The sequence below is a fragment of the Pantoea eucrina genome (assembly GCF_001691555.1).
Taxonomy (GTDB): domain Bacteria; phylum Pseudomonadota; class Gammaproteobacteria; order Enterobacterales; family Enterobacteriaceae; genus Pantoea; species Pantoea borealis.
The window spans coordinates 342,610-399,102 of record NZ_MAYN01000001.1 but is presented as its reverse complement, the minus strand read 5'-3'; the positions used below and the strand labels follow the sequence as shown (position 1 = coordinate 399,102).

Genomic DNA, 56,493 nt, shown 5'->3' with positions numbered 1-56,493 from the left:
GACTGATAGCGGGTACCGCGGTCAGCGTCTCGATTATTGATGCTCACGCAGGCAGTCTTGGCATTCTTGGCGCCAGCGGTGCATCCGGCGAATCAGCGGATTTTGACAACCGCATCGCACTCATTGGCGGCACATCTACGGCGCATATGGCGATGTCGCGTAGCGCGCGCTATATCGGCGGCATCTGGGGGCCCTATTATTCGGCGATCCTGCCAGATTACTGGTTGAATGAAGGCGGACAATCCACTACCGGCGCGCTGATTGACCATGTGATTCAGTCGCACCCCTGCTATCAGGATCTGCTTAAACAGGGCAAAGACAGCGGTAAAAACATTTATGAGGTCCTCAACGGCATTCTGCGCAACATGGCGGGCGAATCTGAGAATATTGCGTTTCTGACTAAAGATATTCATATGCTGCCCTATTTTCACGGCAATCGCTCACCGCGCGCCAACCCGACACTGACTGGCACGCTGACGGGCCTGAAATTGTCACGCACGCCGGAAGACATGGCGCTGCATTATCTCGCTACCATACAGGCGCTGGCGCTCGGCACTCGCCACATTATTGAAACCATGAACCAGAATGGTTACTGCATTGATACGATGATGGCGTGTGGCGGCGGCATCAAAAACCCAATCTTTGTGCAGGAGCACTCCAACGCAACGGGCTGCGCAATGCTGTTGCCGGAAGAGAGTGAAGCGATGCTGCTTGGCAGCGCTATGATGGGCACCGTCGCGGCGGGCGCTTATGACTCGTTGCCAGAAGCGATGGCCGCCATGAGCCGTATCGGTAAGACCATCACGCCCCAGACAAACAAAATCAAAGAGTATTACGATCGTAAGTACCGCGTCTTCCATGAGATGTATCACGACAGTATGAAATACCGGCATCTGATGCAGGGGGAATCGCAATGACTGCGGATGAAGAATTTGCCCTGGCGTGTCAGGGCTGGCAGACCTACAGCCAGGAGTTACTGGCGCTGCAGCGTCATCTCAATGCCGCGACCTGGCAGCAGCTGCTGATGCTGGTCACCGGCTGCCAGGGAAAAATTGCCGTGACGGGCGTTGGTACCTCGGGCATTGCTGCCCGAAAAATCGCCCACATGCTGGCATGCGTCGAGCAGCCGGCGGTGTATCTCAGCGCTACCGATGCGGCCCATGGCGATCTGGGCTTCATGCGCAGCAACGACCTGATGATCCTGATATCACGGGGCGGCAACTCTGAAGAGCTGACGCGCCTGTTGCCGACGCTTAAAACCAAAGGCGTGACGATTATTAGCGTGACGGAGAATCCGGACTCAGCCATTGCCCGCGCCGCCACGCTGGTGGTGAAAACGCATATTCAGCGTGAAATCGACCCGCTTAATATGTTAGCCACTACCTCTATTGTGCTGGTGCTGGCGGTATTTGATGCGCTGTGCGGCAACATTATGCTGCGTAACGGCTTCGATCAGAAGCGGCTGCTGAACGTTCATCCGGGCGGCAACGTCGGTAAAATGCTGCGCGAACAGGATTAAACAGGAGAGCCCGATGCTGACAGTATGGGGAAGGAAAACATCATCGAATGTGCAGGCGCTGATGTGGTGCATAGGCGAAATGGGTCTGCCGTATAAACGTCACGATGCAGGGCATAAGTATGGCGGCACAGACTCTGAGGCGTTTTACGCCCTTAATCCCAATCGTACTGTACCGGTCTTGCAGGATGACGCGAATCCCCCTCTGTGGGAAACAGGCGCGATATTGCGTTATCTCGCTCATCGGTATGGGAGTGAAAGCTTCTGGCCTGCTGAGCTGTTAGCTAAAACCGACGTTGATCGATGGGCTGAGTGGTCAAAGCTTAATATTGCGCAGGCATTCACTGCGCCCGTCTTCTGGCGGGTGGTGCGCACGCCTGAAGACAAACGGGACGCTGAGGCTATTCAGTCAGCCGTAGCGTAAAACCGGAATAGACCACCCGCCTCTGGCTCATAACGGACCTTGCCACCCGGCATCAGTCCGCTCTGTGTCAGAAACGGTATCACTTTTAGAGTATCACCGGCTGCGCTTTGTATCCGGCATGAACAGCGTAGCGAAGCCCAGCAAAGGCAGGAAAGCACACAGGCTGTAAACCCACTCAATGCCATAGACATCCGCCATTTTTCCAAGACCCGCAGCGGCGAGCCCGCTGATACCAAACATCGTGCCAAACATGATCCCGGCTACCATTCCTGCACGACCGGGAACGATTTCCTGAGCGTATACCACCAGCGCAGAGAATGCCGATGAGAGGATCAGGCCGATAAAAATGGTGAACACAATAGTCCATACCAGACCTACATGGGGCAGTAACAGCGAAAAAGGGATAACGCCTAAAAATGAAATCCACACCACCGCCTTACGACCAATGCGATCGCCGATCGGTCCGCCGGCAAAAGTGCCGACCGCCACGGCTGCAAGAAATGCAAACAGGCAGAACTGCGCGTGCTCCAGCGGCATGCTGAAGCGGTGCACGAGGTAAAACGTAAAATAGTTACTCAGTGAGGCGATATAGGTAAATTTAGCGAACATCAGAACGCTGACCACAGCCAGCGCCTGAAAAACTTTTGCCCGGGAAAATGTCTGCAGCGCGGCGCTGCTGTGGCGCTTCATGTGCGCCTGACCGTGGCGGGCGGACCACTGGCTAAGCCGGGTCAGAATGACAATGGCGACCAGCGCACACAGCATTAGCCAGGCCACAGAAAGCTGGCCATGAGGAATAATCAGCAGTGCGGCCAGCAGAGGACCAAACGCCGATCCCGCATTCCCGCCGACCTGAAAAGCGGACTGCGCGGTACCAAAGCGTCCTCCCGACGCCATGCGGGCGATGCGTGAGGCTTCCGGATGGAAAACGGACGAGCCAACGCCAATCATCGCCGCGGCAAGTAAAATCATCATGAAATTCCCGGCAACCGCGAGCAACCCGATCCCCATGAGGGTGACGCCCATGCCCGCAGGGAGCAGAAAGGGTCTGGGGTGTTTATCGGTGTAAAGGCCTACCCAGGGCTGAAGCAGAGACGCCGTTATCTGGTATACAAAAGATATCAGGCCAATCTGCGCGTACGTGAGCGTAAAGCTTGCCTTAAGCATGGGATAGATTGAGGGCAATACGGCCTGAATCATGTCATTACAGCCGTGCGCAAGCGCTGTAGCCCCTACGATGCTGGCAAGGAACCCCTGAGCGGAGCCGGCGGTTTCTGAGGAAGGGATCGCCGGAGAATGTTCGGGTTCTGTAGAATGCGAAGCCATATTCATGTCTCTTTGCAGATGAAAGTAAGTCGGTTTTAAAGGTCTGATGCCGGGACCGTTAATGCTGCAGAATCCGTGCCTGTGCCGGGTGGCATCGATCAGCTGATAAACCCGCACCGGATAACAGCAGTGAGTGACCTGGCAGATCTGGCGACCATGTCAGGCATGATGTTCTCCCGATTTTTATACAGGATACAGGATCCATTGTCAGAAACAGGATGCATCAGTGCCCGGCTGCATCTTGCTGCACCCTGTTGAGCTAAATATACGCGTGATTGATAAAGACTTACGACGTCTGCATCTGTCCGCTTTGTGTGAGAGCGGAACCTGGCATGATGACGCTGTAGCTGTGCGAACATCAGCTGCGGATCTATTCTGGCGAACAACCCGTAAAGTGAGTGTCAGCTTGCGACAGCGTCCAGGCGGGCGTTATGCGGCTTCTTTAGGTGTAAAAACCGCGCCTGTTCTTTAATGCTGACACTCACAACGTTTTTACTGCAACGCTTTATATTTACATCTCAGGGGACTGTAAGGTAGTTATTTACCGGCTTGTGACATCTCCTGAGCAGACTTCAGATGTTCCTCGACAACCGGCGTATGCGCGTCAGCCAGCGCTTTGACGTCAGGGTCCTTAATCTTTTTTGCGTCACTCTGCAGGGTCGACAGCACCATCTTGTGATCCTGAGTGCCGGCGTTTGTCATATACATCTTGTCAAATTCAGCGCCGCTCTGTTTTTCCAGTTTAGCGGCCATAGTTTTGTGCTTAGCGTCTGGCTCAGTTGGCAGCGTTACGCCTTTTTGTTCAGCGACTGTCTGAACTTTGGTGAGAGCAGCGCTATGATCGTCTACCATTTTCTGCGCATACGCTTTTACGTCGCTACTTTCCGCTTTGTTCAGCGCGATTTTGCCGGCGGCGACTTCATTGATATTGGCCTGCGCCATATCCTTCAGCGCTTTTTCATCGCCGTTACTCAGTTTGCCGCCCGACATACTCTGGCTGGCAGCGCCATTCTGTGCTGCGCTGGCTGGCGTCTGAGCATACACGCCAGCCGTGCTAAACATTGCTACTACTGCCGACAGGGCCAGCACGCGTTTCAGGGTTTTATTCTTATGCATATTGTTCTCCGGAATATTTATACGATGGCTGACGTCAGGCTATTAACCCCGGACAGCCTTGCAGGGAAATCAGAAGTGCATTAGTCAGTATAGACAGGGAAAAAGAGAGGCATGAGCCGGACTTGCCTGCCGTGCTATATCCCGGAAGATCTGCATATGACAGGTCAGAATGAGATCGTTAAAAGCGAGTCGCGAAAAATCTGCGCGCTTTCAAAAAAACGAAGCGATTCTTTCTGAGAGTGATCAATGCAATAAGCAGGTTGTACATTCCTAAACCTTCACTGAATTTCGGGGGAGTTCCTTCCTGAACAAGCGCCAGCAATTTTGACGTTGCCGGATGCCGGATAACCCGCCCGGCAAAAACGCTAACTGAGGCATCTGAGATAAGGTTGAAACAGGCGATCAGGATAACAGTCAATTAACCGGGCCCCTTAAAGATTTCATTAACCAGCATTGAAAATAACGCCGGCTTATGCCGGAAGGTGATGCTGTTTACTGCGTAATAGGTTATTTTTTTGAAAGCGGGGCACAAGGTTAACATCGCCGCATAAAAAGGAGTGTTAAATGGAAATAGCAACTGCGCGCTTACAGCTCGAACCTTTTAATGACTCTCACTATCAGGGGCTCAGGGCGATGGATAATGATGCCAGCGTGATGCGTTATATCAACAAAGGTGTAGTTAAAACCCCGGAAGAGACCATGGAAAGTATCAGGCGTGTGCAGGCCCGCTGGGATAAATACGGGTTTTCATGGTGGGCGATCAAACATAAGCGTTCCGGCGTGTTCATTGGTGCAGCCTGCCTCCAGCACCTGGCAAACGTTGAGGATGCCCCCTTAGAGATTGGCTGGCGGCTTGTTCCTGAACAGAATGGTAAAGGCTATGCGACGGAGGCCGCTAAAGCGATTATAGATTTCGCGGTAACGCAGGCGGGCGCAACCTACCTGGTGGCTGTCGCCGACCCTGACAACATCCCCTCTCATAGAGTAATGCAGCGATTAGGCATGACTTACAAAGCAAAAGAACAGCATTACAATGAGATCTGCGTTGTTTACGAACTTCACGCCGGTTAACCGTAATGCAGTTCTGATACAAGGTCCGCTTTAAGTCAGAAGCGGACGCTGGCAACGCTATCAGAATGTATATTTTGACGAACACGCCACAGAAGACTTTGCAGCCTCCTGGGACTTAATATATTCAAAAATTCCCTTTATTGATGCTTTGTCCGGATGGTTTACTTCACTCAAATGAATGGATAAGGGTATGACTGTTCGCTCTTAGCGCATATCTGTGTATATATTGTGCGCTTTAAAACCCACCGGACGTTTAAGGTAAATAACACCGGTACCTGATGTTTTTCTAATCGATGCGGAAGAGGTCGGGTCGCTTATAGAAACGATCGGTCTGTTTAGCAACCCGGCGAACGCAGCGCAGATCAATGAGTCAATAACGCAAGCGGAGCGCGGTGAATTTGCCGAAGTGAACTATTACGTTTACAAAAAAGTTGCGGCTCCGGATGATTGTGATCATGCTGGCGAAGAGCAGATGATGTGCTTTCATTGCTGATATACCTTTATCCCGTAAAGTAATGCACAAACGCTTATCAGTGCGCCTGCGCAGCAGACTGCATACCACCCCCATATCGCATACAGATGCGTTGCTGTGATGGCACCCAGCGCACTACCCAGTGAGTAAAAACACATGTTGGCGCCAACCAGCCGGCTTGCCGTTTCAGGCCGGGCGGCAAGAATAGCGCTTTGATTGATCACATGAACCGCCTGAACCGCAAAATCCAGCATCATAATGCCCGCGAGTAAAAGCCACCAGGATCTCTCAAGACCTGCCAGCGGCAGCCAGCACAGAGTCAGCAGCAGCAGCGCAATAGCGCTTATGTGGGCACCTTTCCCCCTGTCAGCCCAGACCCCGGCCCTTGAAGCTGCCAGTGCACCGGCCACGCCAGCCAGACCAAACAGACCGGTTTGGGTAAGCGAGGCAGACAGGGCGGCGAGGGGTAATACCATGGAGGTCCACATCAGGCTAAAAGCGGTGAAAATCAGGAAAGTCATGATTCCACGTTGACGCAGTCGGGAGTCGGTGATGAAAAGCGCAAACATGGACTGCACAAGCGAAAGATATGAGGCACGCAACCGTGGTAAACCCGGGGCTGGTATCAGCACCGACAGCGTAACAGTCAGCATCAGCAACAAGCCTGCGGCCGTGAAATAGACTGCCCGCCAGCCTGCAATATCTGCAATCATGCCGGAAGCAACCCGGGCAAGCAGTATGCCCAGTACAATACCGCTGGTGATGCTGCCAACCACACGGCCGCGCTGTGACGGCGCGGCGGCGGTAGCCGCCCACGCTACAATAACCTGTGCGACAACGGCCATCACCCCCACCAGCAGCAACGCGCAGAGCAGCATAATAAAACGGGTTGCCAGCGCCGCCACGGTTAAAGCCACCGCAGAAAGCAGTAGCTGAATGATCACCAGTTTTTTCCGATCGCACCTGTCTCCCAGCGGCACCAGTAACAGCAGGCCCAGCGCATATCCCGTTTGCGTGATGGCGACAACGCTTCCCAGGGAGCCCGGGGCCACATGCAGGCTTTTAGCGATCGCTTCCAGCAGGGGCTGCACCATATAGACATTTCCGACAGCAAGCGCGCTCGTTAACGAAAACAGCAGGACTGCCCGGGAGGAAAGCGTGTGGTTGTCTTCTGCTGGTATGCCTTTTTTGCCGTCTGCTGCCCCGCCTGGTATCTCAGCCATATTGCCCTCAAGTTTTAATTTGAAACCACTTTTATAACTACCTGTATAGGTTTCTTTTTGCAACTTCTTTTCAGGCTGGATATGCTGACAGGCGTAAAACGACATAAGGACGACGCAATGGCAAAACAGAAATCGCTTCAGACCAGTGAGTGTCCTGTTGCCCGGGCCGTGGAGTCGATTGGTGAGCGCTGGTGCTTCATGATCCTTCGTGAAGCGTTTGACGATGTGCGCAGATTCAGTGAGTTCCGGAAAAACCTGGGGCTGGCAAAAAACATACTGGCAACACGTTTAAAACACTTAATTGAGATAGGTGTACTTGAGATCAGCCCTGCTTCCGATGGCAGTGCCTATAAAGAATATATTCTGACCGACATGGGTCGATCTGCCTTTCCCGTTGTGGTTGCCATGCGGCAATGGGGTGAGCGTTACCTGTATAAACAAGGTGAAATGCATTCGGTGTTGCTGGATAACGTTAACGGCGAGCCGCTGTTGACACTGGAAGTTCGTGCCTCAAATGGTCGCGTCCTTGGGCCCGCTGATTGTTACCGTAACAGCGTTATTACCGCTAAAAAAGCTGAACACGACTGTTAACCCCTGTTCTTAAAACCGTATGCGTTGCCGGGGCGGGCATTTTATTTATGCCGGAACTACAGTTAACGGTGAGGTTGTCATTGACGCGTATCAGGAGGTGTATTCAGTGTTTGAACACGACGACGATCAGGAGAAACCTGTCATCGGAGAGGCAGCACTCAACCTTGCACTGGCGGGACAGGACATTAACCAGCAAACTTTAACAGAGGCGCTGGATTTGATGGCTGGTAATGCCGCTAACGCGGTCAGAGCGGAGAAAATCAGAAAAGCCAAACACTGGCTTAATGGTTTTTCTCAAACTGATATGCGTGAACAGGGTGGGCTGCACTTAACGATGAGAGCAGACCCGGACGACGACGGAAAACACCACTAAACGTTGCCCGGCTCCGGCCGGAAAACGACGAAGATAAGCCAGCCTCATAACGGGCGCGTCCGACGCGTACCGGCCGGAGAAGCTGTCAGGGATGACACCCGGTTGTTTATTCAGGTAAAACCTGCAGGAACGGATAAAAGGCACATAACCTGCCCTCACCCCATCATCAACGTCTTATCCTGGCCTCAGTCAGAAACCCGAGCTGCCCCGCTTTATAGTGACCCGCCAGGATCATCCTGTCATTAATGACGGTCAGAACGCGTGGCGAAAAAGACCACTGCAGCTCCGAGAGCAACAATGAGCGTATCTTCAATCAGGCCACTTCTGGTCTGCCCGATATCTGCTATGGCTTTTTTGCGTGCTGCGAGCGTGGCATAAGCCAGTGGCACAGCGGCAGAAATAGCTATCGCGGCCCCGGTTTTTTCCTCTCCCCTGGGCGCCAGCGCGGCCCCGGCAATCCCGGCACTGGCCACGCGCGCAGACAGACCCGGAAATACAGTGCGGTCCGGCGCTGACTGCATTTTGTCACCAAACAGTTCCCCTATCCCCATCGCTAACGCGCCATATTTAAATAGCGGCCGGTCCAGCAGCAGCAGCGTGCCAGAGGTATCGCGCTTCGCAAGGCGTGCCACAGCAAGCGCTGCCATCGGCGTCATTGAACGGCAGCTGGCGACAACGCCAATCAGGGCAGAATAAACAAAATGCGTTATTTTCATTCGTGATCTTCCGGATAGTGAGAAATTTATTTGTTCTTGCGTTCTGCCGGGATATAAGGCAGGAACGCGCTATGTAATAAACACATTCACACGGCCACATTATCAAAACGCTTTTTACCTGCGTGCCGGACTTTAGATTGCCGGCAGAATGCCGGTGCAGGTCCGGCTGGAATAGTCAGTATAGATGAGCGGCCTGAGCGTGCAGAAAGGAGACAAGCGTGCGGGTAATAACGGAAGCATTCAGGCATGTCAGCGTGTTGCATGCCTGAATGCGGATATTGAGTGTTGCGCAGTCAGAATTGCCAGGAGACACTGACGTTCACATTTCGTGGCTCACCATATACGTAACTGTTCATATAGCTGTAATAGTGGCGATCAAAAAGATTATCGAGGTTGGCCTGCACGGCAACCTGCTTATTCACCTGATAGCGGGCAAACAGCGAAGCCAGCGGATAGCTGCCCTGATACACCCGTACGCTCTCACCGCTGGCGTTGGTCACATCCTTAAATACCCGATTCTGCCAGTTAACGCCGCCGCCAATGGTCAGATCAGGAATGGCAGCCAGCTGATAACGGGTAAAAAGCTTAAAGGAAGTCTGCGGCTGGTAGCTGTTAAAGCGGCCACGTTTGTCACGCGCAACGTAGCGGGTGGCACCAAACGTCAGTTGCAGATTGTCAGTCAGTGCGCCATTCAGTTCAAACTCTGCGCCTTTACTCACAGCACCTTTAGCGGCGACATAAGCCTGCTCGCTGCCACTCAGGTAGACCCCATCAAGCGCCTGACCGACATCATCCTCTTCGATACGGAATATCGCCACGGTGGCAGTGAGCAGGCCATCGTTCCAGGCAGATTTCAGCCCGGTTTCATAGCTTTTCCCGGTTACGGGTGACAGGTAACCGCCACGGGTATCGCGATAGGTCTGCGGCAGGAAAATAGCGGTGTAACTGCCATAAGCGGACCAGGTTTCATTGATGTCATACACCAGCCCTGCATAAGGTGTGGTGTTATTCTTGGTCATTTCTCCGCTGCTGCCGGTGGTGCTCCACTGGGTATAGCGCGCGCCAACAATCAGTGACAGCGGATCGGCCAGCGACAGACGTGCTGCGCTGTAAACGGATTTCTGCCGGACCGTGTCATTGGCGTTGCGATACCAGCCCTGCCACGCCGGCTCCGCTACATTACCGCGCCAGTGGTTATCAAAAATACCCATATCTGCAGCAGTGATCTCACGTGCTTCTGCATCGCTGAAACCATCCTGACTGTAAGTGGCATTGTGCTGCCGACTGTAACTGGCACCCGCCATTAACAGATGCTGACGACCAGCCAGCTCAAAGGGGCCGCTGGCAAAGCCATCAACAGAGTCCAGTTTACGCTTGCCGCGATCCATGCTGCCGTAGCCGGTCGTCCCCTCACCGCTCTCCCGATCGGGATTCCCCATCACATAGAGCAGCTTATCGCTGAACCTGTTTTCGGCATGCGTGCCGTTGATATGCATATTCCAGCCGTTATCAAAGTGATGCTCAATATCTGCAAAGACTTTACGGGAGTGGGTATTGTAGCGTGCCCAGCTGGCTGCTGAATTCAGGCTGCGATCGTAATGCGTGGTGGCATTGTTGCTGTAAAACATCGGCAAACCACCCCAGGTCGGATTGCCGGTGTTGTTATCTTCGTAGTCATACCCCAGCGACACGGTGGTGCTTTCGGAAAGATCGGCATCCAGTACACCGTAAATAAACTTTTTAGTCTTCTGATAGCGATCCAGCCAGCTCTGCTGGTCAGTGTAGCCGCTCACAACGCGGCCACGCAGGCTGCCATCCCCGTTCAGCGGAGAAGAGAGATCTGCCACATAACGCTGCTTATGCCAGCTGCCATAGCTGGCACTTAGCGTCCCGGTAGCGATTTTGCTGTCGGCATGTTTGCGCACCATGTTGATTGAAGCAGCCGGGCTGCCCGCGCCGGTCATCAGGCCGGTTGCACCGCGCACGATCTCAATGCGGTCATAAATGGCGGAGTCAGATGCTGCATCACCGTAATTCCATGCGTCATTGACTAACGCCGGAATACCATCAAACGTAAAGTTGCTGACTTTGAAGCCGCGTGAATAGTACTCAGAGCGTTCACTGTCGATAAGATTAGTGGATATGCCGGTAACGTTGGTTAATACATCATTAACCGACTGCAAATCCTGATCCTGCATGCGCTGCTGTGTCACGACGCTAAGAGACTGCGGTACATCGCGCGGTGTCAGCATTAATTTCGTGCCTGCGCGGGTGGTCTGCACCGCATAGTTCTGGTTACTGAGCGCACTGTTATCGGCCGGATTAGTGCTGACAATCATCTCCTGTGCATCCTCCTCAGCTGCCCGGGCAGGAGTAAGAAGAGTATGTACGGTCAGTGCCAGTAATGAGATGCTGAAGAGGTTGTTAAGCCCTGATTCCCTGCTATAAAAAGCCATAAATTTTCCATTACGCGTGGGTATAAGGTTAAGCCGTTCTGTGCTGGTTATCATCGTTATCCGTGCAACACAGGCAGGCTGAAGCCAGATTCATTATGCGAATGGCAATGATAATCATTTGCTTTAGCAATTCTCTAAAAGATTCCAGCGAAAATGTAACTTTTTGTAAAAAACAGAAGAATCATATGGATAGAAACGGAAACCTGGCAATGACATGGGGTTAAATTGTGTCGATTCAGGAAAAGGTGAGGCAGGCAGCAGGTATCAGCGATGATAACAGGGAGGTCTGGCGGAGCAAGTCAGGCAGGCCATCCATAGCCTGCCGCTGGTATATAACAGGCCCGCTTTTACTTGTACACGGTAGCGGTAGCTGACATCTTTGAACCTTCTTTTGCAGAGGTAATCACGTAGTATTTACCGCCCATTTCATCTGCCTTTTTAGACAGGTCAGCTTTGGCATCTGAAGGTGCAGTCTGCTCTTTCATTGAGCTTATCTTGCCCACTTCCTGATATTGGCTGGCCTGTTCTTTAGTGATCTCCTGCGCGGCTAAAACGGAGCCAGAGGCAAGTGTTCCCAGAAACAGAGCAGCAGCGACCATTATTTTACGTTTCATACATTAGTCCTCGTGGAATAAAAATTAACCGGATGTCCCTATAAACAGATAGTTCAGAATAGAAATAAAGCAACGTTATTTCAGGAGATTTTTTAATTATGCGGGCAGCCCGCTTTAACCTGCAGCCTTCTGCCCTGTCGGGTAATACATTGGCGATGCCGTAGCTGTCACTTTCTTCCTGAATACAATAGCCTGCCTGGCCGTTTCCGGCAGCATGTGATCCGCCCCGGCACCGCCGCCCTTATAGCCCGCGGCAGGAATAGCCGGGCGTTAATATATTTACTGGCTGCAAACCTTCGCCTCTTTTATTTTATTATCACTGACACCGTTTTAACTTTTTTATCACAGCAGATCGCGGCGTCGGATATTTATTTCTGTATGACGGGCCATTACCAGGGCGATGATTATTTCCCCGGGTCGGGTATGCAGCAGTGCGTTTTGCGCTCTGGCGGTAATTGAGCGTTCATCGCGAACGCTATATGCTGCAGATCGCCCGCTGGCCGGGAAGATGATGCTGCACACACCTGCTGCTTAGCAGCCCGGGAGCAGAGAAAACCTGTTGCCTTAAGGAGATAAATGATGATCATGATGGATGCGCTGCTGGCATTCAGCGTTGCCGCGCTGTTACTGACTCTGACGCCGGGCCTGGATACCGCGCTGGTCCTGAGAACGGCAACGGTTGAGGGAAGAAAACAGGCGGTTCACGCGGCGCTGGGTATCAGCACCGGCTGTCTGGTCTGGGGAGCCGCCGTTGCGTTCGGTCTGGGCGCACTCATCGCAGTGTCAGAACTGGCTTATGACATGCTGAAATATTGTGGCGCTCTTTACCTGAGCTGGCTGGGCATTAACATGCTGCTGCGCCCGAGAAAGCAGCTGACACTGGCTGACCATACCGCTAAAAATAGCGCAAACTGGTTTTTGAAAGGCGTACTCGGAAACGCACTCAACCCTAAGATTGGCATTTTCTATGTCTCTTTTTTGCCGCAGTTTATTCCGCAGGGCCACTCACCGGTACTCTGGACGTTTATTCTGGTCAGTATCCATATAGCGATCGGGACGTGCTGGTCGATGATACTGATAAGCGCCACGCGCCCGCTGGCGACAATACTGCGAAAAGAGCAGGTTATTCGCTGGATGGATCGTACCACCGGCGCCATTTTTCTGGCCTTTGCAGCCCGTCTGGCCCTGAGCCGTCGCTGAGCACACTCTTGCCGCAGCCGGCCTGAAATCCTGCTCAGGCCGGCTAATATCCCCGCTTAAAACGACCAGCGCACACCGGCATTGTAGTGCCAGCCGCGCGCACCGTTACCGTCAATCTCTTTGCGATAATCGGTTTCAGCATAGAGGGAGACATCCCGGGTTAGCGTCGCGGTGCCGCCAAGGCCGACATTCCACATCTGCCCGAACTTACCGCTGTCAAAACGCTGGCTGTCCGTGCCGTCAGCCGTACCTGCCCGGGTCTTTGCCGTTCCGCCCCAGCCGTGATAGTAATTGACGCGCAGATAAGGCGTGTACTGCCGCAGGCTCTCATCCTGCCACGTACGGTCCAGGCGCGCGCCGAGCCGGCCAACGGTCTGCTGGTAACGATCCCAGGAGACACGCGTCTGATCCCGATCGGTCAGGCTGTCCATATCCAGACGCTGCCAGGTCAGCTGCGCCTGGGGTTCGATACGCCATCCCTGCGTCATCTCTATGGCGTAGCCTGACTCCAGTGACGCAGCCCAGCCGCTGCCTTCTGGCGAAGCCACCGCTTTTTGCCGCATGATGTCTGTTTCACCACGATAGCGGTTCCATGACAGCGAGCTGTCAACATAGAGGCCGCTGTTATGCTGCCACGTGCCATACAGCGCCACGCTGTCGCTGTCGAATGCAGTTGAGCTGTAGCCATCTGCCGCATGCGGACGAATACGCGTGTTGCCACGCGTCCAGGCGATACCCCCGCGCAGGCTATCGTCTGCGCCATCCAGACGGATGAGGTTGCCGCCGAGCTGTACCGCACTGTAATCAAGGTCAGCATCATAGCCGTAATTGCTCAGGCCCCGGCTACTCTGATAATGCATGTTTGCTCCCAGATAGCGAACAAACATCTCTCCGTCCGCTGCATCGGGATCGTGCTGCTGGCGCAGTTCGCCCAGCCGCTTATGCAGATCGTCAGTGATCGCCAGCGTGTACCAGGCCAGGCCAACTGGAGCAGAGATATAGGACGGGATCTGCGGCGTCACCGCCCTGCGCAGGCCGGTTTTGCCATTGCCTGACTGCGGCTGGCAGAGCACGCCGTCTGCGCAGACAAATGCGTTAGCCAGACGGTAATCGCTGAAATCATCGCCGCTGCCGCTGAGCTGACGCTGGCTGGCGGCGCTGCTGCCTGGCGCAAAACTATATAAACGATATTGCCACGGGCCTGAAGCCACATACCCCTGTTTCAGTGCAAAGCTCTGCGGAGCGGCTCTGCCTGACACCTGCGCCAGCGAAACACCCTCTGTCGCCCCGATAATTCCGTCACGGTTGCGATCCATCAGCGGCGCGCCGCGCAGTTCATCATCAATCAGCGTCGTGCCGCTGACGTTACCGTTAACGCGTAAGCTATCGCTGCGGGTGGCCGCAGAGTTGAGCCGCAGCGTGCCGTTTACTGAAGTCAGGTCGCCGTTGATCGTCAGCGAGTTACCGGCCTGGCTGCTGCCGTTTGTCAGGTCCAGCGTACCGGCGTTATTCACCTGCAGCGAGGTAGCGCTGCCGCCCTGCAGCAGCGGCTGAATACCATTTCCCGCCTGCAGGGTCGAGTTCGCGTCAATATTGATGGTGCTGTGCGCCAGGCGAAGGTTATCCGTGAGCGTCCAGCGGGTGCCGGAAAAATTCAGCGTGCTCCAGCCGGCGCCGATATTGGTTCCTTTTTTCGGATCGTCGCTGGCAAAGGAACCGCCGCGCGCCGTCAGGTCGTGCAGATTGAGCGTGCTGCCTGCACCACCGGCCGTAGTAATGTGCCGGGTGTCCTGCAGGCTGATGTTTTGAACGGTGGCGCGGTTGTTTGCACCGCTGCCCATGGTCAGGCTGCCCTTCAGCGTGCCGCCGGTAACGATCAGCGTATCTTCACCGTTACCGGTATGCACATCGCCGGTGACTCTGCCGCCCAGCAGCGCAACCACATCCCGGGACGCCCCCCCGGCGACCACCACGGTGTGTGGATTGGGTGCGGTTACGGTGCCTTCGTTGATAAAGACAGACGCACCGCCGCGCAAATCAATGATAGGCGCAACGAGACTTTGCGACGTGATATTACCCTGATTGATGACCCGTCTGGCGGTACGGGTTACCACGGCGGATCCCCCGTTAGCAGACTCAATAGCAATGGACCCCGCAGTGACAACGTCCCCTGTCGTATTCGCCCGTATGGCGGTGCCTTTACCGGGAACCGTGATGGAATAGCCCTGGCCGATAAACAGATCGTTACGCGTCGCTGAACCATCTTCATTCGCAAAAAGATAGCCGGTCCCGCCTTCGCCCACGATAATCTGCGCGTAGCCTTCACCGTCAAAAGAGACCGCTGACCGGATACCGGTTCCACGCCCGGTCTCCAGCCGCACATTTTGCAGCGAGATAGCCGTTAACCCGGCACGGTTATTGATAACGCTGCCACGGCCATAGGCGCCCAGCGTAATATCACTGGCCTGAAACCACTGCGCCCCGTTATCCAGCAGCACGCCATCGGCACGCCCGCTGGCCGTGATTGTGCTGTAGCCCTGGCCATCGCCCTGAACCGCCAGACCGCCACTGTTTCCGACCCGCAGCGCGGCAATTCCGTCATCTACCTGCAGGCGGCTGCTCTCGCGCGGATAGTAGTAACCATACCCGCTGCTGGCATCAATGCCGGTGCCTGAAGCGATACGCACGCTGCCAAAGTTAAGAAACGACGCGTTGTCGTGCACGCGCGCCCCCGTACTCTCTGGGCCGGTTAAATTCACCACGCCCTGATACTGATTGAATATCGCCGAATAGTAGCCTGCGTCGAAGGCGGTGATCTGACGACCGCGACCGGTAATATCAGAAGCAGCATAGACGGTTGCCTGGTCACCGGCGGTTATTACGCCACTGGTGTTATTGCCGTTGAGTGCGATGGGACTGGTGACGATCCCTTCACCCCGCTCATAGACGCGCAGCGCCGCAGCGCCCCTGCCATTGACGTTATACCTGTCGGTGCGGTAGGCGTATGACGTACTGCCCGAGACCGACACACCGGTCGTATTGGCTCCGCTCAGCGTGATCGTGCCAGGTTCACGTGCATACACATCGCCACCATTGCTGACCTGATAAAGCGTCGAGCCGGCTGTGCTGACGTCAGTGCTGCCACCACTGCTGAAAATAATGCTGTCCACATCGGTGGCCTGATAGCCGATCTGGTTGTCATGATGAAACACCACGCGGCTTGTCGCGCCGCTGTTGATGATGGCGTTCTTTTCAGCGCGGGCACCGACCACATTGGCGCCATACAGATTAATGAGGCCGTTCTGGTTCAGAACGGCCTGCTCACCGCTGGCGACCGCGCCCAGGGTTGTCTGCCGGTTGCCCGATCCGCCATACACATTTAATGCGCCGCGGGTGGTTATTTCTGTGGTCGCGGTGCTCTCCTCCGGCGTGGCGAAACCGCCAGCGTATAAGCCGGTAGCGCCGCGCAGCACGCTGATATCTCCCCGATTGACAACCTTTGCGCCAAAGCGGGCGAGGATCCCCACTGAACCTTCTCCCCCTGAGGTGATATGACCGGTATTGATCAGCTGCGCCTGGTTTAATGCCACCAGCCCGGACTGCCCATCCGCCAGCCCGCGGATAGCCGCATGACTGGTCAGCAGCGTGCGGCTATCCGGCAGGAAACCGGCGCTGATAATGCGACCGCTCAGATCATATTTATACCCGTCAACTGTCGCAGCGCTGGCACCTTTGCCGGTCAGACGCAGCCGGGTTTCAGCGTTGAGGGTGCCCTGCGCGCCGCCTTCAATCCGCACGGCGCTGGCATACGCTCCCGCATTGAACACGGCGTTACGCGTTACGATATCGCTGCCCCGGCCGCTGCCCACGATGCCGGTGGCGCCCGGTGCATTCAGCGAGAGAGTGGTACCGCTGGCGTTAAAGTCCGCGCCGTCCGCCAGGCGGAACAGCGTCCCGTTGGGGCTGGAAGTGGCGTAGCGGCCGCTGGCGGGCAGCCGGATCCGGGCGTCCGGGCCCTGGATAAGAAAACTGATCTGATTCCGGCCTTCGCCGGCGCGCGGCACTGCGCTGGCGGCGATATCCACCCGGGCGTTGCCATCTGCACGCACGCCGATAGCCGCATCACCCTGTAAATTGATCCGTCCACGCAGCATGGCGCGCGCCTGACCGCCCTGCTCGCCGGTTACCCGGACGGCCGTGTTATGCGTGCCGCCAGGCAAGTCCGCATCACCCTTTACATTGATAGTGCCGGCGGACCAGGCGCTGGCGCTATGGTTCTTCGTGGCGAGAATGCGCAGGCCGGTGCTGTTATCACCGTTAACATTGATTGTTCCTGCGTTGCCCACCCGCCCGTACTGCCCGGCATTGAGCACCAGCATGCCGATGTTTTCCAGCGGCTGAGGCTGTGCCCGTCCGTTGATATCGATAACGCCGTTATTCAGCGTCAGCGCATAAGGTGCATTTTCCACGCGCATACCTGCGGCGTTCTGCACGCGGGAGCCGATGACAATACGGCCATTATTGATCACACTGCTGTTACCACTTTGCTGAATACCGCTGACGCCGCCGCTCAGATTAACCGCAACCTCCTGCGTCCTGTCCGTTTTGCGATTTTGCGGCGACCGTCCGATGGCGATCGTGCCTTTTTCCGCATTAACAAAGTGCCCTGCAGCGCTTAACGTGACCCCTGTCGCTGAGCTGTTATTAACCACGTCCGTGACGCCGACATTGATGCTGCCGCGATTAACCGCACTGCCCTGAGCGATCCAGATTGCGCTGCTTTCCCGGCTTTCAGATCCATTACCGGGAGCAAGATTAATCACGCCATTATTCATGAAGCGACTGCCACTTTTTACCGCAACGGCTTTACCGATATCGCCCAGCGTCCTGCTGTCCACGCCTGTGCCGCTGGCGTTATTCAGGAAGCCCGCGTTCAGCGTGCCGTTATTTATTCCGGTGCTGCCTGAAAGCAGCGCCAGCGCCCGGCTCGCTGTACTCCCCGAGCCGGTAACCGCGAGCTTGCCATCAATAATGGCCGTAGCGCCATTGCTGGCCTGCATCGCCGTGCTGGCGTTGATGACCTCAAGCGTACGCTGTGCAGAAATTTTCACGCTGGCGTCAGGACCGTTCGCACTTAACACCACCCGTTCGCCCACCGGCAGCCTGACTTCATCACGGCTGTCGGCGGCACCGGTGCGATAAAGCACGCGACCTTCATTAAGTGAAAACGCTTTATTAAACGCGTGGCCATACGCTTCCTGCGTAATATTGTCGTTCAGGAGCTGATTAATCAGCCAGTCATTATAATTACGCAATTCTGCAAGCGACGTTACCGTGAACGTTGTGACCCCGCCATCCCGCGTATTGACGTTAAACGTCCCGGTATAATTCACCACGCTATCTCTGCTGAGCGTCAGTTGATTGTTAGCGGGAGGTGCCTCAACGGCGGTGAAAATAATACGGTTATTACTGTTCCAGTTGAGATGACCGCGCTGCGCCGTGGTAAAAAGCTGGCTTTGTCTGGCCGCCATTGACCAGCGATTTGTGGCCGAACCTGCATTTCTGTCAGGTCGCCCGATATTTATATTAAGCGTGCCGCGTGTAACTGAGGCGACGCGGGCATCAATATATTGCCGATCGTTTACAGCATAAAAGTCCTCTACCTGTGTCTCTGTATTAATCCCCGGTAAATCTGTAAAGGCCAGGCTGTCATAAACGTGGAAGGATTTATAGCTGTTGTTCGCGGGATCGGGAATAACGATATTCAGATTTTGCTGCCCGACGTTAATACGGGGTTGCCCCGTTAGCGTATCAGTAACGATCCGGCCCGCACGCTGTAGCTCACCCAGCGTTGTGCGGGTTACGCCACTCTCGCCCGGCGTAAACTGCGGCAGCCCGGTCAGCGTCTGTACTGAACCATCACGCAAATAAAATGCACCCGCTTTATAATCATTGTTTTCAGGCGTATAGGGTTTTAATATCTCCGCCGATGCATTTAAAACCGGAAACATCATACCTTGTGCTGCAATAAGGGCCAGAAGTACAGGATTTAATTTAAACACGATATTTTCCTCAGCTGAGAAAAAAGCAAAGCCTGAAAACACAACATGGCTTTCAGGCATCGGCAGAGCGTATTTATTTTGAAAATGGCAGGAAAAGTAATCGATGCGCAGACAATAACATCACGTTACTAATGCATTGTCCAGCCTGGCTTACGCTTCGTTAGCGCATAAAGCAGAAATTAAGATAAAAGCCTTGCGTATTAATGTATTTCACTGGAGCTGAAAAAAATAATAACTTATTAGTTATTAAATAAAATAGAAGAAATTAATGTACCGTTTTTTAACACCGCTTTTTAAGCGACCACTCAGAAAAATCACAGCCATACCGATTAACTAAATGCATAAACACGTGAAAACTGTGCTGTGCTGTGTCATGCGCACAACCCGCGTCAGGTATCACATCAGGGATTAACAGAACGCCGCGCATGACAGCCAGGCCGGGGCCGGTTACAGATGCGAGGGCAAGCAGAAAAACTGGTATGAGACATCGTGCCGTGCTTTAGCCTGGTACATGGCGGTATCGGCCTGCTGAAGCAGTAGCTTAGCGGATGAAGTAGCAGGTCGCGCCTGGCTTACGCCGATTGCGGCTCCGATGCTTACTGCGCTGTTGCTGATGCTGAAAGGTAGATTCAGACTGGCGATCAGACGCTCTGCAATGGCAGAAGCGGCTTTGCGATCGGGGCATCGGGCTGCCACCACAAACTCATCGCCGCCAAGCCGTGCGACTGACTCATCCGGTGCCATACAGCTTTGCAGCCGTTCACCTATCTGCTGCAGCAGACTGTCGCCTGCCGCATGGCCCATTGAATCATTAACGGCTTTAAATCCGTTTAAATCGAGAAACAGCACCGTCACATAGCGCGGGTCCTGATGCTGTGCAAGCATGCCGTCGACCTGCTTAAAAAACCAGGCCCGGTTAGGCAGACCGGTCAGCGCGTCGCGCATCGCCTGCTGCTCCAGCTGCAGCATTTTCTCTTTGTCGCGGGTGATATCCCGCGACACCAGCACAGCACCGATATTCTTGCCTGTTGAGGGATCGGTTACGCCGCAGGCTTTTGTGCCAAGCGTAATGTAGTGGCCGTTGCGATGCACCTTGTGCACTTCCACTACGTCCGGCTGTTCACCGCCGGTGAAAATAGTGTGCAGCACCGCAGCGGCGGGCGCGCGATCGTCAGGATGCAAAAAGTCGGTGACCTGCTGACCCAGCATCTCTTCAGCTGACCAGCCGATCATTTCGCTGTATGAGGGCGAAATAGAGACATAACGCCCTTCGGCATCGCAGTGAGCAATGAGATCCGTGCTGTTTTCAATCAGCAGACGATACTCAGCCGCCGTGCGCAGCGCATCTTCCAGCGCCTTACGCTGTCCGGTGACATCCAGCACGAAGCCACTGTACTGCAGGTGTGAACCCTCTGACCGATCGCCCGGCAGCCCTGACACAATAACGTGGCGCAGGGTGCCATCCAGACAATTAATGGGCACTTCAATATGAAAAGGCAACACGCGATCCAGCGCCGCAGTGAGCAGCAGCGCAATGTTTGCATCTTCATCAGCCTGGGCGATGCTGAGCCATTCGCGTAGCGTAACGCCTTTCAATGCGGGCATCAGGCCGGCGGGGCTTTCCTGACTGGAAATACAGATCCCCAGGGTGTTGGTGGACCAAACGGCGGATAAAATAGGTTTGATCGTTGTGCTCATGATAGCTGGACCTGATTTATTCTGACGATACGAAAGAAACATATAACTGATTGTGGCAGATATCCCGCTCGCCCTGCTTGCTATCCTGCACGCGCCTAAGAGAACGATAACAGTCAGAGAATAATTTTACGCCTGCCCGATTCGGCAAAACGTCGTTGTTCCTTTGACCCGATACAAAAACTGACGCAGCACAGAAGCTTTATCGGCTGACCCGCCTGCAATCTTTAATCGCTACAGAATGATCCCGGCTTACGGGCCTTGATAATCTCGCTTTACTGTACGCCGGCAGGCGCAGACGCGGGGAGGCATGACGCGCTAAAACAGACTTAGAGAAAAAACTGATGCAATCAATAATGCAATCAAGTTACACCTTGATTATGACTGTGATATATCTGTCTGCGTAATGTCCTGAACAGGATTTATGATGATTACGCCGCTTTTCACACGCTGGGCAACCCTGCTACAGCAGTCTACACAACGTCCGGCCTATCTGCGCATCGCAGATTTCATTGCAGAGGGCATCAGTACAGGCGAGTTGCCTTCACGCTATCGTCTGCCGCCGCTGCGTGAACTGGCGGAAACGCTGGGCCTGAATTACACCACGGTAACGCGCGGTTATGCGGAAGCGCGGCGCAGAGGATTAATTGACTCACGCCCGGGACTCGGCAGTTTTATTCGTGCGCGGGCGTCAGCCTCTTCAGCTCTGCCTGCCAGCACTTACGAAATGACCATGAATGCGCCGGCAGAGCCTGCCGGTGCAGCCGTTGAGGAAGCGCTGCGCGCAGGGGCCATCAACCTGTTTAACCAGACCGACATGCTGAGTCTGCTGCGCTATCAGGATTTTGGCGGCACGGCAGAGGATAAAGCGGCAGCGATGCGCTGGATCGGGCGCAAACTTCACGTAGAGAGCGAAGCGGACGTGCTGGTTTGTCCGGGCATTCACAGCGCCCTGATGGGCATCATGACATTGCTGAAGCGCAAAAAGGGCGCGGTCTGTGTCAGCAGCCTGATTTATCCTGGCATGAAGGCGATTGCCAGCCATCTGGGCGTGCGGCTGCAGCCGGTACTCTGTGACGCGCAGGGGCCCGATCCGCTGGCGTTTGAAGCGCTCTGTCGCAGCGGGGAGATCGGCGCACTCTATATCAATCCGACGCTGCAAAACCCGACCACGATAACGGTTCCGGAGGCGCGCCGGCGGGCACTGGCTGAGTGCTGCCAGCGGTATAACATTACGGTCATTGAAGATGACGCTTACGCTGCGCTCAGTGATGCGCCGGTACCTGCTTTTGCGGAGCTGATACCGGAACTGACCTGGTATCTTACCGGCCTGTCGAAGTGCTTTGGCCCCGGGTTGCGTATCGCGTTTGTGAAAGGCCCGGACAGACAGATGACGCAGCTGCTTTCCGGCGTGCTGCGGGCGCTGACGGTGATGTCCAGCCCGCTCACCAATGCGCTGGCGCGGCAGTGGATCAATGACGGAACCGCAGAACGCATGCTGATGGCTATCAGGCAGGAAGCGGGTGTCCGCCAGCAGATTGCGGCCACCTGCCTGAGCGGATACCCGTTTCAGGCTGACAGCGCAGGTTATCACCTGTGGCTGCCGCTGCCGGGGCTGGTCAACGCTAACGCCTCTGACATTGCGGCAAAACTGCGTGAAAAAGGGATCAGCGCCGTCTCCGGCGCAGCATTTTGCACCGGTAATGTGCCTGCCGATGCGCTGCGTATCTGCCTCGGCGGTTCACAGTCACGTCAGCAGTGCGAAGAAAGCCTGAAAATTCTGGCGGCGATGCTGGCAGATCCGATTCACTTTTCCGGTATGGCGATTTAGCCGCGCGCCGCGGCCGCTAAAAATACACAGTAAAATTTTAACTCCATCATCATGGGCAGATAAGGTCTAAAACATGAGCAATCAACTTAATGCGCTTCTGCAGCAGGAGCTGGACAGCATCAACCGTGCGGAAAAACGCAACGATCGTCCCTATTTCGACGTGTCGTTTATCCGTCAGTATCCGGGGCTGTATGGCCTGATGTGTTTTCTGTTTGTGCTGACCATGGCACTGTTACTCTATTCCGACTCCTTCGGCATGATCGAATATGTTGTCTGCTGTGCCATTTTCGCAGTCTGTAACTTCTTTTTCTTTTTTCACGTGAACCCGTCTTATCGGGTGAAAGATATCGACAAGGGCGCGTGGAAGAACTGCTATACCGGCGACTGGTACATGGAAGTCTATGTCAGGGAGGCGTTTATTCATGACCTGCTCAATGGAGATGTCCTGACTGAAAGCGAAAAAGCCACCCTGCAGGCGCAGTATGCCCGTAAAGGTCATCTCTACTTCGCTGATATCTACCGCCTGAGAACCCGGTAGTCTGCGGAACTGAAAACAGCCTGCTGGCAGGCTGTACAGTGCACGTTGCTGTTGCGGCCTCAGGCCGGGTTAATAGAGCGTCTCTTTCAGGCGACCAGGTAACGCCGCATCGTAGGCGTTCGCATCTATATCCTGCGAAATGCTGTGCAGTATGGAACCGGTGCTCGGCAGCGCCTCCCGCGTGATGTGCGCAGCCGGATCCCAGAGCCTGGAACGGATAATTGCCCGGCTGCACTGAAAGAAAACGCTCTCAACGGTGATGGTCAGAACCGTTTTCGGTAGCTGATTATTCACCGCAAAACGGTTAAGCAAGGCGGGGTCGATGCTGATAACGGCGGTCCCGTTCACGCGCAGGGTCTCTCCGATGCCCGGGATCAGGAAAAGCAGTGCCACCCGATTGTCATGCAGAATATTGCGCAGGCTATCAATACGGTTGTTGCCGCGCCTGTCGGGCAGCCAGAGCGTGCGCTCATCCTCAATGTGTACAAATCCTGCCGGATCGCCTCTGGGTGAAACGTCCAGCCCGTCCGGCCCGCAGGTGGCCAGCGCGACAAACGGTGACGCAGCGATAAAAGGACGATAGGCGGCGTGAATATGATCGGTAACTTTGGTCAGCGAAGGTTTAGCCACGGGGCCGTAGCACGCTTCAAGCGCGCTTAAATCGGTGATCGTACTGCTGTCATCTGCCATGCCGGGTTCCTGTATTTTACAAACCTGCGGCTAAAGTAAGGGATGTTTTGCGCCGGAAGCAATGTGCGCATGACATATTGCTGCGCTGCAGCACAGTTATTTTCAGCGCCTGCGTATAAATCTATTTATTTGTCTGATGAGCCACCTGGCCGGGATAGCCGCAAAAGGGTACAGCGCGGTTAAAAATGATAAAAAAAGGGCCGACGTCAGACGTCAGCCCTGATACATCCTTAAACGTATTACTGGCCCAGCAGTTCACGGCGCACGATGTCAGCACCGGCGCTCAGCGCATCCAGCTTGCCGCGAGCAACCTGACGCGACAGCGGCGTCATACCGCAGTTGGTGCAGGGATAGAGCTTATCCGCATCGACAAACTGCAGCGCTTTACGCAGCGTTTCCGCTACCTGCTCCGGCGTTTCAACCGTGTTGGTCGCCACATCAATGGCACCGACCATCACTTTTTTACCGCGGATCAGTTCAATCAGCTCCATCGGCACGCGGGAGTTCTGACACTCCAGCGATACGATGTCGATGTTCGATTTCTGCAGACGCGGAAAGATTTCTTCATACTGGCGCCACTCAGAACCCAGCGTTTTCTTCCAGTCAGTATTGGCTTTGATGCCGTAGCCATAGCAGATATGCACAGCGGTTTCGCACTGTAATCCCTCAATGGCACGCTCCAGCGCGGCAATGCCCCAGTCATTGACCTCGTCAAAGAAGACGTTGAACGCAGGCTCATCAAACTGAATAATATCCACGCCAGCGGCTTCCAGCTCTTTCGCTTCCTGATTGAGAATTTTAGCAAACTCCCAGGCGAGTTTTTCGCGACTCTTATAGTGCCCGTCATACAGCGTGTCGATCATGGTCATTGGACCGGGCAGCGCCCATTTGATCGGCTGGGTGGTTTGCTGACGCAGAAATTTTGCATCATCAACAAATACCGGTTTAGTACGTGAAACTTCACCTACCACCGAAGGAACGCTTGCATCGTAGCGATTCCGGATCCGCACCGTTTCGCGCTTTTCAAAATCCACGCCGTTAAGATGCTCAATAAACGTCGTCACAAAATGCTGACGCGTCTGCTCACCATCGCTGACGATATCAATACCGGCCCGCAGCTGGTCATCGAGGCAGAGACGCAGCGCATCGCGCTTGGCATCGGCCAGATCGTCACCCGCCGGTTTCCACGGGGACCATAATGTTTCCGGCTGCGCCAGCCAGGAAGGTTTAGGTAAACTGCCAGACGTCGATGTCGGTAATAACTTTTTCACTATAGATAACCTTTTTCCATTAATCAGTGCGCAAACTCAGCAGACCATTGCTCCAGACGAGTCTGGTAAGGCTTGATAAAATGCTGTTCGGTAAATTTACCCTGCTCAACCGCCAGATGCGTGCGCTCTTCACGGTCATATACGATGCGTGTCAGTGAATAATCCTTGTGTGACAGGCTCGGCTGATACTCCTGTCCGGCCGCTGAGTTCGCGTTGTAGATCTCCGGACGATAGATTTTCTGAAACGTTTCCATCGTGCTGATGGTGCTGATGAGCTCCAGATCGCTGTAATCGCGCAGCAGATCGCCGGCAAAATAGAAAGCCAGCGGCGCAACGCTGCCCTGCGGCATAAAGTAGCGCGCCTGCAGGCCCATTTTGGCAAAGTAGTGATCGGTCAGCGAATCCGCGTCCTGCCGATATTCAATCCCCAGAACCGGATGATGGTTACCGGTACGATAATAGGTATTTTTACTTGAGACACTCAGGCAAATGATCGGACGTTTGCTGAAGCTGGCTTTATAGATATCTGAGCTGACAAACCCTTTGAAGATATTGCCGTGCAGGTCACCAAAGTTTGCCGGGGTGCTGAAACCGGACTGGTTTTTATTATGCTCAGACAACACCACGCTGAAATCGTAATCGCGTACCCAGGAGGAGAAATTGTTCCCGACGACGCCTTCAATGCGCTGACCGGTTTTTTTATCCACGATGCCTGTTTTCAGGACTTCGATGACCGGGAACGGCTTTTCATTTCCAGCCGGGTCGATATTCAGCTCAACGGAGATGATATCAAGCTCAACGGCATAGCGGTCAGCTTTCGGATTGTCCCAGTGCGCAAGTGAGTTAAAGCGGTTATCAATCATCTTCAGTGCGTTGCGCAGGTTTTCCTGACGCATTTCACCCCTTGCCAGGTTAGCAAAGTTAGTGGTGATACGCGTGTTTGCAGAAGGATTATAGTTTTCGTCAAAACGAAGGCTTTTAATTGAAAAGGTAAATTCTTTGTTCATCGTAATTTCTCACCTCAATTTCTGATGTAAACCTGCTTCTCTGTCTGCCTGTAAAACCGACGCTGAATGCTGATTTGATATAACCATTTCCTCAATGGGCTGACTCTTTTATGCCTTACTCCCCTGCTGAAAAAAAGTGATTAAATTTCACCGAACCTGAAGCTTTTTCATGTTGCAACGCCTAGACGCGTCAGTCAGTGCCGTCTGGATTCAACGTGATAGAAGTTGCGAATCGTTCTGTTTTCAACGTGCTGTTTTATATACATAATTTATATTCATTCAACGCTGTCAGGATGAATAAATCTCAACATCGACTTTTTCACTTAGCTGAAAATATTTGTGGTATCAGTGCGAAGGGTAAGAGCAAAGGGGTGATACAACGCAGGCGCAGGAGCCTGCAGATGCCAGAGATGAACTTTCTGCAGCGTTATCGATCACAAATCCGCATCCGGGCCACGGTTAATCTGTGAGCTGAACCGCAATCCCACTATCCTGCACACGACGCACGCGGAGAGTCTGATAGTTTATTTTGTACAACCGGGTTTTATAGAGTGAAACAACAGCGATGTTATCTAATCTGAACTCTGCGAGGACACAATGACTCAATCTCTACTTAACCAGGCGCCTGTGACCGCGCTGGAGCGTGAAACGATGCGCCGGGTGATCTGGCGGATTCTGCCCTTCCTCGTCGTCAGTTATCTGGTTTCCATTATTGACCGCGGAAACATCGGCATGGCGGCTTTGCAGATGAACGAGGATTTAGGTCTGACAAAAGCGGCGTTTGGCTTTGCCAGCAGCCTCTATTTTGTGGCCTATTTTCTGTTTGAGGTTCCGAGCAATCTCGCCATGCAGAAAGTGGGAGCACGGCTCTGGATCCCGCGCATTATGATCAGCTGGGGGATCGTAAGTATGTGTATGGCGCTGGTTGAGACCTCAACCTCGCTCTACGTGCTGCGTTTTTTACTGGGTGCAGCAGAAGCGGGCTTTTTTCCCGGCGTAGTACTGTATCTGACCTGGTGGATCCCTTCCCGCTACCGTGCACGCATCATCGCCTCGTTTATGGTGGCGATCCCGCTGGCCAATTTTATCGGCTCTCCGCTGTCGGGACTGATCCTGACGCTGGATGGCTGGTTCGGCCTGCGCGGCTGGCACTTACTGTTTATTATCGAAGGGCTGCCCGCTGTATTGCTGGGCATCGCGGCTTACTTTGTCCTGAGTAATCGCCCGCATGAGGCGCGCTGGCTGAACCATGAGCAGAAGCAGTGGCTGGAAGAGACGCTGGAGAAAGAGCGCAGCGAACGTAAAAATATTGGTCACATCTCTACCTGGCAGCTGCTGAAACATCGTCAGATCTGGCTTTTTGCCCTGATCTACTCCGGTGCGTCAGCAGCCGGTACAACGCTCAGCGTCTGGTCACCGCAGCTACTCAAGTCTTTCCAGCTGGATAACCTCACTACCGGCCTGCTTAATGCCATTCCTTATGGCCTGGCTTCCGTGTTGATGATTGTCTGGGGCCGTAACTCCGATCGCACCGGCGAACGGCGCTGGCACACTGCGCTGACGCTATTCATGATTGCAGGCGGTATTGCCGCTGCCTTTATTAACCTCTCGCTGCCGGCAACGATTATTATTCTGAGTCTGATTCTGGTAGGCGCTTACTCAATGAAAGGTCCGTTCTGGGCGCTGGCGTCCGGGTGGATGAGTAGCTCTTCAGCAGCGGCCGGGCTGGCAGCCATTGGCGCTATTGCTAATCTGATTGGCGGTGGCCTGATGGTAAACGTGTACGGCATTATTAATCAGAAAACCGGCAGCCATACGCTGGCGCTTCTGCCGCTTGCTGTACTCTGTCTGGCAGGAGGCATCGCTGTTGTGATCATGGGCAGAAAGATGGCGCGCCACACAGAAAATAAAGCGCGCGCGACAACACACTAACAGCGGGCCACGCTGAGGGAGCCGGTGCTGCAGGCCGGCTTCCTGTTATTCGCCAGCGGCTGCTATCCCCTCGCCATAACGGGCAGTGCAAAACTGCGGCGAAGCCCCCAGCCGCACCGAGAGCCGCGCGGCAGCATGATACATTGCACTGGCTACGCCTTCTTTTCGGCGCGCTTCTGTGAGCCGCGAGGAGGGACCGGTCAGCGCCAGCGCGGCGACCAGCTTGTCGCTCACGCCAAATACCGGCAGAGCATAGGCTGCCGTGTGCGGGTCGCGGGCTCCGGAGGTATAGAGAGGCAGCAGTGGCTCTTCACTAAACAGGGGCTCATTCAGTCCCCAGTAGCGTAAAACCTGACCAATAGCAGAGTGATCCAGCGGATAGGTTGTTCCCGGCAGCCGGCTGTGGCGCAAACCCTCTGTTGCTTCCGCACGGAACAGACAGAGCCGCTGCCCGCCCTCAATGACATACCAGCTGGCGCTCTCGCCAGTCTCCTGTGCCAGCTGATGCAATTCCGGCTGCACGACGCTTGCAAGATGAAATGACTGCTCATAAAGCTTTCCGAGATACAGCAGGCGCGGTCCAAGTCCATAGGTCCCGTCGTCATGTCGCACGGCGTAGTGCATGCGTTCCAGCGAATTCATCAGGCGGTATACCGTGGTTTTATGGTAGCCCGATGCCTGTGCCAGCGCCGTCAGCGTCAGGCTGTTATCGCCCGGACGGAAACAGTCAAGCAGCGCCAGCGCCTTTTCAACTGCAATAACGCCTTCATTACCCATTGTTTTCTCCTTTTATGACGACTGCGAGTGTACCTGAATATTTGTGAGTCACCTCGTATTTACGTCACAAACTGCCGTCCGGCGCTGGCTAATCTTCCGACAAGCTCGCTATAGTAGTTTTATATTGTACATATCTATTTCACCTGGTAAAACAGCGAGGCAGTATGACTTCTCCGACACTTCCGATGATCAATCGCAATATCACCCGCGTATCTGATGAAGATACGCGCCAGGCCGCAGAGTATCAGGCGGCTATCCTTGCTGATGTTGCCGGCCGCCGTGGCACGTTGCATGGCAGAATTAAACCCCTTGCGGCGCACATGAAAGTAGCGGGTCCGGCGATTACCGTTGAGGTCAGACCGGGTGACAATCTGGCTATCCATGCTGCGCTCGCTATTGCCCGGCCCGGTGATGTCATCATTGTGGATGGCAAGGGTGATATCAGTTGCGCACTGCTGGGAGAAATTATGGCCACGCAGGCGAAAGCCTCAGGCATTGCCGGTATCGTTATTGATGGAGCGGTACGTGATGCGGACGCGCTCGCCAGCCAGCCCTACCCGGTTTTCGCTGCTGGTCTGAATCCCAGCGGACCCACAAAACTGATCCCGGGTCGTGTTAATCACCCCATCTCTGTAGCAGGAGCGCAGGTGCAGGCCGGTGACCTGATTGTGGGTGATGTTGACGGCGTAGTGGTGATCCCGCGAGAGGAGGTAAAAACGGTCATTGCGCTGGCGAAAAAGAAGCTGGCGGCCGAAACCCAGCGTATTGCGGCTATCGCAGCGGGCGACACGCGTGCGCCGTGGCTGGAGCAGGCGCTGCGCCAGGCTGGCATGCTTGCTGCGGAGGAGACGCTATGAGCGAAGCACGCAGCGTTATTCTGGTAACCGGCTGCGATCTGGCGGAGGAGGCCCTGCAGCTTCTGACCGGCTATGACGTTATTTTTGCCGGCAAACAGCCCACGGAGACGCAACTTATCGATCTCTGCCACCAGCATAACCCGGTCGCTATCCTGGTACGGTATGGAAAAATTACCGCAGCGATCATGGACGCCGCCCCGGCCTTACGGGTGATCTCCAAACACGGCAGCGGGATTGATGTCATCGATCAAAAAGCAGCAGCGAAAAGGAACATACGCGTCTGCTCAGCGCCAGGCGCCAACGCTGCAGCGGTCGCAGAACATACGTGGGCGCTGCTGCTGGCCTGCGCAAAATCTGTTGTGCCGCTCGATGCGCGTATGCGCGCCGGGCACTGGGACAAATCGGTGCATAAATCTCTTGAACTGGAAGGCCGTACGCTGGGGCTGGTCGGGCTGGGCGAAATCGGTCGCCGGGTCGCAAGAGCTGGCTACGCGTTTGGCATGCGCGTGCTGGCTTACGATCCTTACGCTACTTTCGTACCTGAAGGATGCGAGCAGGTAAACACGCTGGAAGCGCTTTATCAACAGGCTGACGTAGTATCCCTGCACTGCCCGCTGACTGAGGATAACCGCGCAATGATCAATGACGCCGCGCTACGCTATTTCAGACGCGACGCCATTTTTATTAACACTGCCCGCGGCGGCCTGGTCGATGAGCCAGCGCTTGCCGCAGCGCTCGCTGACGGCAGACTGCGTGCCGCCGCACTCGACAGCTTTTGCGCAGAGCCGCTGACCGTGCCTCACTGCTGGCAGTCGCTGCCGAACGTTATTCTTTCACCGCATATTGGCGGTGTCAGCGACGCCTCTTACATCAAGATGGGCACAGTCTCTGCTGCAAATATTGTCAGCGTACTGAGTGAAACAAAACAGCGAACTCTGGCCTGACAGCTTTTTAGCCCGTTCAGCCGGGTTATCTAGTCAAAGACACCGTTGAGTACCGCCGTGACTACGGCGGTACTTAGTGCAATCAGGACCAGGTTATCCCCCACGGCCCGCCATTCATAGCCAGGATAGTAAGGCAGCTCTTTTACCAGCGCAGCCGGTAACGTTTTCTTTGCGATCCCGGGCGGCAGCGGCTTACCCCGTGCAACATTTTTAGCAATGCCTGGCGGCAGAGCCCGATAGCCTGTGGCGCCATAGCGCTCTGCCAGCGCGCGTGCCGTTGCATAGCTCAGCGCTGATCCCGCCTGTTCCGCGCTGTTTTGGCCCTGATGGGAGTGCTTGTCAGCATGCGGATTTCCTTGACCGGCATGTTTTTCACCTGCTCCGTGTGGTCCCTGACCATGGCCCTTCCCCGGATCCGCTGCTGCTGGTCCGGCTATCAGACTTAATGCAAATAGAGCTGCCAGCGTAGCCGCTGCTGCTGGTCCGGCTATCAGACTTAATGCAAATAGAGCTGCCAGCGTAGCCGCTGGAGTGAAAGATTTGCTCATCGCCTCTGCTCTCAGGTTAAAAATGTTGAACATAATTATAGTAAATCTGGATCTTTTATCTGCCGGAACCTGATCCTGTCGTTTGCGCGGCTGAGAGAGAAACTAAGGTGCCAGCCACCGTCCCGCCCATCCGTGCGCCTGCAGTAAGAACTCACAGCGTTGATGCGGATCGGCACTGACATCAAGCAGCTCTATACGCTTCACCATGATGCGTATCAGCGCAAAATTTTCCGGAGGATCAGTTAACGAGGCAGAAGCGTGTCCGGCACATGCCGCCTCCGGAGCGTCAAGGATCGTGCCGGGTGAATAAGGTGAGTGAAAAAGCTGCTGCGCAGAGGGCCGCAGCGTTTGCCAGATAGCATGGCGCAACTCGCGCTCATCAACGCGACACGCTTCACCTTCCAGTCGCAGCTGGAGGCTGTTCTCTGCATCCCAGCCCAGCAGCGAGACATGCGGATTAGCCCTCATCTCCTGCACTTTTGCGCTGCGTGCGTCAGTGGTAAACAGTAATGAGGCTGGCGCAGGACTGAAATCGCGCAGCACGATTGTTCTGAGTTTAGGCTGCGCGTTTCCTGTTACGCTCGCCAGCTGCATCAGGGTAAAAGGTGAGCGCGTGCTCACCGCATGCGTTAACTTCTGCCAGATTGTCTGCAGATGCGCATCCAGTGAAAGTGCCATAGCCTCTCCTTACTGCTGAATGGGTTAAGGTGTAATAAGCGCGTCTATCGCTTCTGTAACGGGTCTCTCTCCCGCCGTCAGCTCAATGATGACGCGGGACACGGCCGGCTGATGGACCAGCGCCGCCAGCGTGGCGGCAACATCTGCACGTCCGATAGTGCCATAGGCGATTGCCGGCCCTGCGCTGATTCTGCCGGTTGCCGGCTCATCGGTTAACGTGCCGGGGCGCACAATCACCCAGTCAAGCGCGCTTGCGGCAAGGATCACGTCGGCCTGTTTTTTTACGCGCATATAGTTTTCAAAAGTGTCAGACAGCTGCCTGCCGCGTCCGGCTTCGGGAAAAGCAGAGACCAGAATAAAGCGTTTTATCCCGGCGCGCTGCGCGGCGGCAACGGACTTAATCAGCCCCTCACCATCAACGGCCTTCGTCATCTCCTCTCCGCCTTTCCCTCCGGCGCCCGCCGCGAAAACCACCAGCCCGCATCCCTGCATCAGCCCGGTAAGTTGCTGTTCATCCAGGGCAACCAGATCTCCCCTGACAGTCTGAATACCCTGTTGCTGCAAGCTGGCTTCCTGTTCAGCGGTGCGGCACAATGCACGTGCCGTCACACCGTCCTGGCTCAGCTGCTGACCCAATTGACGTCCGATATTTCCTGCACCACCCACAATAAAGACGTCTTTCATGCTGTTCCCCTGTTGCAAAGGCTGAAATATTTATCACAATACGATGTAATTTAACCACTTAACTCTAGCGTAAATCTCCGGCGTTGACCGGTTCAGGCGCAAACGGGATACTTTGGAAACAATCGCTTCAGAAGGGCTGTGAATGCCAACAGTAAAATCTTCTGCCGCTGCTCCCCGTGAACGCGGCAGACCGCGCAATTTTGATATCGATGTTGCGCTTGATAATGCCATGATCGTTTTTCGCCAGAAAGGGTTCCACGCCGCCTCTATTGCCGACCTTGGTGAAGCCATGCAGCTTACTGCAGGTAGCATCTACAAAGCTTTTCAGGACAAGCGCTCGCTTTTTTTGCGCGTGTTTGAGCGCTATATTGCAATTCGAAATACCGATTTGCGCGAACGTCTGAGCGCATTCGCTACTGGCCGCGAGCGGGTTGCTGAGCTGCTTCAGTTCTATCTAGATTCCGCCAGCGAAATTGAGGGACGGCGCGGCTGTCTGGTTGTAGGCAGCACCGTTGAACTGCAGACGCTTGATGAAGAGTTATCTCATCTGGTGCGCCAGGCCGTGCTGCGCAACCGGGCTTTTCTTATATCGCTGATTCAGCAGGGTCAGGATGATGGCTCAATAGCCAGCCACCTGGATGCCGATACCACTGCCGGCTTGCTACTCTGTATTGCATTTGGTATGCGTGTAGTGGGTAAAATTCAGGATGTGACTAATGGCGAAGAAACTATTAAGATGGCGCTGCGCCTGCTGGATTAATGCTGCTGCGCTATTAGGAAATACGCATTTCCTAACTAAGTTATTTTACTGTTGTCGCGACTTTACGTTACAGGCGTCTCTGACATATTAAAAACGTTAAGCAATTTAAAAATGGATGAGGGTTATGTGCGGCAAGATGATTCAGAAGATGCAGAAGCGATGCACGCGTTACTGGGTGACGTCATTACGCAAATATTAAAACCAGGCGAAGCGCTTTCTTTGCAGGAGATTATTGGTGCGTTATACCGTACCGGTTTGCGGAGTGACAGCCCTGAAGTACAGCAGGCGTGTGAAAAGGTTATTCGGTTGCTGGCAAAGAAAATGAACTAATAGTGCCCGGTGAAGGTTGATTAAGCCTGTTTAATTAAGAAGAGAGAGTTATGTGCCAGAATCCATATTTTCCTGCAGCGGATAAAATCAGCGCAGAAGAGCAGACCAGAATACAGCAATCTGCAGAATTCAAATTACTCGGTGAAATGGTTAAAGAGATTTTATGTTCTGATAAAACGCTCAACCGTAAGGCCTTGTGTATTTCTTTGCTTTCGCGGCTTGATCACTGTACCGATCCAGCAGAAAAAATGCATTACGATAATCTTTTTAGTTTGCTGTTAGGGCGGATTCAGGCAGCCTGACGTTAGTCATTGCCCTCGCCGATCATCACTTACCGAATCTTCTTTTTTGTACTCACACTGATACATCTGTATGGCGTGATATCGCTTTCGCTAAAGATGTTTTCACGTATTTCGATCGTTTTCTTTCGATATGTCTGCGTTTATCTGTTTCTCAGGCATTAACGGCCTGATGCCAAACCGCGCGCTTTGGCAGAACACAGGCTTCTGCTTTTCGCCGCATTAATTGCACAAAAAAATCATCAAGGTCAGACCACTCCCGGAAATTATGGACTATGCTCCTCTTATAACGTGTCCAGAAATAGGGAAATATGATGAAAAAAATGGTTGTTGCTGCTGCAGTCCTGACTTCACTTTTAGCCGTAACCGGCTGCTCGTCTAACCAGGCGATTAAAACGACTGATGGCCGCACCATTATTACCAGTGGCAAACCACAGGTAGACAGCGATACCGGACTGGTATCGTATGAGAACGCGCAAACCGGCAAAACTGAGCAGATCAATCGTGATCAGATCACGAACATGAGCGAACTGAATAACTGATCCATCTATCAAGGAGAGCACAATGAAGAAAGTTATTTTACTTCCTGTAGCAGCGGTTATTGCCCTGTCCGCCCTTACCGGCTGTACCCGTACCAGCTACGCTATTCATACCAATGATGGTCGTACAATTGTCAGCGACGGCAAACCGAAAGAAGCAGAGTCAGGACTGCTGGGCTATGTTGATGCTAACGGCGTTAAACAACAAATTAACAAAGCTGATGTGAAAGAAGTTTCCGAGATCCCACGCTCATAATTCGCGTAATATCACCGATAAGCCCGCGCAACTGCCGCGGGCTTTTTTTATTGCTATCAGGCTTGTTTTGGCTGACCGTTTGATGCCGTTAAACCGCCATCAACCGGCAGGTTAGCGCCCGTTATATAGCGGGCATCATCGCTGGCAATAAAGGCAATCGCGCTCGCAATGTCATCAGCTTCTCCCGCACGACGCAGTGGAATACGATCGTAAAAGCGCGCCAGTAACGCTTCATCCTGTTTTGCATTTTCAGTTAAATCGGTAAATGTAAAACCGGGACAGATAGCATTGACTCTTACGCCGTCTGAACCGTAATCCATTGCCAGCGCGCGCGTAAAGTTGGTTACGGCGCCTTTAGCCGCGTTATATACACTCATACCCCAGTCTCCGCCAAGTCCGGAAACGGAAGAGATGTTAACGACGTTGCCTTTAGTTTTCAGCAGGGCTGGCATAAAGTAGTGCGTACAGTAGTAGACGCCATCCAGATCGGTGCCCATGAGCGTCTTCCAGTCTTCAGGCGAAACTTCGTGGATCTTACCCTGAACAATACTGCCCGCATTGTTTACCAGTACATCCGCACGCCCGTAGTGCTGGCTAACCTTTTCACTCAGCTGCCTGACCTGCTCTGCATCTGAGACATCGCATGGAACAACAAGATGTTTGCCAGCAGGTAAAGCCTCTTTGACTTTTCGCAGCTTCTCTTCTGTTCTTCCCACCAGTACAACTGACGCGCCCTCAGCAGCAAAACGTTGTGCTGACGCAGCGCCAATACCTGATCCTGCACCAGTGATAACGACAACTTTATCTGCAAACCGTGACATGATTTCTCCTTATCTGATGGAAATGACCTTCCTAAGCCTGGCAAGCTCTCGTCAGTCATCAAGCAAAACCTACGTTTTAGGATGACTCTCAACGGAGAAAGCACGAAAAACAGACAAAACTTATAACAATGCCAACAGTGAGATGGAGCGACATTTGAACAATCAGCAGAGTACATTTCACCTGGCACAGAAAAACGATAGTGCAGAAATCAGCCAGCTCTTACAGCAAAACATCGCGTTATTACAGGGAATATTTAGTCAGGAAAGGGTATGCGAGCTGCTCAGTAATAGTGCAACCTGGGCGCTGCTGGTAAGGCAAAAATCACGACTGCAGGGCGTATTGTTTACTCAGGACAATGCAGCAAATACGCCTGACATTATCACTGCCATGCTTAGCGCCTGGCCTGCAGGCAGACATTGCTGGATTTACGGTCCGATCTGTATCGCTACGCAGTCTCGCGGAAAAGGCCTCTCAGAAGCGCTTTTCGCGCGCGCATGTCGTCACTATGGTTCGCGTAAGCCCGTGCTTTTTGTCAGGCATGACAATATCGCCTCTCTTAAAGCGCACATACGCCTTGGCCTGCAGCCGGTAGCGCAATTTAGTTATGACAATCAACAGTTCATTGTTCTGAGCCAGGTTGATAAGGCATCTGCAACAATGAAGATCACCTGAAAAATATGATTAAAAAAAGTGATGTAAACAGGAAATGTAAATATAAGCCAATTCTTAGGAAACGATTTCATACCTCAAAAAACAGTCATAATTCAACACCTTAAATAATTAGCAAGCTAACTATATACCTGGCATGTAAATTTTTTTACTAAGCGAGCCGGAAAAAAATGACAAATTTCTCTATCATTAACATGTTCAGTGAGAAATCCAACTACGCACTGAGCTGAGTAACTCCTACCTTGCCTCCTCGCGGAGGCATTTTTTTTTGCCTGTTAAGGCGCAGGCCTCCCCCGCCTCTGACCAGGTAATACATTTCTGTAAATCGCTTAAACGCGGCGCAATTGGTTTACCACACTATTTTATGCTGGTCCGATGAGCATGGCAGTTTTTCATCGGGTTTCGCGCTGAAACCCGTTTTCCGCTGACTTGTCATCTATAATTTATGAGCCAGCTTATTCTGGCAAACAACACACAGGATGCGTTTTCAGCGAGAGAAATCCTATTCAACATTTTGTTAGCCCGCCCTGCGCGGGTTTTTTTTTGCAGCATGTGAGAGTCAGCCTGGTGGTAATAGTCTGCAGAATTTTCATTGGCTAAAAAGCATTCGATCAAAAAATTCTGCTACCTGATTTGGAAAATTTCAAAATATATCCGGCAAATTCTGCCGTTACGCCTACAGTAAGTGTTGAGGTTATCACGCAATCGTAAAGGAGGTTTGTTTGTCTATTCAACACGACGAGATAGGTCATGTCATTATCGGCGAAGCGGCACTCAGCCTTGCGTTGAGCGAAAAAAAGATCAGCGTTCGTTCACTGATTAATGAGCTCGAATTAATGGCGAATGCGGGTGGCAGCGATGCCCGTCTTATTGAGATCTCAGAGGCCAGAAGCTGGCTGAGAAGTTTTGATAAACCTGAGCACGCTGTACCGTACGTGCCCTATTTGCAGACACTGACAAGCCTGAACGACGAAAAGAACTGACGCCTATGGACGTAGTCCGGCTCCGGCTGGAAGACGACGATAAAGATAACCTTATCGGTTACGCGCAAGTGTTTACCGGCCGGAGAAACTGTCAGGGACGACACCTCCGCTCTGCTACCCTGCATATAGGCAGGCGCATACAGCATCATTTCCGGTTACACGCTTTCCTGCTGTGCCAGCTTATCATTCTTCGCTAATTTATCATCACACCCACTCCGGTTTTCAGGGAGGTCTTTTGGAACGAAATACAGCGGATAACCTTATGCCCATTACTCTGCCTGATACGCACTTTAACCAGATTCTGAGTCGTGAAGCGCCAAATCGGGATGATACCAGCGCTTTTCTGGCAGACGATCCCCGTGCATTCACACTGCCAGGCTTTATTGTGCCGTTTGGTTATGCTCTGTATGTCTGTCCGGAAGATAAACAATACCGGCTGGTTACCCAGGAAAAGAGACCGGAAACGGTCTATGCGGTAAGGCTGGAAGAAACCAGGGATTATACTTCTCCTCTGCGCGCCTGCATTCAGATTATGGTCTGGCGCACGCGTCAGCCTCAACATGAACAGGCTGTGCATGGACTGGCACGCCGTTTTTTTTGTTATTTCCTGCATACACGTTCAATTATTATCACTGACAGTGCCCAGACTAATGCGGCAAAGGTTATGTGGGAAAGCATGATTGCCTGGGCATTGCGCGATCCGGATCATTATGTCTATGTATGGGATGGCACCCGCCACGACAGGCTGCTGGTACCCGTCTCTGACTGGCAGGAATTTTGCGAACACTGGGTAACATTTTGCTGGGGCAGCCAGCCTGACAGCCATTTACAGCGCAGAATTATCATCAGCACGGTTTCTCTCGCTCCCGAAGACCCCGAACAGTAACTCCCCTTCTCTGTGAGCCGCGTAAAATTTTGCCTGCTAACGCAGAGCGGGTATGTCGTAAGCGTGCCAGGCTTAACATGGGTATAAAATCGCAGCAGCGATATACAGGTACTTTCAGCGTGGCCGTGCAGCAAAGCCTATCCCGGCACTGCCCGATACGGGCCGCAAAAGTGAAATCCTCAGCTGATGTAATTCTGGCTCAGATTATTACCTTACGGAAAAGCGGCAATAACGGTCAGTATTCAGAGAGTTAATACAATGCTCAGGCCCGATCAAAAAAGGCGCATAGTCTTAAAAGCGAGCTTGTGTTAACCGTGTTTGGTTTTTTATCACGCTGACCAGCGTGTAATGATGACCGATCAATCTATTCCGGAAATGGCGTGCAACGCGTGAGCCGCTGCAAAAGTTGAACAAGAAGAAAATAAATAACATTAATTTTTTTTAAGATTATTCTGCCTTCAGTCAGTTTACACTGCGGCATCAGAATGATGTTGCACGCTATCAGTGCGTTACAAACCTGCATTTCATAGTCATTAAATATGTTTCGCCCCTGAGCTTAGCTGATTATTTATAACGTATTGTAGAAATATTGCTGCTCATTACACTTTAAAACCATTACAAACCATGATGAGGAGAGATGAAGTGTTGTTTCATGAAAAGGTAATAGGTCATGTCATTATTGGCGAAGCAACGTTGAATCTGGCACTGGGCGATGGGGATATCAGCGTTCAGGCTCTGATCGCTGAGCTGGTTCGCATGGCAGAGACAGAAGAGAATGATGAGCGTCTGGCACAAATTGCAGATGCCAGAAGCTGGCTGAAAAATTTTGTACAGCCTGAGCGACTACACAAAACGCATACACAATGGCAGCTTCAGGCAAAGCGTCATGAGCAAACAACCTTGCCAGCTAAACCGACGCCTTTCACCACGGGCGACGATGACGACAATTAACACATTTTATCGGAACAACCTTATACAGACCCATACGCTGAACCTGTACAAAGATAGAGTGAGATTTTTGTTCTGGCAGGAACCGGCTCAAACCATTGATTTGTAACATAAAAAACAAATATCGTGGTAAAGCTGACAAAAGAAGGGCAGAAAAAGCTGTACAAGTAAAAGTTAGTTGTATAACTTTACCCCTGTCAGCACAACTTACTTATCTCAAAGAGGCTAACTATGCGTCAGAATATGGTACAGCACCCATCATCCGCTAGTGATATCGCTAACTATTTTAGTAAAGCATCCACTCTGAGCCAGCAGGAAACGCTGGGACAACTGGTTGTTGAAATTCTGACCTCAGGTAAAAACCTCAATCGCAAAGCGCTATGTACAAAGCTGCTTGGTCGTCTTGAAGCAGCAACCAGCGCTGAAGAAGAGCAGCATTATCAGGCACTGATTGGATTGTTGTTTGATCGTTAATATTGCGTAAATATGAGTTAGTGCATCTGGCGGGCAAGCATGATTACCGCTTTGCGGCAGGCCTCACGAACATCCTGCCCTGTCGCTGTCTCACCCATCTGATGCAGCGCAGTAGTAATATCATGCAGATTCAGATGCTCATCCGGCTTAAGAAGGCGCGCTACGACCGTTCCGATAACGGCGTAGATATCTTCGGCGGTTGCGTCATTTTTCACATGACCTCCGTCCGTAGGTGGATAAGCATACAGTTTAACAGAAATTGTTCCCGGGGAACAATTTAGCGTCAGACTGTGGGAAATCTTTGATTGTGGTCAATTTTAATGCATTTTGTCACGCGCAGGTCGTCTGTCAGATTCAGTGATAATCGCTTTTTCAGATGCCCTTACCTGCATTTCACGTCTGACTTCATCGATAGCGCGCAATGCGGCACGGATGCGATCCTCATCGGTCTCTTTATCCAGGCCAACACGCAGGCGATCAAGTAAAGCAGTCCATGAAATAGCCGCATTGGCATCAAGTAAATCAGTCACGGCCTCACCGATTAAAATTTCAGTCAGTTTTTCTTCAAATTCTTTTTTCATGATGTGTCCGCCTGCAGGTTCGGGGTCGCAAAGTTTAACACAGAATTTTCGTGTGTAACCCTGTACCGCAATGAGCCTGAGCGTTTCGTATAAATTTCACTGATTTACCGTATTCATGATGCCAGAAAACGCCCTTACTGGCGGAGATGAAAGTCTGACCGAAAGAAGCCTGGCTAAAAAAAATGACCGGCTGCATTGATGATGCGCCGGTCGGTCAGAGTGATGCAGATGCAGAGAATGGCGCTACATCGCTTCGCGATATTCCGGCCACGACACGGCTGTACCCTGGGGCGTAAAGAGCGCCCCCTGGAAATCAATGACGCCTGCAGCCTCAAGCCACATCCACTCTTCAGGCTGTTCAATGCCAGATGCAATGACATTAATTTCAAGGGCTGAACAACATTTGATAATAGCCTGCACGACGGCCTGCTTAGGACCGCTACGGTGTACATCACGAATAATCCCGGATGCAATACGCACGCGATCGGGCTGTACATGTGTCAGCAGTGAAAGTCCGGCAGAGCCATCACCGAAATTATCAATCGACAGGCTGATGCCCGCCTGCTTGAGCTGCTTGACCGCTTCAGTAAAGTCATTCAGGCCCGGGATAACTTCTGTTTCACTGACGCCCAAAATAATCTGCTCTGGCACCAGCCCGGCGCTTTTAATCGCATCCGTAATGGTATCGACCGCGTTTGGCACCGCAACCAGTGTCATCGGCAGAATACTTAAATAGAGCGTCATGCCATCCGGACAGGCTTTACCCGCTTTCATCAGCGCCATACGTACAGCGTTCAGATTTGCACTGTATTTATCTTCATCTTCACCTGCACTCTCCTGACTGTCGGAGATGGCCTCCAGCGCGGTAATTTCACGGCCAAGTGGATCGACCACCGGGCGGAAATGGATGCCGTGCTCTTCCTGAAGCGACCCTGTCATATCGGGGATAAAGTCCCACAGATCGGCTGGCAGCACTTCAAAATAGTTCTCTTTTTCCCGCGATTCCACAAAGGTGCGCAGGAACTGCAGGCCCCGGTCGTCATAGGTCAGCTGGAAGCGTGACGTACCGCGATCCAGTACCGCCTGAAGTACGGTTGACTGGTCATGTTCGCGCAGGTCAAACAGTTCCATTCCGGAATTACCGAAACGGCGATAAGGTGAGTAGTCACGCATAAGTTCAACCACATTGTGATGACGGCGGTCAGCACAGATGCGATTGTAGATCGTCATAACACCCTCTTCAGGTCCCTCAAGGATCTGAAAGAAATGCGTACCGTTAAAGAGCAGAATACCGGTAATCTGGTGCGACGCATTCAGGAGACTCGCCTTCTCAACCATACCCGGCAAAATTTTGACAGGCACATCAGCGGAGATGTGACTACGGTAAATGATTGTGGTTAGCATTAAATACTCCAGTTTACGTGAGTGTACCTGTCTACTTTATCAGCCGGCGGCAGCTACGTATAATGCTGTCTGAAATTATCTGGCTGAATTACTGTAAATATTAAATCCATGATTCCAGAAAAAACCAGCAGAAAATGCACAAAATTGCCTCTTTTCAGAATCATAGAGAAGCATAGTAAATAAGCGAAACGGGGTGGGATTGTAGTCTGCTGCCGGAAATTTTTTTGGCAAATGGTGTTGGTTCACGACGTTTGTTTGCGTTTTTTCTCTGTAAACAGATGCGGGACGCGCCCGCATCCTTGAAAAGATCAGACCGTATGGAAAACAGCCACCAGCTGACGTAAACGTGAGGCTCGTTCTGCAAGGTCGCCAGCCGAAGAAGCTGACTCCTCAACCAGCGCTGCGTTTTGCTGTGTAACCTGATCCATCTGGTTTACTGCAATATTAATTTGCGAAATCCCGCTGCTCTGCTCATGAGAAGAGGCAGAGATATCCCGGATGAGCTGCGCTGTCTGACCGATGGCCTCTACGCTCTGTTTCACCTTGTCACCTGCATCTCTGGCCATCACTATCCCCTCTTCAGCGTGACCAACAGATTGCGCAATCAGTTCTTTAATCTCTTTCGCAGCAGAAGCAGAACGTTGTGCCAGCGAGCGCACTTCAGATGCGACGACAGCAAACCCTTTGCCCGACTCACCCGCTCTGGCTGCTTCTACTGCGGCATTCAGCGCCAGAATATTTGTCTGAAAAGCAATGCTGTCAATGACGCTGGTTATCTCTTCAATTTTTGCCGAGCTGCCCCGGATACGTCCCATGGTTTCCATTACCGAGGACATCGCCTGTCCGCTGAGTGATGAAGCCTGCGTTGCTGCTTCAGCCATAGTTGTAGCATGGTGAGTATTTTCAGCGTTCTGGCTGATAATGGATGCCATCTGTTCCATACTGGCAGCGGTTTCTGCCAGGGATGCGGCCTGCTCTTCAGTGCGGGCAGAAAGATTTCCATTACCGTTTGCGATCTCTTCAGACGATGACGCTATAGTCAGCGCACTCTCCTTGATATCTGATACCAGACCGGCAAGATGCTGTTGCATATGCTGCAATGATTGCAGCAGTTGCCCCATCTCATTGCTGCCAGTGACATGAATCGGACAGGTCAGGTCGCCGGCTGCAACATGGCGGGCAGCGTTAACCGCCTCCTCCACCGGACGCGTCACCGAGCGGGATATCATAACGGCGACCCAGACAGCCAGTAACGCCACCGCGAAAAGTACCCCCAGCAGGCTGTATTGCGCATTACGGCGTGCATCAATTTGCTGATTCAGCATGATCGACAGCTGATCGGCGCTCTGTTTTCCCAGCGTGGAAAAGTTATTGATCGCCTCAGTGAATACCCGGACATACTCTGCCGGCGTGACGGTTTTGGTTTTGGATACAAAAATGGCATTGGCCAGCGCCAGTGCATCCTGTGCCTGCTGCACGGCGGTTGTATCCGCGCTGGCAAACAGCTGTTTTAATGCTGGTTCAATAGCAAAAACTTTATCCATATTATTGCTAAATTGCTCCAGCGCTACATTGCCATTTTGCAGCCGGAAATCCATCTGACTGAGCGCGACCTCTGATGTACCTGTGCCTGACGCAATCAGGGATGTGCCACTTGCCCTGATCTGCCCAAGGGTTTCTGTTAATAACGGCAACCGGTTGAAAATGCTGATAATCAGCTGATAGGTATTTAAGTCACCGTCCAGTGACAAGCCGTAAAAATCCAGGATGTCCTGGTTTGCTATTAACAATGTCTGGATCAGACTGGCATGACGGCTGAGGCTCTCTTCCAGTGAAAGGTGTTTATCACCAATCTCTGTCTGCAGTTTTTTCCACTCCCCGTCGGCTTTATTTAAACGCGCCAGCGGCTGTGCAGCCTCCACGTTTTGGCCGAGTTCAGTGACAACACTGCTATAGAGCGAATCGATCTCCTCTGCCAGCGCCACACGCGAAGCACGAACTGAATCGTTGCTGGCAATAGCGATAGCACTTTCTGCCCGATGACGCTGGACCAGGTTAACCAGTGATAGCATCTTTTTTTCAACCGGTATGCCCGTAAGCTCAATTTTTTTAGCATCGATCGCCTGATTCCCGCTTTGAATAAACAGGCAGGTAGGAAATATAAATAATCCGAGCGCAAACAACCCCAGCAAAATAAACTTCGCTGGCAGATTGATCGTGTTTAGTATCTTTTTCATGCACTATTCCTGGGTGAGCCTAAAGAGATAAATTCCGAATGAAATATTTTTTATTAAACGCTTCAATTTAATCACCCATGCGTTATAAACGTTGCATCCGGGGCTGCAAGCTATTACCGCAAGGCGTGAATTCAAAAATTATAGATTGCTAACGGTTATTTTACAGAGGATATATTGACGATATATTCTTGCGTAACACCCAAAGTCAAATAAGTTAAAAACTATAAAAAACATAATGTTATAAAATAAGCACGGGTTCCATAAAAAGCCAAAACCCCGTTATCTATCGAAAAAACTTATCTCAGAATAAAGCGTTAAAGTTTTAGCTACCTGCGCCGATAATCAGCGATTTCTTCTTCGGCAGGGAAAGTGGCGCACTCTGCCCTCAATTAAAATGGCGTCTCATTAAAATACCAGCCCTGACAAACAGAGCCATCAGGACTGGAAATTACAGGTGTGTTAACCGTATGCCTTTAGCAACGTTTCTGCAGCGAGTTTGCCTAATGCATTCGCGGCATAAGGGCTGTCGCCGGTTATGACATTGCGATCGCGATGTACCGTACCCTTGATGTCTTCATTGATAATATGAATACCCATAGCGCGCAGCTTTTCACCAAAGTACCAGGCAAGATGACCTGGCATATAGCCTATTTCCGGCGTCTGCTTGTCAATCGCATCAGGGAAAGCACAGATTTCATAGCCCGTCAGCGGATTATCGGACTCTGTTAATGAAAGAAATGCCGCCGGGCCGTGACAGAGTGAGATCAGATAACGGTCATTTTCCAGCGTCCAGCGTAATAACGACGCCACCTCTTGACTCTCCGGTAAGCCAATCAGCGCACCGTGCCCGCCCGGTATAAAAACAGCCGCGTAGTCGCTATGGGGCGAGAGGGTCGCCAACACATCGGCTAACCTGAGCGGGGAGCGAAAGGCTGGCTGGTAGCGCTGATAAAATTGTATTACCGCTTCATCCTGCTCCGGCATGGCCCAGTGTTCAAACTTTGCCATCTGACCGGAGAGCGTCGCAATGTCGAGGCCAAAGCCCGCCTGGTGCAGGTGATACATTGGCAGTAGCGTTTCTACCGGATGATTGCCGGTTGAAAACAGCGTATCGTTAGCCAAAGACAGATAACGTTCATCAGTACACAGGACCAGAATTTTTTTGCTTCCGTCACCGGGCACCGGATAGTCAGTGCCGTCCAGATCGGATACCGGGCTGGTAAATTGATTGCGCGAGTAGTCTGAGGGGAAAAATGCGTCTGCCTCGGCACGATCGGCAACGGGTTTCCGGCTGAGTTCGTTCGTCATTTATGCTTCCTCTGTAAGTAAATACAGAGAAAAGCGTAGGTGAAAAACCGGCCTGGCTCACTGAGCCAATTCTGAATGCCGCTGCGCCTGTTATGATGCAGAGCACACCCGCACGCATAACTTATTGCGTCACAGCGGCAGGCACTTCCTCAACTAATACCAGCGGGCACCGCCGCACCCGGCAGGCCTGAGAATAGGCCAGCGCGCAGACTGCGCACAGGTCGCATACGTCGGATTCATACTCATACTCCATATAGTATCGAAAGCGACTGGTGTGAGTAGCAGTACGCCAGAAACGCTGCGGCTCCAGCAGTTCATCAAGTTGCCTGAAAGTCAGGGCTGACGGGTTGTGGTACCCGACTCTTACGCGATAAGTTGTCATGCTTCGATTATTGAATGACTTACCGCTGGCTGCAACCGGACACCGGTTTTCATTTCGATAGCTAAAATGTATCAGTCGCTACTTTTCCGGCTCGATCTCTTCAATTAACTCAGCATCCTGCTGACGTACGCTGCCTACCCGCGTGGTCACCGCATGCCAGCAAAAGGCGTCTTCGGATTCAGCGGCTTCATGCGCGATCTCCTGGGCACGACGTGCGGATGTGCTGTTGCTCAGCCATTCATGAACGCCTTCTGCAGTCAGGACCAGCGGGCGGCGATCGTGAATATCGACCATGCCTTTATTGCTGGAAGCCGTCACTATGACAAAACCTTCGTGCCCCTGAGCGTGATTAAACGGTGCTTTGCCGATGGCAGCAAAAAACAGCGGCGTTTTGCGCTGATGATAGATGAAAAACGGCTGCTTTTTCCCTTTCTCTCTTTTCCACTCGAACCAGCCATCAGCCGGTACTATCGCCCGCCCCTGTTCCCAGAGAGGTTTAAACATCCGCCCGCTGGCAGCGGTTTCGCTGCGGGCATTAATCAGAGGCTGCTTATGCCACCATTCCGGCCCATATCCCCAGTAGACAGGATCCAGCCGCAGCGCCTCTTCGCGCTCGCTGAGCAGTAATACGCGGGTACCTGGCGCGACATTGTAGCGCCCGATGGGCAATGGATCGTACTGGATCTCGTCCGGCGCAATACCGAGCGCCATAAAATAGTCATCTCTGCTGCTGTACTGCGCGAATCGTCCACACATATTGACCTCCGGCTGTAAGCATAGGCCAGTTTGTCACACCCGCGACAGCTACTGCGATTGCGCCGAGTTACATTGACATCAATTTAATTTGGTTCAATACTTGTCGCTGTCCGGGCGCAGCATGCGTTTTCCCTGTCGGCCAGCATCAGTTAAATGGATCGTGAATGTGTACTGATATAAATGATCAAAGCGGTAACAACGAGCGTCCGCTGTCTGACGCACCGGTAACCGTCGACCAGTTCCTCTGTTTTGCGCTCTACTCTGCATCACTCGCCATGACCAAGCTTTATCAGTCCCGGCTTAAACCGCTTGGACTTACTTATCCCCAGTATCTGGTATTACTGGCGCTGTGGGAAAAAGATGAGGTGACCGTCTCGGAGGTGGGTGCACGCGTGCGGCTCGATTCCGGCACGCTCAGCCAGTTATTGAAAAGACTTGAAGCAGCCGGTCTTATTGTGCGTAAACGCGATTCAGGCGGCGATGAACGCCGGGTACTTATTTTCCTGACTGATGAAGGGCAGCAGCTTAAAAGCAAAGCCGCCGGGGTGCCCGCCGATATGATTTCGGTGATGGATACCCCTTATGAAGAACTGCATGATCTTACCGTAAGGGTTGCAGCCCTGCGGGAAAAACTGCATCAGGCACTGCCCTGAACGCCTGACCCGACCCCGTCTCATCAGGCCAAAACGTGTGCAGGTCGTATAATGGCAGCCATAAATACCCGATTAATATGCAGAGGGATACCGCGTGAAACTCAGCGTTTTGGATAACAACAGTGCCATTCATGCCGCCATCGGGCGTACCGTGTCGTTTTTACGCAAATCCGGACAGCCTTTAAGTATTGACAACATTCTTGTGCATTTGCGGCAGCAGGAAAGTGAGGCGCTTGATGGGATGAAAGAGACCTATACAAGCGCTGTACGCGCTCTGACAGCCAGAGAGCAATAAGCCATTACAATGTGCTATGTGCCCCGACACTCAGTGTAACGTCTGATCATGAGAGGCCGCATCGATTATCGGGCAGTCTGCCCCCTGGATTTCCCGGATGGCAAAGTAGAGCGAACGGATTTTTGCTTCACTCTTTTCCGTTGCCAGCATCTCCTGCAGTCTGCTGAGCAGAGCATCATAAGAAACAGGTAACGCCTCTTCAAACAGCGCCATTACCGCCTCGCCTATTACTCTATCCACCCATTCATCATCATCTGCTTTGTTCATTCTGCGGTCGCCGGGTCAGTGTACATCTGGAAAAAAGCTTTTAATACCGCTAAAAAGATACTACAAAATTTATGTCCATTCAGAAACAATCCGCAAGCAACGTCGGGCCAGGCCTGTATATTCGATTTAACCTGCTGATTAATATCCAGTTAACCTGATACGTGAAATATTTTACTGCATGTTAAACAGGTTCGTTTCAGGATAAAGCGTAAGCGATTATCGGACCCGGTTTGCGTTTAACCCTGCACCATTACTGCCTTTATCGCAGGCAACCTTGTATCTCCCTTCATTACAGGTAGTATATGAACCATATACACAACATATAAGGCACAGTCATGGGCATTGTGAAAATCTCCGATCTGATGCATGAAAATCTGCGTATCGCCAGCGGAGCATTGAGCCGCTCAGTTAATGCTCAGGCGGAGCACTGGATGAAGATGGGCATGCTGGCAGAGCTTTATCCCGACAAAGACCATCAGGCGCTGGTCCGGCTGCTGATGCGCGTTGAACGCGACGGAGGGAGTGACCTGGCAGCACTCTTAAATCATCCTGCATTTCTGACTCAGGAGAAGGCATCATGAATATTTCGTTCCATAATGCCGCGGAAATTGAACAGGCGCGCGCCGCGGGTAATGCTGCTGCTGCCGTGCTGGCCATGATTGGACCTTATGTAAAGCCAGGTATCAGCACCGACGAGCTGGATCGTCTCTGTCACGATTACATCGTTGATGTCCTGAAAATCACGCCGGCAAATATTGGCTATCATGGCTATACCCGTACGCTCTGCACGTCAGTCAATCACGTAGTCTGCCACGGTATCCCGGGTCCGAAACGACTTAAAGAGGGCGATATCATTAATATTGATGTCGCGGTTATCAAAGAGGGCTGGTATGGCGATACCAGTCGCATGTACTTTGTCGGCCAGCCTTCAGTTCGCGCCAGGCGACTGGTGGATATCACTTACGATGCAATGATGGCGGGTATCAGCGTGGTGAAACCCGGTGCCCGGCTGGGCGATATCGGCGCAGCCATCCAGCGGGTAGCTGAAGGCGCAGGGTTCTCTGTCGTACGCGAATACTGCGGTCATGGCATCGGACGGATCTATCATGATGAACCACAGGTGCTTCATTATGGTACGCCCGGTAAAGGCCTGATGCTGGAACCGGGCATGATCTTTACTATTGAACCGATGATCAATGCCGGCAAAGCAGCGACCAGCGTATTGAATGACGGCTGGACGGTGGTTACAAGAGATCGCTCACTCTCTGCGCAGTGGGAACATACCGTTGCCGTCACAGATAACGGCTTTGATCTCCTCACGCCGTGGCCGGATGGCACCGGCAGCGACTCTCCGGTTCAGCGCTGAAGAAGGTTCATCGACTCAATCACCTCCGTCATCTGCTGAATCAGCATCTGTGCCGCGCGCGAAAGCTGCCGCGACGGTGCAGTGCATAATGCCAGCGTCAGAGGGCGCATGACGTTGTGCCGGAGCGGTACAAAGCTCAACTCCCCTTTTTCAACCTCAGTCATTACATCCAGCAGGCTCAGCACGCAGATCCCGCTGTTCTGCGCCACCAGCGTATGGATAAGACGAATATCATTACAGCCAATCACATTGTCAGGGCGGAATCCCTGCCGGTGGTAGAGCGCAGCGACCCGCTCATGAACAACCAGTGAGTCACCCGGCAGAATATGTCGCTCATGACTCAGTTCACTGAGTGAAATAGCATCACGGGTTCTGAGCGGATGCTGGTTATTCATGACCACGCCCATTTCCAGTTCAGCAAAAGCCAGCACATCAAGGCCGCTCTGGCCAGCCGGGTCGAGGATAAGACCAAAATCGATTTCAGATTGTCTGATCAGCTGGCTGATACGATGGCTGTTATCGACGGTAAGCGTCAGATTCAGCCAGAGATGCGTCTGCGCCATGACCGCTATCCGTTCGGCTATCCGGCCCCGGGTCAGAGACTGCACCATTCCCAGGGTAACAGTGCCGCGTTTTAGCCCCTGAATGTCATCGAACCGCTGGCGCGTAACGCGAAATTCACGCTGCCAGCGAGTGAGATCGCTGTAGAGCAATTCGCCGGCAGTGGTCATGCGCAGCCCTTCCGGCAGACGCTCAAACAGCGGCGTATTAAAGGAGGCTTCTGCCTGTAAAATTTGCCTGTTGATCGCAGACGCCGACACGTGCAGCTTTTCTGCCGCCTTACGCAGACTGCCGCTGCGGACGACCTCAGTAAAATAGAGTGCAAAACGGGAAAATGGGCTCATCGTGTACCTGTACACTTTTTTGCAACAGCAGACTGTAATCTTAGCGATGGATCGTAACACAGAAGCGTAATAACAATGTCCTGAGAAAGAGTACGTTTATCACGGTCTGTGAACTGATTATCAGGAGATGACTATGCCCGGCCCGACACCGCCTGCCCACTGCACTTTTGACCCTGAAGACTGGCTGCGCCTGGCGCGCCACTGGCATCCTGTTGCGCGCAGTGGTGATATCAGCAGCGCCCCGGTAAAAGCGACGCTGCTGGATGAACAGCTGGTGCTGTACCGGATCAAAGGAAACGTTGTAGCCGCCCGTGATATCTGTCCACATCGTGGCGTACCGCTGACGCTGGGTTTTCACGACGAAGAGGGCATTATCTGTCCTTATCACGGCCTGCGCTTTGGGGAAAATGGCCGGTGTAACCGCATTCCGTCGAGTCCGGACCAGCCGGTACCTGCCAAACTGCACCTTACCTCGTATGCCGTTGCAGAACGTTTTGGCTTGATCTGGGTTTGTCTTGCGCCTGACAGTGAACAGCCTGCAGCACTGCCGACGATGCCGCACTGGGATGAGAGCGGATTCCAGCAAATCAACTGTCCCGGGTTTGACGTCGCAGGATTTGCTGGCCGGCAGGTAGAAGGCTTTCTGGACGTCGCGCACTTTGCCTGGGTACATACGGATACATTTGCCGATCCGGCCAACCAGCTGGTGCCCGCTTATAATCCGGTTGAAACCGACTACGGCTTTAGCGTCGATTACTGGAGCTCCGTGAGCAATTTCGCTGCCGACAGCCCCTGCCAGGCGCCCGCTGGCTTTGAATGGCTGCGGCGCTTTGAGATGCATCTGCCCTTTACGGCCACATTAACGATTTTTTTCCCGGACGATGCCCGCCTGGTGATCATGAATGCGGCTTCTCCGGTTTCAGCCCGTCAGACGCGCATGTTTGCGCCTATAGCACGCAACTTTGATCTGCACATTCCTCCGGAAGAGGTGCACGCTTTTAACCTGCGCGTGTTTGAAGAGGATCGGCTGATGGTGGAGACCCAGCGCCCTGAACGCCTGCCGCTGGATCTTACGCTCGAGGCGCATATTCCGGCCGATCGCAGCTCGGTCGCGTACCGGCGTGGTCTGAAGCGCATGGGATTTGGTGAATTTTTTCTGGTCTGAGGGTCTGCGATGAACGAACTGATTACTGTGATCACGGACGGCATCTGGCGTCAGGGCCGCCGCAATCTTGGCGTCAGGCTAATGACGGCAGATGGGCAATTGTTGCCCGCATGGCAGGCAGGGGCGCACATCGATGTGCACCTGCCGTCGGGAATAATCCGGCAATATTCACTGACCGGACCGGAAAACAGACGCGACTGCTATGAAATTTGTGTGGCACTTGACGCAGATTCACGGGGAGGTTCGCGCTATGTACATGAAACGCTCCGCCCGGGTATGCAGCTTGCTATTTCTGCACCACGTAATCTTTTCCCGCTGGTTGCAGCAAAGAAAGTCATCTTGCTGGCCGCAGGCATCGGCATCACCCCCCTCTCAGCGATGGCGCAGGCGCTGGAAGCAACAGGCATCGCTTTTGAACTGCACTATTATCTCAGACAGCGGGGCGATGAGGCGCTTGCAGCAACGCTGAGCCAGAAATTTGCGCATGGCGTTTGTCATTTCTGGTACAGCAGTGAGGGAGTCAGCGCACGCAATCATCTGCCTGCCGGTGTCGCACATTATCAGCCCGACGCACATATCTATCTGTGTGGTCCGCTGCCTTTCATGTCACATCTGCGGCTTCAGGCTGAAGCCTGTGGCTGGCCCTCCGGAGCGATTCATACAGAGGCATTTAAAGCTGCTGCACCACAGCAGGTTACCGGGCGGGGCGCGGCGTTCACGATAACGCTGGCGCGCTCGGGCAGAAGCTGGCTGGTTCCGCCAGATCGGTCAATTGCAGCCGTGCTGACTGAGCAGGGCGTGGAGGTTGCACTGTCGTGTGAAATGGGCATGTGCGGCGCCTGCCTGACACCCGTTATTGAAGGTCAGCCAGACCATCGCGACACGGTTCAGTCTGACAACGAAAAAGCGTCGCCCGCCCAGTGTGTCGCCCTCTGCTGCTCCCGCAGTCATACCGCCAGCCTGATTATCGATCTCTGAATAGCCTGCTGCTGACCCGGCCAGCAGCCAGGCCTCCCCTGCCCGGGTAAAAGCACCTGCGATAACCCGACATTTTCAGACCTTATTTCTGTTCTGCCCATTCATACCAGGACTGAAAAAAATAAACGAAGCGTAATAGAATGCCTGCACTCTTTTATTGTGTGATGTCATGCTGTGCATGGCTAATTGTCACAACTTTTCATCAAACCTTTTCAGGACGCAAAGAACGCTTTCCTTTATCGGAGTAAAATGCTAACTATTCTCCTGCGTAAGATTAAGATAACAGGATCGTTTAAAATCGATTCTTACTTAAACAAACGACCCGTCGTAAATTAAAAGTCAGGATAAATTCTGGCTTGAATATGGTAAAAACAGCGCTACATTTATTTTTGCCACAAGTCAGCATGAACAGAGAGGAAAAAATGCAGGATTCCAGCAATAACCCGGAAGAAGCTGAAAAAACCAAACCACGCCGCGGTGGTGCAGGTAACTTTGCTGCTAACAAAGAACGTGCTGCTGAGGCAGGCCGTAAGGGCGGTCAGGTCAGCGGCGGCAACTTCAGAAACGATCCTGAACGGGCTATTGAAGCGGGCAGAAAAGGAGGAAAAATTAGTCGTCGTAAGTAAACTTATACAGCATCTGATACCCCCTGCACTTCATTTAATCCTATAAATGACACTCTCCTGACATCGTTTACGCTTCGCTTAAGCGAAAGAATCGACCTGTCAGGAGAGTTATTTTTCATCCGGAGAAAAATTTTCGATTAAAAGTTGATCGATGGAATTTCTTTACCGCTTCGCTTTATTAACAAAACAAACACCCTATATTTCCTGGCTGATTTGGAAATGGCTTTTTTATTAGCCAGCAACATGACTGAATATATTTGTACAACGCACACCCCTTTGTACACTTTTATTAAAGATATAAATTCATACTTCAACGTATTTAAAATAAGAAACGACATAACTCTATATTTAATAAAGAAAAATTGCATTTTTGATGCATCTTATCGTTACCTGCGCGAATGTCAGGTATTTCGTTTGAGGAAGCAGCAATGAGGTATGAGTGCAACCGCACGCAAAGTGTGACGTGCGCATTGCTGCTGACTATAGTTAATGTTCAGCGATGATAAGGGGGACTTTATGGCTGGTGGCTGGTCCGAAGATGGCGCAGTCCAGAAACAGATTGATGCAACGGTAGATGATGCTATTGCCCGGGCACGAAGTCATCTGAAGCAGGGTGAAAGTGCCCGCTTCTGCGATGAGTGTGGAGAACCCATACCCGAAGCGCGTCGCGCGGCACTGCCCGGCGTACGCTACTGTATCCAGTGTCAGTCTGAACTGGATAAGAAAGAGGCCAGCAGTAGCGGGTATAATCGCCGGGGCAGTAAAGATAGCCAGCTACGTTAGCTGGCTGAGGATGTTGTGACTCAGCTCCAGAGCAGGACGTTGTTACGCCCTGCCCGCTTGACCTGATAAAGCGCTTCATCCGCATGGCGTAGCCAGTCGCGCAGAGAATCAGCGCTGCTTGCCGGAGCGATACCGATGCTCACCGTGCAGTGATAATCGGGAGCGGCCGGTAAAACCACCTGCGCGATTTTTTCACGGAGTCGCATCGCCAGAGCCACTACGGTGTCATCACTGGCATGGTGAACGATAACGCTAAGTTCATCACCACCCAGGCGCGCAGGAATATCCTGAATACCAACATAATTACGCAGCAGAGCCGAGATCTCAGCCAGCAGAAAATCGCCTGCTTCATGTCCCCATGTGTCATTAACGGCCTTGAAATGATCCAGATCCAGCAGCAGCAGATAGCCGTTACTGTCACCGCGCCGCGTACTTAAAAACTCACTCTCCAGACGTCGCTCAAACAGCCGTCGGTTAGGGATCTGCAGGCCCGGATCCATCAGGGCCACGCGCTCCAGTTCACGATTACGCTTACGCAGTTGCCAGGTGAGATTATAGGACGCAATACTCAGCGCCAGCATATAGCAGCTGGCCAGCGGCAGCGTCAGCCACACTGTTTGCATGGTAAATGCACTCTCTGCCCGTGCGCCATCAAGTATCCATACCGGTAAAAAAGAAACGATAAATGCTTTAACGGCTGATATCAGCAACGTGCTGCCGCCCGCCGCATAGCGATCGGAAGCCAGCACTGCCATGATAATGACGGAAGGCACCGGACTGAGCGACATCAGCGCCACCCAGATCCCGCCAAAAGCGGCGTCTAGCGTGAGATTACTACGTTCAGCGCTGGTCGGGTCTTCAGCGCGCAATGCACGCTGGCAGGCGAGCCATGGCCAGGCAAACGCATTAATGAACAGCAAACCGCTGTAAAACAGCTCACGCTGCATATCGAGCAGCACAGAAAGAACAGGGAAAAAACAGAGCACAGTGCCGAGCTGCCGCATAAAAAACATGCGCCGGACAAAACGTCTCGACCGTTTTTTCAGATGATCATCATCAGGGGTATAATAGTTCATTCTAAGAAAAGTCTGATCAACAGGAACCGCAGTTTATCGGGAAATAAGCGCAGGCGGCCAATTATTTTGACGCTGCGACTTTGTCGATTGAAGTTACTGCGCTTATGTAATTAAGCCTGTACCTTGCTGCGCATTTTAGTATCACTCTTTCATCAAAAAAATAGTGATAATTATCAGAGGCATAAATAAGGCGAACCTGTATACGTGCGATAAACATTGCAGTGTTCAGGCCGCCGGTACAGCCTGGCTTAAGAAAGCTCTTTTTTTTCAGATGGCGCGCTTACCACGCTATCTGAACAGTACCTGTTGGCGATTTCAGGCTGAAATCGCCGTTAATCATAGACTTACCACTGAGTCGCCTGCATATCAATGACGAAACGATAATGCACATCGCCGCGCAGCATACGGGCAAATGCCTGTTCTATGTCGCATCCTGTAATGATCTCAATATCCGCCACAATATTATGCTGACCACAAAAATCGAGCATTTCCTGCGTTTCCTGTACGCTACCTATCGAAGAGCCAGTGATGCTCAGCCTGCGGAAAACCATTGGCGTTATATCAGGTGAGATATGAGGCCGATCCGGAATGCCTACCAGCACCATGCGTCCATTGGTTTTCAGCGTGGCGAGATAAGGATTAAGATCGTGTGGCGCTGCCACGCAATTGATAATGATATCCAGTGAAGTCTGACAGGCCGCCATCTCCTCCGCATCTCGTGATACCACTACCCGACTGGCCCCCAGACGCAGTGCGTCGTCGCGCTTGGCTGCAGAGGTAGTAAACAGGGTGACATCTGCTCCCATTGCACAGGCCAGCTTAACCGCCATGTGTCCAAGTCCGCCCAGCCCGACCACGCCCACGCGGTCTCCTGCTTTGACGTTAAAGTGGCGCAATGGCGACCAGACCGTAACACCAGCGCAAAGGAGCGGTGCAACGCCTGCTGGTGACAGGTTTTGCGGAACAGCGACCACGAAGTGTTGATCGACAATTACGTTTTCAGCATACCCTCCCCATGTGGTACCGCCGGTATATTTGTCGGTTCCGTTATAGGTCGCAGTAAAACCTGCTTCGCAGTATTGCTCTTCATGCTGCTGGCAGAAATGACAGGTCCGGCAGGAATCGACCATTACGCCAACGCCAACCAGATCGCCGGGCCTGAATTTGCTGACGTCATTGCCGGTCTCTATTACCCGGCCAACGATCTCATGGCCCGGTACCAGCGGATACTGGCTGACGCCCCATTCATTGCGCGCCATATGCAAATCAGAATGGCAAACGCCGCAATAAAGCACCTCGATTTTCACATCCTGGTGTTGTAACGGACGCAGAGCAACATTGTCAGATGTCAGGGGAGCGGTTGCATTATGCGCAACCAGTGCATTGATTTTCATTGTGCCTCCGGCAAAGATGGCTTAATAAGTTAAGAGGCGGCAGACTATAGTGAATGCGAAAAAAAATTAACAGTAGGCACCAAACGGTGACCTTATAAGGAGTCAGGTAATGCCAGCCTGGGAAGAGGGTAAACTGGTCTTTTATGCGGATTCACCCCCGCGCAGACTGCTGGAACTGTTCTCTGTCAAATGGAGCACAATGGTGCTGCATGCGCTTTATCACTGGCCGGATCACTGTGCCAGAACCGGCGAATTGCAGCGCAGTCTGCAGGGCATATCGAAAAAAATGCTGTTTCAGACGCTAAAGGCGCTGGAACAGCGCGGGCTGGTTGAACGACGGGAATATGCGGTTACGCCAGCTAAAGTCGACTACCGGCTTACCCCGCTGGGAATGACCTTTGCCCGACCGGTAGAGGAGATGTACGCGTGGGGGCTTGAGAACCAGGCCGCGCTGGACAGTATGGAAGCCAATCTGCACGCAGCACAGCTTAACGCAGAGTCAGAGGAGTAACAGAGTCGCTGCCGGCGACTCTGTCTGACAGAGTTAGTTAAACGGCGTTTCCCGGGCCAGCAGGCGCGCAATGACGTTAAGCGCGCCCTCTTCATTATTATTCTGCGTACGATAACGTGCGACTGCCGAAACTGACGGGGCGGCGTTATCCATGGCAAAGCTGTAGCAGGCCTGCCGCAACATCTCTATATCGTTTGCACTGTCGCCTATCGCCAGCACTTCACAATC

At 52.8% G+C, this 56,493-nt stretch carries 59 protein-coding genes and 1 pseudogene (2 of these 60 cut by a window edge); 31 read left to right on the top strand and 29 right to left on the bottom strand.

Annotated elements, in window-relative coordinates; translation table 11 throughout:
• The 3 genes and pseudogenes from BBA90_RS01820 to BBA90_RS01810 form a co-directional block, all read left to right on the top strand.
• On the top strand, positions 1-917 hold the 3' portion of the coding sequence (locus BBA90_RS01820) for an FGGY-family carbohydrate kinase (protein ID WP_065647614.1). It extends 724 nt beyond the left edge of the window; 917 of the gene's 1,641 nt are visible here — the last part of the coding sequence; its start codon lies off the left edge, out of view; its stop codon occupies positions 915-917.
• Positions 914-1,519, top strand: coding sequence for a KpsF/GutQ family sugar-phosphate isomerase (locus BBA90_RS01815; protein WP_065647613.1), 606 nt, complete (start codon positions 914-916; stop codon positions 1,517-1,519). The genes BBA90_RS01820 and BBA90_RS01815 overlap by 4 nt, the downstream gene beginning before the upstream one ends.
• A gap of 13 nt (positions 1,520-1,532) precedes the next feature.
• A pseudogene (locus BBA90_RS01810) lies at positions 1,533-1,934 on the top strand (glutathione S-transferase); the annotation flags it as partial.
• Positions 1,935-2,033: 99 nt separating this feature from the next.
• Here BBA90_RS01810 and BBA90_RS01805 read toward each other — a convergent pair.
• The 3 genes from BBA90_RS01805 to BBA90_RS19395 form a co-directional block, all read right to left on the bottom strand.
• Positions 2,034-3,266 (bottom strand): MFS transporter, encoded by a 1,233-nt coding sequence (locus BBA90_RS01805; protein ID WP_065647670.1) that lies wholly within the window; start codon positions 3,264-3,266, stop codon positions 2,034-2,036.
• A 537-nt stretch (positions 3,267-3,803) separates the two neighbouring features.
• On the bottom strand, positions 3,804-4,382 hold the full coding sequence (locus tag BBA90_RS01800) for a DUF4142 domain-containing protein (protein WP_065647612.1): 579 nt from the start codon (positions 4,380-4,382) through the stop codon (positions 3,804-3,806).
• A gap of 178 nt (positions 4,383-4,560) precedes the next feature.
• Positions 4,561-4,800, bottom strand: coding sequence for a hypothetical protein (locus BBA90_RS19395; protein ID WP_139074146.1), 240 nt, complete (start codon positions 4,798-4,800; stop codon positions 4,561-4,563).
• Between the two features lie 146 nt (positions 4,801-4,946).
• On the opposite strand from BBA90_RS19395, the gene BBA90_RS01795 reads away from it, so the two are divergent.
• Positions 4,947-5,453, top strand: a complete 507-nt coding sequence (locus BBA90_RS01795) for a GNAT family N-acetyltransferase (protein WP_065647611.1) — start codon at positions 4,947-4,949, stop codon at positions 5,451-5,453.
• Positions 5,454-5,936: 483 nt separating this feature from the next.
• Here BBA90_RS01795 and BBA90_RS01790 read toward each other — a convergent pair whose 3' ends face one another.
• Positions 5,937-7,148, bottom strand: a complete 1,212-nt coding sequence (locus BBA90_RS01790) for an MFS transporter (RefSeq protein WP_084798736.1) — start codon at positions 7,146-7,148, stop codon at positions 5,937-5,939.
• A gap of 117 nt (positions 7,149-7,265) precedes the next feature.
• On the opposite strand from BBA90_RS01790, the gene BBA90_RS01785 reads away from it, so the two are divergent.
• On the top strand, positions 7,266-7,739 hold the full coding sequence (locus BBA90_RS01785; RefSeq protein ID WP_065647610.1) for a winged helix-turn-helix transcriptional regulator: 474 nt from the start codon (positions 7,266-7,268) through the stop codon (positions 7,737-7,739).
• Between the two features lie 106 nt (positions 7,740-7,845).
• Positions 7,846-8,112, top strand: a complete 267-nt coding sequence (locus BBA90_RS01780; protein ID WP_065647609.1) for a hypothetical protein — start codon at positions 7,846-7,848, stop codon at positions 8,110-8,112.
• Positions 8,113-8,354: 242 nt separating this feature from the next.
• On the opposite strand, the gene BBA90_RS01775 is transcribed toward BBA90_RS01780, so the two are convergent.
• The 3 genes from BBA90_RS01775 to BBA90_RS01765 form a co-directional block, all read right to left on the bottom strand.
• Positions 8,355-8,828 (bottom strand): hypothetical protein, encoded by a 474-nt coding sequence (locus BBA90_RS01775; protein WP_065647608.1) that lies wholly within the window; start codon positions 8,826-8,828, stop codon positions 8,355-8,357.
• A gap of 293 nt (positions 8,829-9,121) precedes the next feature.
• On the bottom strand, positions 9,122-11,284 hold the full coding sequence (gene fhuE / locus BBA90_RS01770) for a ferric-rhodotorulic acid/ferric-coprogen receptor FhuE (protein WP_075050692.1): 2,163 nt from the start codon (positions 11,282-11,284) through the stop codon (positions 9,122-9,124).
• Positions 11,285-11,631: 347 nt separating this feature from the next.
• On the bottom strand, positions 11,632-11,898 hold the full coding sequence (locus BBA90_RS01765; protein WP_065647606.1) for a YdgH/BhsA/McbA-like domain containing protein: 267 nt from the start codon (positions 11,896-11,898) through the stop codon (positions 11,632-11,634).
• 579 nt (positions 11,899-12,477) lie between these two features.
• Here BBA90_RS01765 and BBA90_RS01755 point away from each other — a divergent pair.
• Positions 12,478-13,098 (top strand): LysE family translocator, encoded by a 621-nt coding sequence (locus BBA90_RS01755; protein WP_065647604.1) that lies wholly within the window; start codon positions 12,478-12,480, stop codon positions 13,096-13,098.
• Positions 13,099-13,154: 56 nt separating this feature from the next.
• On the opposite strand, the gene BBA90_RS01750 is transcribed toward BBA90_RS01755, so the two are convergent.
• Both BBA90_RS01750 and BBA90_RS01745 read right to left on the bottom strand, forming a co-directional pair.
• Positions 13,155-19,025 (bottom strand): autotransporter outer membrane beta-barrel domain-containing protein, encoded by a 5,871-nt coding sequence (locus BBA90_RS01750; RefSeq protein ID WP_240484872.1) that lies wholly within the window; start codon positions 19,023-19,025, stop codon positions 13,155-13,157.
• 582 nt (positions 19,026-19,607) lie between these two features.
• A complete protein-coding gene (locus BBA90_RS01745) occupies positions 19,608-20,858 on the bottom strand; it encodes a sensor domain-containing diguanylate cyclase (protein WP_065647667.1) in 1,251 nt (416 codons plus the stop codon).
• 421 nt (positions 20,859-21,279) lie between these two features.
• Here BBA90_RS01745 and BBA90_RS01740 point away from each other — a divergent pair, with 421 nt between their 5' ends.
• Positions 21,280-22,686, top strand: a complete 1,407-nt coding sequence (locus tag BBA90_RS01740; protein WP_240484871.1) for a PLP-dependent aminotransferase family protein — start codon at positions 21,280-21,282, stop codon at positions 22,684-22,686.
• Between the two features lie 73 nt (positions 22,687-22,759).
• Positions 22,760-23,224, top strand: a complete 465-nt coding sequence (locus BBA90_RS01735; RefSeq protein WP_065647602.1) for a YlaC family protein — start codon at positions 22,760-22,762, stop codon at positions 23,222-23,224.
• Positions 23,225-23,293: 69 nt separating this feature from the next.
• Here the strand turns inward: BBA90_RS01735 and BBA90_RS01730 are convergent, their stop codons facing one another.
• From BBA90_RS01730 to BBA90_RS01720, 3 genes are all read right to left on the bottom strand, one after another.
• Complete coding sequence (locus tag BBA90_RS01730; protein WP_065647601.1) at positions 23,294-23,914, bottom strand: pyridoxamine 5'-phosphate oxidase family protein; 621 nt, start codon at positions 23,912-23,914, stop codon at positions 23,294-23,296.
• 239 nt (positions 23,915-24,153) lie between these two features.
• Complete coding sequence (locus tag BBA90_RS01725; RefSeq protein WP_065647600.1) at positions 24,154-25,185, bottom strand: methionine synthase; 1,032 nt, start codon at positions 25,183-25,185, stop codon at positions 24,154-24,156.
• Between the two features lie 23 nt (positions 25,186-25,208).
• On the bottom strand, positions 25,209-26,192 hold the full coding sequence (locus tag BBA90_RS01720; RefSeq protein WP_065647599.1) for a DUF1852 domain-containing protein: 984 nt from the start codon (positions 26,190-26,192) through the stop codon (positions 25,209-25,211).
• A 597-nt stretch (positions 26,193-26,789) separates the two neighbouring features.
• Here BBA90_RS01720 and BBA90_RS01715 point away from each other — a divergent pair.
• On the top strand, positions 26,790-28,124 hold the full coding sequence (locus tag BBA90_RS01715) for an MFS transporter (RefSeq protein WP_065647598.1): 1,335 nt from the start codon (positions 26,790-26,792) through the stop codon (positions 28,122-28,124).
• Positions 28,125-28,169: 45 nt separating this feature from the next.
• Here BBA90_RS01715 and BBA90_RS01710 read toward each other — a convergent pair whose 3' ends face one another.
• Positions 28,170-28,901, bottom strand: a complete 732-nt coding sequence (locus tag BBA90_RS01710; protein WP_065647597.1) for an IclR family transcriptional regulator — start codon at positions 28,899-28,901, stop codon at positions 28,170-28,172.
• Positions 28,902-29,065: 164 nt separating this feature from the next.
• Between BBA90_RS01710 and BBA90_RS01705 the strand changes: the two genes are divergently transcribed.
• Both BBA90_RS01705 and BBA90_RS01700 read left to right on the top strand, forming a co-directional pair.
• Entirely contained in the window at positions 29,066-29,758 is a 693-nt protein-coding gene (locus BBA90_RS01705; protein WP_065647596.1) for a methyltransferase, read from the top strand.
• A complete protein-coding gene (locus tag BBA90_RS01700) occupies positions 29,755-30,702 on the top strand; it encodes a hydroxyacid dehydrogenase (protein WP_065647595.1) in 948 nt (315 codons plus the stop codon). The genes BBA90_RS01705 and BBA90_RS01700 overlap by 4 nt, the downstream gene beginning before the upstream one ends.
• Before the next feature lie 29 nt (positions 30,703-30,731).
• Here BBA90_RS01700 and BBA90_RS01695 read toward each other — a convergent pair whose 3' ends face one another.
• The 3 genes from BBA90_RS01695 to BBA90_RS01685 form a co-directional block, all read right to left on the bottom strand.
• Positions 30,732-31,196: an anti-virulence regulator CigR family protein gene (locus tag BBA90_RS01695; RefSeq protein ID WP_065647666.1), complete on the bottom strand. Its 465-nt coding sequence runs from the start codon at positions 31,194-31,196 to the stop codon at positions 30,732-30,734.
• A gap of 156 nt (positions 31,197-31,352) precedes the next feature.
• A complete protein-coding gene (locus tag BBA90_RS01690) occupies positions 31,353-31,928 on the bottom strand; it encodes a pyridoxamine 5'-phosphate oxidase family protein (protein ID WP_065647594.1) in 576 nt (191 codons plus the stop codon).
• Between the two features lie 24 nt (positions 31,929-31,952).
• Positions 31,953-32,612 (bottom strand): NAD(P)H-binding protein, encoded by a 660-nt coding sequence (locus BBA90_RS01685; protein ID WP_065647593.1) that lies wholly within the window; start codon positions 32,610-32,612, stop codon positions 31,953-31,955.
• Positions 32,613-32,754: 142 nt separating this feature from the next.
• Here BBA90_RS01685 and BBA90_RS01680 point away from each other — a divergent pair, with 142 nt between their 5' ends.
• From BBA90_RS01680 to BBA90_RS01660, 5 genes are all read left to right on the top strand, one after another.
• Positions 32,755-33,372 carry a TetR/AcrR family transcriptional regulator gene (locus BBA90_RS01680; protein WP_065647592.1) on the top strand — a complete coding sequence of 206 codons (618 nt, stop codon included), beginning with the start codon at positions 32,755-32,757 and terminating at the stop codon, positions 33,370-33,372.
• Positions 33,373-33,483: 111 nt separating this feature from the next.
• Positions 33,484-33,702 (top strand): hypothetical protein, encoded by a 219-nt coding sequence (locus BBA90_RS01675; protein ID WP_240484869.1) that lies wholly within the window; start codon positions 33,484-33,486, stop codon positions 33,700-33,702.
• Positions 33,703-33,752: 50 nt separating this feature from the next.
• On the top strand, positions 33,753-34,004 hold the full coding sequence (locus BBA90_RS01670) for a hypothetical protein (RefSeq protein WP_065647591.1): 252 nt from the start codon (positions 33,753-33,755) through the stop codon (positions 34,002-34,004).
• A gap of 311 nt (positions 34,005-34,315) precedes the next feature.
• Positions 34,316-34,543, top strand: coding sequence for a YgdI/YgdR family lipoprotein (locus BBA90_RS01665; RefSeq protein WP_175540442.1), 228 nt, complete (start codon positions 34,316-34,318; stop codon positions 34,541-34,543).
• Between the two features lie 22 nt (positions 34,544-34,565).
• Positions 34,566-34,796, top strand: a complete 231-nt coding sequence (locus tag BBA90_RS01660) for a YgdI/YgdR family lipoprotein (protein ID WP_065647590.1) — start codon at positions 34,566-34,568, stop codon at positions 34,794-34,796.
• A gap of 56 nt (positions 34,797-34,852) precedes the next feature.
• Here BBA90_RS01660 and BBA90_RS01655 read toward each other — a convergent pair whose 3' ends face one another.
• Entirely contained in the window at positions 34,853-35,617 is a 765-nt protein-coding gene (locus BBA90_RS01655; protein ID WP_065647589.1) for an SDR family NAD(P)-dependent oxidoreductase, read from the bottom strand.
• A 154-nt stretch (positions 35,618-35,771) separates the two neighbouring features.
• On the opposite strand from BBA90_RS01655, the gene BBA90_RS01650 reads away from it, so the two are divergent.
• From BBA90_RS01650 to ycgZ, 5 genes are all read left to right on the top strand, one after another.
• A complete protein-coding gene (locus BBA90_RS01650) occupies positions 35,772-36,290 on the top strand; it encodes a GNAT family N-acetyltransferase (RefSeq protein ID WP_084798728.1) in 519 nt (172 codons plus the stop codon).
• Between the two features lie 719 nt (positions 36,291-37,009).
• A complete protein-coding gene (locus BBA90_RS01645; protein WP_065647587.1) occupies positions 37,010-37,270 on the top strand; it encodes a hypothetical protein in 261 nt (86 codons plus the stop codon).
• Positions 37,271-37,532: 262 nt separating this feature from the next.
• Positions 37,533-38,156, top strand: a complete 624-nt coding sequence (locus tag BBA90_RS01640; protein WP_084798727.1) for a hypothetical protein — start codon at positions 37,533-37,535, stop codon at positions 38,154-38,156.
• A gap of 642 nt (positions 38,157-38,798) precedes the next feature.
• A complete protein-coding gene (locus tag BBA90_RS18895) occupies positions 38,799-39,107 on the top strand; it encodes a hypothetical protein (RefSeq protein WP_206099878.1) in 309 nt (102 codons plus the stop codon).
• Positions 39,108-39,335: 228 nt separating this feature from the next.
• On the top strand, positions 39,336-39,578 hold the full coding sequence (gene ycgZ / locus BBA90_RS01630; RefSeq protein WP_065647584.1) for a regulatory protein YcgZ: 243 nt from the start codon (positions 39,336-39,338) through the stop codon (positions 39,576-39,578).
• Positions 39,579-39,595: 17 nt separating this feature from the next.
• On the opposite strand, the gene BBA90_RS01625 is transcribed toward ycgZ, so the two are convergent.
• From BBA90_RS01625 to BBA90_RS01600, 7 genes are all read right to left on the bottom strand, one after another.
• Positions 39,596-39,793 (bottom strand): hypothetical protein, encoded by a 198-nt coding sequence (locus BBA90_RS01625; protein WP_065647583.1) that lies wholly within the window; start codon positions 39,791-39,793, stop codon positions 39,596-39,598.
• A 102-nt stretch (positions 39,794-39,895) separates the two neighbouring features.
• Entirely contained in the window at positions 39,896-40,159 is a 264-nt protein-coding gene (locus BBA90_RS01620; protein ID WP_065647582.1) for a hypothetical protein, read from the bottom strand.
• A gap of 243 nt (positions 40,160-40,402) precedes the next feature.
• Complete coding sequence (locus BBA90_RS01615) at positions 40,403-41,563, bottom strand: diguanylate phosphodiesterase (protein WP_065647581.1); 1,161 nt, start codon at positions 41,561-41,563, stop codon at positions 40,403-40,405.
• Between the two features lie 308 nt (positions 41,564-41,871).
• Positions 41,872-43,800: a methyl-accepting chemotaxis protein gene (locus BBA90_RS01610; protein ID WP_065647580.1), complete on the bottom strand. Its 1,929-nt coding sequence runs from the start codon at positions 43,798-43,800 to the stop codon at positions 41,872-41,874.
• A gap of 459 nt (positions 43,801-44,259) precedes the next feature.
• Positions 44,260-45,108, bottom strand: coding sequence for a glyoxalase III HchA (gene hchA / locus BBA90_RS01605; protein ID WP_065647579.1), 849 nt, complete (start codon positions 45,106-45,108; stop codon positions 44,260-44,262).
• A gap of 121 nt (positions 45,109-45,229) precedes the next feature.
• A complete protein-coding gene (locus tag BBA90_RS19465) occupies positions 45,230-45,490 on the bottom strand; it encodes a hypothetical protein (protein WP_075050691.1) in 261 nt (86 codons plus the stop codon).
• Positions 45,491-45,568: 78 nt separating this feature from the next.
• Positions 45,569-46,246: an SOS response-associated peptidase family protein gene (locus BBA90_RS01600; protein ID WP_065647578.1), complete on the bottom strand. Its 678-nt coding sequence runs from the start codon at positions 46,244-46,246 to the stop codon at positions 45,569-45,571.
• 164 nt (positions 46,247-46,410) lie between these two features.
• Here BBA90_RS01600 and BBA90_RS01595 point away from each other — a divergent pair, with 164 nt between their 5' ends.
• Entirely contained in the window at positions 46,411-46,899 is a 489-nt protein-coding gene (locus tag BBA90_RS01595; RefSeq protein WP_065647577.1) for a MarR family winged helix-turn-helix transcriptional regulator, read from the top strand.
• A gap of 94 nt (positions 46,900-46,993) precedes the next feature.
• Complete coding sequence (locus BBA90_RS18995; RefSeq protein WP_075050690.1) at positions 46,994-47,194, top strand: hypothetical protein; 201 nt, start codon at positions 46,994-46,996, stop codon at positions 47,192-47,194.
• 30 nt (positions 47,195-47,224) lie between these two features.
• Here the strand turns inward: BBA90_RS18995 and BBA90_RS01590 are convergent, their stop codons facing one another.
• Positions 47,225-47,461, bottom strand: a complete 237-nt coding sequence (locus tag BBA90_RS01590) for a hypothetical protein (RefSeq protein WP_065647576.1) — start codon at positions 47,459-47,461, stop codon at positions 47,225-47,227.
• Between the two features lie 335 nt (positions 47,462-47,796).
• Between BBA90_RS01590 and BBA90_RS01585 the strand changes: the two genes are divergently transcribed.
• Positions 47,797-48,042, top strand: a complete 246-nt coding sequence (locus tag BBA90_RS01585) for a ParD-like family protein (RefSeq protein ID WP_065647575.1) — start codon at positions 47,797-47,799, stop codon at positions 48,040-48,042.
• Entirely contained in the window at positions 48,039-48,827 is a 789-nt protein-coding gene (gene map / locus BBA90_RS01580; RefSeq protein ID WP_065647574.1) for a type I methionyl aminopeptidase, read from the top strand. The genes BBA90_RS01585 and map overlap by 4 nt, the downstream gene beginning before the upstream one ends.
• On the opposite strand, the gene BBA90_RS01575 is transcribed toward map, so the two are convergent.
• Positions 48,818-49,732, bottom strand: a complete 915-nt coding sequence (locus BBA90_RS01575) for a LysR family transcriptional regulator (protein WP_065647573.1) — start codon at positions 49,730-49,732, stop codon at positions 48,818-48,820. The genes map and BBA90_RS01575 overlap by 10 nt on opposite strands.
• Before the next feature lie 127 nt (positions 49,733-49,859).
• On the opposite strand from BBA90_RS01575, the gene hpxD reads away from it, so the two are divergent.
• The 4 genes from hpxD to BBA90_RS01550 all read left to right on the top strand — a co-directional run bounded on the left by hpxD (position 49,860) and on the right by BBA90_RS01550 (position 53,284).
• Positions 49,860-50,897, top strand: coding sequence for a molybdenum cofactor-independent xanthine hydroxylase subunit HpxD (hpxD, locus tag BBA90_RS01570; RefSeq protein ID WP_065647572.1), 1,038 nt, complete (start codon positions 49,860-49,862; stop codon positions 50,895-50,897).
• A 9-nt stretch (positions 50,898-50,906) separates the two neighbouring features.
• Positions 50,907-51,875 (top strand): PDR/VanB family oxidoreductase, encoded by a 969-nt coding sequence (locus BBA90_RS01565; protein WP_065647571.1) that lies wholly within the window; start codon positions 50,907-50,909, stop codon positions 51,873-51,875.
• A gap of 422 nt (positions 51,876-52,297) precedes the next feature.
• Positions 52,298-52,501 (top strand): general stress protein, encoded by a 204-nt coding sequence (locus BBA90_RS01560; RefSeq protein ID WP_040113773.1) that lies wholly within the window; start codon positions 52,298-52,300, stop codon positions 52,499-52,501.
• A gap of 516 nt (positions 52,502-53,017) precedes the next feature.
• Entirely contained in the window at positions 53,018-53,284 is a 267-nt protein-coding gene (locus tag BBA90_RS01550) for a DksA/TraR family C4-type zinc finger protein (protein WP_065647569.1), read from the top strand.
• Between the two features lie 20 nt (positions 53,285-53,304).
• Here the strand turns inward: BBA90_RS01550 and BBA90_RS01545 are convergent, their stop codons facing one another.
• The gene (locus BBA90_RS01545) at positions 53,305-54,360 is read right to left on the bottom strand and encodes a diguanylate cyclase (protein WP_065647568.1); all 1,056 of its coding nucleotides are present in this window, start codon (positions 54,358-54,360) and stop codon (positions 53,305-53,307) included.
• A 344-nt stretch (positions 54,361-54,704) separates the two neighbouring features.
• Complete coding sequence (locus BBA90_RS01540) at positions 54,705-55,754, bottom strand: NAD(P)-dependent alcohol dehydrogenase (RefSeq protein WP_065647567.1); 1,050 nt, start codon at positions 55,752-55,754, stop codon at positions 54,705-54,707.
• A 109-nt stretch (positions 55,755-55,863) separates the two neighbouring features.
• Between BBA90_RS01540 and BBA90_RS01535 the strand changes: the two genes are divergently transcribed.
• Positions 55,864-56,265: a winged helix-turn-helix transcriptional regulator gene (locus BBA90_RS01535; RefSeq protein WP_065647566.1), complete on the top strand. Its 402-nt coding sequence runs from the start codon at positions 55,864-55,866 to the stop codon at positions 56,263-56,265.
• A 33-nt stretch (positions 56,266-56,298) separates the two neighbouring features.
• On the opposite strand, the gene BBA90_RS01530 is transcribed toward BBA90_RS01535, so the two are convergent.
• On the bottom strand, positions 56,299-56,493 hold the end of the coding sequence (locus BBA90_RS01530) for a Cof-type HAD-IIB family hydrolase (protein ID WP_065647565.1). It continues 627 nt past the right edge of the window; the window shows 195 of its 822 coding nt (coding positions 628-822); the start codon falls outside the window, past its right edge; the stop codon is at positions 56,299-56,301.

Bases quoted from the DNA above. Each gene is read 5' to 3' on its own strand.
- BBA90_RS01595 (WP_065647577.1), top strand. From the start codon at position 46,411: ATGTGTACTGATATAAATGATCAAAGCGGTAACAACGAGCGTCCGCTG.
- map (WP_065647574.1), top strand. From the start codon at position 48,039: ATGAATATTTCGTTCCATAATGCCGCGGAAATTGAACAGGCGCGCGCC.
- BBA90_RS01740 (WP_240484871.1), top strand. From the start codon at position 21,280: ATGATGATTACGCCGCTTTTCACACGCTGGGCAACCCTGCTACAGCAG.
- BBA90_RS01705 (WP_065647596.1), top strand. From the start codon at position 29,066: ATGACTTCTCCGACACTTCCGATGATCAATCGCAATATCACCCGCGTA.
- hchA (WP_065647579.1), bottom strand. From the start codon at position 45,108: ATGACGAACGAACTCAGCCGGAAACCCGTTGCCGATCGTGCCGAGGCA.
- BBA90_RS01575 (WP_065647573.1), bottom strand. From the start codon at position 49,732: ATGAGCCCATTTTCCCGTTTTGCACTCTATTTTACTGAGGTCGTCCGC.
- BBA90_RS01615 (WP_065647581.1), bottom strand. From the start codon at position 41,563: ATGCTAACCACAATCATTTACCGTAGTCACATCTCCGCTGATGTGCCT.
- BBA90_RS19465 (WP_075050691.1), bottom strand. From the start codon at position 45,490: ATGACAACTTATCGCGTAAGAGTCGGGTACCACAACCCGTCAGCCCTG.
- BBA90_RS01640 (WP_084798727.1), top strand. From the start codon at position 37,533: ATGCCCATTACTCTGCCTGATACGCACTTTAACCAGATTCTGAGTCGT.
- BBA90_RS01755 (WP_065647604.1), top strand. From the start codon at position 12,478: ATGATCATGATGGATGCGCTGCTGGCATTCAGCGTTGCCGCGCTGTTA.
- BBA90_RS01560 (WP_040113773.1), top strand. From the start codon at position 52,298: ATGCAGGATTCCAGCAATAACCCGGAAGAAGCTGAAAAAACCAAACCA.
- BBA90_RS01775 (WP_065647608.1), bottom strand. From the start codon at position 8,828: ATGAAAATAACGCATTTTGTTTATTCTGCCCTGATTGGCGTTGTCGCC.
- BBA90_RS01745 (WP_065647667.1), bottom strand. From the start codon at position 20,858: ATGAGCACAACGATCAAACCTATTTTATCCGCCGTTTGGTCCACCAAC.
- BBA90_RS01610 (WP_065647580.1), bottom strand. From the start codon at position 43,800: ATGAAAAAGATACTAAACACGATCAATCTGCCAGCGAAGTTTATTTTG.
- BBA90_RS01690 (WP_065647594.1), bottom strand. From the start codon at position 31,928: ATGGCACTTTCACTGGATGCGCATCTGCAGACAATCTGGCAGAAGTTA.
- BBA90_RS01620 (WP_065647582.1), bottom strand. From the start codon at position 40,159: ATGAAAAAAGAATTTGAAGAAAAACTGACTGAAATTTTAATCGGTGAG.
- BBA90_RS01730 (WP_065647601.1), bottom strand. From the start codon at position 23,914: ATGGCAGATGACAGCAGTACGATCACCGATTTAAGCGCGCTTGAAGCG.
- ycgZ (WP_065647584.1), top strand. From the start codon at position 39,336: ATGCGTCAGAATATGGTACAGCACCCATCATCCGCTAGTGATATCGCT.
- BBA90_RS01800 (WP_065647612.1), bottom strand. From the start codon at position 4,382: ATGCATAAGAATAAAACCCTGAAACGCGTGCTGGCCCTGTCGGCAGTA.
- BBA90_RS01585 (WP_065647575.1), top strand. From the start codon at position 47,797: ATGGGCATTGTGAAAATCTCCGATCTGATGCATGAAAATCTGCGTATC.
- BBA90_RS01660 (WP_065647590.1), top strand. From the start codon at position 34,566: ATGAAGAAAGTTATTTTACTTCCTGTAGCAGCGGTTATTGCCCTGTCC.
- BBA90_RS01535 (WP_065647566.1), top strand. From the start codon at position 55,864: ATGCCAGCCTGGGAAGAGGGTAAACTGGTCTTTTATGCGGATTCACCC.
- BBA90_RS01680 (WP_065647592.1), top strand. From the start codon at position 32,755: ATGCCAACAGTAAAATCTTCTGCCGCTGCTCCCCGTGAACGCGGCAGA.
- BBA90_RS01670 (WP_065647591.1), top strand. From the start codon at position 33,753: ATGTGCCAGAATCCATATTTTCCTGCAGCGGATAAAATCAGCGCAGAA.
- BBA90_RS01550 (WP_065647569.1), top strand. From the start codon at position 53,018: ATGGCTGGTGGCTGGTCCGAAGATGGCGCAGTCCAGAAACAGATTGAT.
- BBA90_RS01665 (WP_175540442.1), top strand. From the start codon at position 34,316: ATGAAAAAAATGGTTGTTGCTGCTGCAGTCCTGACTTCACTTTTAGCC.
- fhuE (WP_075050692.1), bottom strand. From the start codon at position 11,284: ATGGCTTTTTATAGCAGGGAATCAGGGCTTAACAACCTCTTCAGCATC.
- BBA90_RS01735 (WP_065647602.1), top strand. From the start codon at position 22,760: ATGAGCAATCAACTTAATGCGCTTCTGCAGCAGGAGCTGGACAGCATC.
- BBA90_RS01815 (WP_065647613.1), top strand. From the start codon at position 914: ATGACTGCGGATGAAGAATTTGCCCTGGCGTGTCAGGGCTGGCAGACC.
- BBA90_RS01720 (WP_065647599.1), bottom strand. From the start codon at position 26,192: ATGAACAAAGAATTTACCTTTTCAATTAAAAGCCTTCGTTTTGACGAA.
- BBA90_RS01655 (WP_065647589.1), bottom strand. From the start codon at position 35,617: ATGTCACGGTTTGCAGATAAAGTTGTCGTTATCACTGGTGCAGGATCA.
- BBA90_RS01565 (WP_065647571.1), top strand. From the start codon at position 50,907: ATGAACGAACTGATTACTGTGATCACGGACGGCATCTGGCGTCAGGGC.
- BBA90_RS01700 (WP_065647595.1), top strand. From the start codon at position 29,755: ATGAGCGAAGCACGCAGCGTTATTCTGGTAACCGGCTGCGATCTGGCG.
- BBA90_RS01790 (WP_084798736.1), bottom strand. From the start codon at position 7,148: ATGGCTGAGATACCAGGCGGGGCAGCAGACGGCAAAAAAGGCATACCA.
- BBA90_RS01590 (WP_065647576.1), bottom strand. From the start codon at position 47,461: ATGAACAAAGCAGATGATGATGAATGGGTGGATAGAGTAATAGGCGAG.
- BBA90_RS01785 (WP_065647610.1), top strand. From the start codon at position 7,266: ATGGCAAAACAGAAATCGCTTCAGACCAGTGAGTGTCCTGTTGCCCGG.
- BBA90_RS01600 (WP_065647578.1), bottom strand. From the start codon at position 46,246: ATGTGTGGACGATTCGCGCAGTACAGCAGCAGAGATGACTATTTTATG.
- BBA90_RS01540 (WP_065647567.1), bottom strand. From the start codon at position 55,754: ATGAAAATCAATGCACTGGTTGCGCATAATGCAACCGCTCCCCTGACA.
- hpxD (WP_065647572.1), top strand. From the start codon at position 49,860: ATGACTATGCCCGGCCCGACACCGCCTGCCCACTGCACTTTTGACCCT.
- BBA90_RS01805 (WP_065647670.1), bottom strand. From the start codon at position 3,266: ATGGCTTCGCATTCTACAGAACCCGAACATTCTCCGGCGATCCCTTCC.
- BBA90_RS01795 (WP_065647611.1), top strand. From the start codon at position 4,947: ATGGAAATAGCAACTGCGCGCTTACAGCTCGAACCTTTTAATGACTCT.
- BBA90_RS01685 (WP_065647593.1), bottom strand. From the start codon at position 32,612: ATGAAAGACGTCTTTATTGTGGGTGGTGCAGGAAATATCGGACGTCAA.
- BBA90_RS01675 (WP_240484869.1), top strand. From the start codon at position 33,484: ATGGATGAGGGTTATGTGCGGCAAGATGATTCAGAAGATGCAGAAGCG.
- BBA90_RS01765 (WP_065647606.1), bottom strand. From the start codon at position 11,898: ATGAAACGTAAAATAATGGTCGCTGCTGCTCTGTTTCTGGGAACACTT.
- BBA90_RS01545 (WP_065647568.1), bottom strand. From the start codon at position 54,360: ATGAACTATTATACCCCTGATGATGATCATCTGAAAAAACGGTCGAGA.
- BBA90_RS01715 (WP_065647598.1), top strand. From the start codon at position 26,790: ATGACTCAATCTCTACTTAACCAGGCGCCTGTGACCGCGCTGGAGCGT.
- BBA90_RS01710 (WP_065647597.1), bottom strand. From the start codon at position 28,901: ATGGGTAATGAAGGCGTTATTGCAGTTGAAAAGGCGCTGGCGCTGCTT.